The organism is Paraburkholderia sp. BL6669N2 (genome assembly GCF_003387275.1).
Taxonomy (GTDB): Bacteria; Pseudomonadota; Gammaproteobacteria; order Burkholderiales; family Burkholderiaceae; genus Paraburkholderia.
In genome coordinates this window covers 1,836,252-1,893,922 of the sequence record NZ_QUNA01000001.1, presented here as the reverse complement: position 1 = coordinate 1,893,922, position 57,671 = coordinate 1,836,252, and the positions used below count along the sequence as shown (strand labels likewise).

The following is a 57,671-nucleotide window of genomic DNA, read 5'->3' as shown; positions in this document are numbered from 1 at the left end:
GACGGCGGCTTCGGGGGGCGGCCGCTGGCAGGTCCATGCTCAGGACCGCGCCCGCGCCTTGGTGCGGCGGGCAAAGCAGGGCAAAGCAATCCAAGGCAAGGCAAGCCAAGGCAAGGCAAGCCAAGCCACGAGCAAAGCCGTCGAACGCAGCCGCTACGGTTGGACCGCCTGCCAACCCGAGTCCGGATCGAACGATGTGATCGCCGCCGCCGCGCGGGCGGTTCGTGGCCCCAGGTTCTTCTGATAGACCTGCCCGTCTTGGTTGACGATGAAACTCATCACGCCCGTCTTGCCATAGTCGGCCGGCGAGGCGATCAATCCGAATCCTTTGCTCAGCACGGCGTTTTCGACGTAGTTCCTCGCGCCGCCCTTCGCGTGCGCCCCTTGCGCGCTGAGAATGCGGAAGTGATAGCCGTGATACGCGTTTTCCGGCTGCGTGCCGTCGCGCATGGTGGCGGCGAGCGGACCAAGCGGGCTTTCCGCTTCGCCGGGCGCCGTCGTCCAGTACAGGCCATCGTGCTGTCCCGGCGTGCTGACGAAGCGCTGTGCGTAGTGCCGGGTCAGGTTGTGATAGTCGTATTGCGCGTCGAGATAGGCGAGCGAGGTCAGGATCGCGGCGTGTTCATTGCGGCCGATGCGCCGTGTCAGCATCTCGTCGCGTCCCGCCGGCGGATCGAAACGCCAGCCGTTGCGCCCGTGCACGAGTGGGATCGGCAACGTCCAGCCGCTGTAGCCGACCGTCAGATGCGCAGTGGCGAGCCCGTTGTCCATGATCGGATCCTCGACGATCTGATGGTTTTTCGACCATTCGCCAAGGAACTGGTAGATGTCGTCCTGGCCGACGTCTTCGGTTGGAATGAAACGATGAAAGTCGCTGCCGAGCACGCGCTTGAGCGCATCTTCGTCGTTGCGGGCGAGGGCTTCGACGAAAGCGTTGGCGGCGTCGTCCGCGCTGGGATAGACCGCCTGCGCATGGGCGGGGATCGCGCTGATCAGCAGAACCGGCGCAAGCAGCAGTGTACCGGTGGTGCCGAGCACGATAGCAAGCGTCAGAGCATGGGCGCGCAGTGTGCCCCGTGAGAATAGATGCATCATCGGACTCGCTCCTTTTTGTTCAACGGCCGCGGCCGAGGTGATGTTCGCCTGCGCCGCCACCGCCCAGGGCGCGGCCTCCGTCACCGCCACCTAGACCTCCTCCGCCGCCGCCGCCGCTCGTGCCGCCGCTGCGCTGGACCCCGCCGCCATTCGCGCCAAGACCTCCGCTCGCCCGTTGTTGCGGATCGCCACCGTTCGCGCCAGGACCTCCGCTCGTGCGTCGCAGACCGTCGCCATTCGCTCCACTTGCATGTTGCTGGCCACCGCGGCCGGCGAGCGCGTCGCGGCTCGTCTGGCCGCGCCGGGCGTCCTGGCGCGCCGCATTGCCGTCGCCGGCGCTGCGTAGCGCATTGTCCCGATTCACGTTCTGCGCGCGCTTCTGCAAATCGACGTTCGCCGTGCCGCCGTGATGGATCCCTTGCACACGCTGACTCGCGCTGCCACCGAGATTCTGGCCCGTGCGGCTTTGCAGCGTGTGCTGCGCCCGGGCGCGGGCGTCGTCGCGTGCGCGATACGCATCGCGCTGGGCGCTGCCGACGTTGTTCAAGCCGCGATTGACATTCGCGCCGCCGATGTTGCGATTGACGTCGGCATTGCGGTTCCAGTTCGTCGTGCGGCCGTTCACGTCGAGGCGGTTGTGCACGTTGATATTGTTGTACCGGTTCACGTTGATGTTGACGTCATGCGAGTGCCAGTCGAAGCCGCCCCACAGCGCGTTCGCCACCGCGATGCCGGCGCCGAACGCGAGGCCCGCAAAGAAACTGGTGCCGATCACATAACCGGGCGGCGGCGGCACATACACCGGCGGATACGCGGGATAGGGCCACACGCCGTACACCACCGTCGGGTTGTAGGTCGGCACGTACACCACTTGCGGATTGGCAGGCACGATCTGAATCGTGCTCTGTTCGACCACGACCGTTTGCTGCGACGTCGTCTTCAGATTGCCGGCCGCCTGTGCTTGCCTGCGCAGACGCTGCACGGAGTCCATCACGTCGCCGGGCTGGGCGAGAAACGCGCTGCCGAGTTGCGTGACCCAATCCGCTTTCGAGGCCATGGTGGCGAGCACTTGAGGGAAGGCAACCAGCGACTGCACACTCGGGTCCCACGGCTCTGACGCGACTGCCTTGACGGCGCTGTCGCCTTGCAGCGTGGAGTTGGCTCTGGACCATATGGCGGCGGCCTGCACGGCTTGCGGAAAAGTGGACGCCATCAGCACCTGGGCGAGCAGCGCGTCCGGATAAAGAGCAATAGGGGCGGCCAGCGAATCGAGCTGCTGGCTCGATATCTTTGCGCCACCTTGCGCATGGACGGCGTTCGGCGCGGCCAGTCCGACCAATAGCGGCGCTCCCGCAAAAACGGCGCAAACAAGCAACACACGCATGGCGTGTGCTCCGGATCGTTTCACGATGAATTCCTCCCCGTGGGATTTATACGACGAGATGTCGGTGCGTAACGCGGGCTGCGTCGCTTCGCCGCGAAGGAGTACGGCGAGGAAATGACGCGTTGGGGCGGCGTCCGGTGTGTGGTTGGACGATGAGGTCGACACGACTCGATGCATTGGAAAATGCTCAAGCCATCGCAATTCTTTCGCAATACCAGGCAACACCGTATGCGGCGTTTCGCAGCATGGCACTCCAGCGTCGAGCATCGCATGGCGATGTCTGCTAAGGAGTTCTGCCTAAATTAACGGGCGCGTCGGAATCGGTCAATCTTGTCTGAGGAAATAACCCGTTGCGGATTAGTGTAAGCAATTGCTGAGTAATGCGTAGTATCGTGCGCACGCCGGGTGCGTCGATATAACGCGTTCAGCGTTGATTGCCGTGCAATGGAGAGGAGGGAAGGCGGAAAAAAGAGGGCGAAGCAGGCCGGACATTTGGATAGTCCGGCCGTTAATGCGCAGTCACTTACAGTCTCGCGGCGAGGTCCCCAAAGGGCCCTTCTTCGGGAGATTCCCGCCGTACGAAGCTTATTGCGCTGGTTGTGGCTTGTTCGACAGCGCCAGTCGCAGCAGATCGGCGACCGTGTTGACGTTGAGCTTTTCCATGATGTTCGCGCGGTGCGCTTCGACCGTCTTGATGCTGATGCCGAGGTCGTCGGCGATCTGCTTGTTCAGGCGGCCGGCGATGATGCGTTCGAGCACCTGATGCTCACGCGCGGTCAGCTTACCGAGACGTTCTGCCGCGGCGCGCTGCTGCTGCACGCTGGTGCTTTCGCTGCGCGCCTTGTCGAGCATGCGCTCGACCAGCTTGCGCAACTCGGCTTCGTCGAACGGTTTTTCGATGAAGTCCATCGCGCCTTTTTTCATCGTGGACACGGCCATCGGCACGTCGCCGTGGCCCGTCACGAAGATGATCGGCAGCGACGCGTTGTCGGCGATCAGGCGTTCCTGCAGCTCGAGCCCGCTCATGCCGGACATCCGCACATCCAGAATCAGGCACGCGATCTGGCCCGGATGCTGATGCGGCTGCCATGCGTCGATGAACTGCTCGGCGCTGGAGAAGCATTGCACGCGGTAGCCGTTCGCCTCCAGCAGCCAGCGCAGCGAATCTCGCACGGCCTCGTCGTCATCGACGACAAAGACAGTTTCCTGTGTGGTGACTGGGCTGTTCATAGCTCTCCCGTAACGGTTTGTGGTGTCGGCGCCTGTGCCCCGCCGTTGCTCGGGCCATCAGGCTCTCCAATAGGCAGACTGCAATGGAACGTGGCGCCTGTGATGTGGCCATCGGATTCGACGTTGTTGACCACCCACAGACGACCGCGGTGCGATTCGATAATCGAACGGCAAATGTTCAGCCCCATGCCCATACCATCGGACTTGGTGCTGTAAAACGGTTCGAACAGCCGCTCGGCTGTTGCTTCGTCGACGCCCGGCCCCTGGTCGACGACGCTGATGCAGACAAACCCGCTCTCCAGCCGCACGACGACGCGGATCACCGGATCGACTGCATTCGGACGGGCTTCGGCCATCGCTTCGGCGGCGTTCTTCAGCAGGTTGACCAGCACCTGCTCGATCAGCACCGGATCGACGTAGATTACCGGCAGGCGCGAGCGCAGATCCGTGACGATGCGAATGCGGCGCTTCCTTGCCTCGATTTCGGCGAGGCCCACGGCGTCGGCCACGATATCGGCGACGCGCGTGGCTTGCCGCTTCGGCTCGCTGCGCTTCACGAACTCGCGAATGCGCTTGATGATCATGCCGGCGCGCACCGCCTGCTGGGCGGTTTTTTCAAGCACGGGCAGCAGATTGTCAGGCGTCGTCCGACCGGATTTAACTAGCGCCACAGTTCCGGAGCAATAGTTATTGATCGCGGCGAGCGGTTGATTCAGTTCGTGCGCGAGCGACGACGCCATTTCGCCCATCGTCATCAGGCGGCTGGTGAACTGCAGCTTCTCGTCCTGCTGGCGCGACAGTTCCTGCGCCTGCTTGCGTGTCGTGATGTCGGTCGCGATCTGCATCTGCGCGAGGTGGCCGTCCACCCACTGAATGTACTGGCGGCGCACTTCGAACCACTTCTGAATGCTCTGCACGTAAATTTCCTGCGCATCCGCGGTACTTTCGGTCAACGCGGCGGCGGGCAGGCCAGCGTATGTGTCCACCATATCGATCGAATCGGACGACGCCTGTGCGCTATCGAACCCGCCGCCCGCCAATTCCAGATGCCCGTCCGGGCGAATCCCGAACAGATGCCGGTAATAGCGGTTGGCGAACAGGAGTTCGGCTTCGTCGGCGGCCAGCACGGAGACGGCGGCGTCGAGACTTTCGAGCACTGTCGTGAAGCGCTCGTGCGCGGCGGCGAGTTCTTCGCGCGCGCGTTTCGGCTCGGTGATGTCGGTCATCGACGACATCCAGCCGGTCTGGCGGCCCGAGCTGTCGATCAGCGGCGACACGTAGAGGCGAGCGTGGAACAGCGACCCGTCCTTGCGGCGCACCCGCAATTCGAAGCCGGAAGAGGGCGCCTTGCCGCGCAGCGTCATGTCGAGCTGGCGCTGCATTTCGGGGTAAGCGTCGCGCGGCCAGTAGGCGAACGGCGCGTTCTTGCCGACCAGATCGCTTTCGTCCCAGCCGGTCATGCGGCAAAAGGCCGGATTGACGTGCGTGATGCGCCCATGCATGTCGAGCACGCGCATACCGATCAGCACCGAGTTTTCCATCGCGCGGCGGAAGAACGCTTCGGCATATAGCGCCTGCTGCGCTTCGAAGCGTTGCCGCGTGTGTTTCCACAAACTCCACAGGCTCCACAGCACGAAACAGGACAGCCCGGCCACCAGCCACACCAGTGTGTTGTTGGTGAAGTTGGTCATCTGCGGGAACGCGTAGACGCGCACCGAGACGCCCTGGCCCGGCGGGTCGAGCGGCAGGTCGTAGAACATGTCGCGCGGCAGGCGCGGGCGGGTCGACGTGGTGGTCAACTCGCGATTGTTCACGTCGATGATCGAGATTTTGTACTTGGCGGACAACTCGGGCGGAATGTCGTGCTTGAGAATGCCTTCCACCGAGAACACCGCGGCGATCGTGCCGAGGAAGTCGCGGTCGCGGAACACCGGCGTTTGCAGCGTGATGTAGCCGTTGCCGAGGTCGTCGTAGATGAGCGGCGAATACACCTGGCGGCGCGTGTTGCGCGCTTCGGTGAAGGCGGCTTTGACGGCTTCGTCCATCTGCGCGTCGTTCGGCTTGGCCAGACGCTGGCCGAACACGGGCAGCGCGGTATTGGGCCAGCGCGGTTGCTGCGCGCTGGTATACCAGTTCATGTAGAGGATCTCGGGATGCCCCTGCATGATGTCCGTGGTGGACACCTGGAACGAGTGCGGATCGGCGCGGCCGGCAACCAGATCGCGCGCGAGCGCCTGGATCTGTTCCTGCGCGCCGGTCATGGACAGGCGGATCTGCTGCTGCGCCCACGCCACATTACGGTAAAGCGTGTCTTCCTGCTGTTGCTGTTCGCGCCGGTTCAGGCTCCACAAAATCAGACTCATGACGACCAGAAACACCAGGATCGACAGAAGAGGCGTGAGCAAATAGGAATTGGACCACCATGGTCCATGGTGCCAGCGGGAGGACGGCGTCGAATCCGTCGGCGAACCGGCGGTGCGCGCCGAGCGTGCGAAAAGCCGTTCGGTCAACATGCGTGGCATTGTAGCGCAGCGTGAAGCTAGCAAATGGCGCAAAAAAGCGCGGAAAGGACCATTAATCGGCGCAAACTAGCCAGCGTATCCGTCGATCGGCAGTCAAATCAGGTTGCGCCGCAACAATTTTCCGCATTATGAGATTCGATCTCGCAATTCGAAAATTTTGTTGCGCTGACGTCGGGACCCTTATTACAATCGGCCGAAGCTGCCGCGGCCGTGCTTCGTCCGCGTCGTCTGTTCAAAGAGCGTTCCTCTACATCCAGGAGACGAGCATGTCCGCTGTACCCGACGAAGTCATGAAATATGTCGCTGCTGAAAAAGACGACGATCCCCAGGAAACCGGCGAATGGCTTGAAGCGCTGGATGGCGTGATTTCTGCTGTGGGCCCCGATCGCGCTCACTACCTGATTGAGAAACAGATTGAATTCGCGCGCGTGCATGGCGAACATCTGCCGTTCTCGGCCAACACGCCGTACATCAACACGATCCCGGTTTCGCGTCAGGCGAAGATCCCCGGCGATCAGGACATCGAACACCGCATTCGCTCGTACACGCGCTGGAACGCTATCGCGATGGTGCTGCGCGCCGGCAAGGACACCAATGTCGGCGGCCACATCGCCTCGTTCGCCTCCGCCGCCACGCTTTACGACGTCGGCTACAACCACTTCTGGCATGCGCCGTCCGCTGAGCATGGCGGCGATCTCGTGTTCGTGCAGGGCCACTCGTCGCCGGGCGTCTATTCGCGCGCGTTCCTGCTGGGCCGCCTGACCGAGAACCAGCTCGACAACTTCCGGCAGGAAGTGGGCGGCGAGGGCATCTCGTCGTACCCGCACCCGTGGCTGATGCCGGACTTCTGGCAATTCCCGACCGTCTCGATGGGCCTCGGCCCGATCATGGCGATCTATCAGGCGCGCTTCATGAAGTACATGCAGGCGCGCGGCATTGCGAAGACCGACGGCCGCAAGGTCTGGGCCTTCCTTGGCGACGGCGAAACGGACGAACCGGAATCGCTCGGCGCGATCGGCATGGCCGGCCGCGAACGCCTCGACAACCTCGTGTTCGTGATCAACTGCAACCTGCAGCGCCTCGACGGTCCGGTGCGCGGTAACGGCAAGATCATCCAGGAACTGGAAAGCGAATTCCGCGGCGCCGGCTGGAACGTCATCAAGGTCATCTGGGGCAGCCGCTGGGATGCGCTGTTCCAACGCGACAAGTCGGGCGCGCTGATGCGCCGCATGATGGCAGTGGTCGACGGCGAATACCAGACATACAAGTCGGAGTCGGGCGCGTATGTGCGCGAACACTTCTTCAATACGCCGGAACTGAAGGCGCTGGTCGCCGAATGGTCCGACGAGGAAATCTGGAACCTGAACCGAGGCGGGCACGATCCGCACAAGATCTACGCGGCGTTCCAGGAAGCGTCGAATTCGCAGGGCCAGCCGACCGTCATTCTCGCGAAGACGATCAAGGGCTACGGCATGGGCGAAGCCGGCCAGGCAATGAACATCACCCACCAGCAGAAGAAGCTGCACGTGGATCAGCTGAAGAAATTCCGCGACCAGTTCCGCCTGCCGATCGCCGACGAAGACCTCGTCAACGTGCCGTACCTCAAGTTCGAAGAAGGTTCGAAGGAACTCGAGTACATGCGCCAGAAGCGCATGGACCTCGGCGGTTATCTGCCGGCGCGCCGCCAGAAGGCCGACTCGCTGCCGGTGCCGGAACTGTCGGCATTCGAGCCGCTGTTGAAGGGCACGGGCGAAGGCCGCGAGATCTCCACGACCATGGCGTTCGTGCGGATCCTGAACATCCTGCTGAAAGACAAGGCGCTCGGTAAGCGCATCGTGCCGATCGTGCCGGACGAATCGCGTACCTTCGGTATGGAAGGTTTGTTCCGTCAGATCGGTATCTGGAATCAGGAAGGCCAGAAGTACGTGCCGGAAGATTCCGACCAGCTGATGTTCTACCGCGAGTCGGAAACCGGTCAGATCCTGCAGGAAGGCATCAACGAAGCCGGTGGCATGTGTGACTGGATCGCGGCCGCGACGTCGTACTCGACGCACGGCGAGATCATGATCCCGTTCTACATCTTCTACTCGATGTTCGGCTTCCAGCGTATCGGCGACCTCGCATGGGCAGCCGGCGACATGCGTTCGCGCGGCTTCCTGCTGGGTGGTACGGCCGGCCGCACGACGCTGAACGGCGAAGGTTTGCAACACGAAGACGGCCACTCGCTGCTGTGGGCGGCTTCGGTGCCGAACTGCGTCAGCTATGACCCGACCTTCGGTTACGAACTCGCGGTCATCATGCGGGACGGCCTGCGCCGCATGGTCGCGGATCAGGAAGACGTGTACTACTACATCACGGTGATGAACGAGAACTACGAGCACCCGGCGATTCCGCAGGGCGACTCGGTGGCGGCCGACATCATCAAGGGCATGTACGCGTTCCGCAAGGCCGAAGCGGACAAGAAGGCGCCGCGCGTGCAGCTGATGGGCGCGGGCACGATCTTCAACGAAGTGATCGCCGCCGCCGACCTGCTGAAGAACGACTGGGGCGTCGCCGCCGATCTGTGGAGCGTGCCGAGCTTTACCGAACTCGCGCGCGAAGGCCACGAAGTGCAGCGCTGGAACCTGCTGCACCCCACCGAAGAAAAGAAGCTCTCGCACGTCGAGAAGCTGCTGAAAGACGCACAAGGTCCGGTCATCGCTTCGACCGACTACGTGCGCGCGCTGACCGAGCAGATCCGCGCGTTCGTGCCGCAGAAGTTCATCGTGCTGGGTACGGATGGCTATGGCCGTTCGGACACGCGCGAAAAGCTGCGCCACTTCTTCGAAGTCGACCGCTACTGGGTCACGGTTGCCGCGTTGAATGCACTCGCAGATGAAGGCACGATCGAACGCAAGGTAGTCGCCGAGGCGCTCAAGAAGTACAACCTTGATCCCGCCAAACCCAACCCGATGACCGTCTAAGGCATCATTCCCCGTGCGCCATGGCGTGCGCGCCCGCTCCTGCGTTGGCAGGGGCAGGCCGCGTGCGCGGCCCAGGAGACACTAACAATGAGTCAAGCGATCGAAGTCAAGGTGCCGGACATCGGCGATTACAAGGACATTCCTGTGATCGAGGTGCTGGTGAAGGCGGGTGACACCGTCGAAAAAGAGCAATCGCTCGTTACGCTGGAATCCGATAAGGCGACCATGGACGTGCCGAGCTCGGCCTCTGGCGTCGTCAAGGAAGTGAAGGTCAAGGTCGGCGACAACGTGTCGGAAGGTTCGCTGATCGTCGTGCTGGACGGTGCGGAAGGTGGCGCGGCTGCGCCGGCTCCGGCGCCTGCTGCCGCACCGGCTCCGTCGGCGGCACCTTCGGCCACGCCTGCTGCTGCACCGGCACCCGCGCCCGCGGCGAGCGGCGGCGGTCTGCAGGAAGTCAAAGTGCCGGATATCGGCGACTACAAAGACATTCCCGTGATCGAAGTCGCGGTGAAGGTCGGCGATCGCGTCGAGAAAGAGCAGTCGCTGGTCACGCTCGAATCCGATAAGGCGACCATGGACGTGCCGAGCTCGGCCTCTGGCGTCGTCAAGGAAGTGAAGGTCAAGGTAGGCGATACCGTGTCGGAAGGCTCGGTGATCGTGGTCGTGGAAGCCGAAGGCGGCGCGGCCGCGGCTCCTGCTCCGGCTCCGAAGCAAGCGGTCGAGAAGCCGTCCGATGCGCCGGCTGCACCGTCGCCGGCTCCGGCGGCTCCCTCGGCGCTCGCTCAGGCGCCGGTGATTCCGGCGGGAGAAGGCGGCGCGCGGCACGCGAGTCATGCGTCGCCGTCCGTGCGTAAATTCGCGCGTGAGCTCGGTGTCGATGTGACGCAGGTGCAGGGCACGGGTCCGAAGAACCGTATCACGCAAGCCGACGTGACCGCCTTCATCAAGGGCGTCATGACCGGTCAGCGTGCTGCGCCGGCTGGTGCAGCCGCACCGGCGGCCGCGGGCGGTGGCGGCGAGTTGAACCTGCTGCCGTGGCCGAAGGTCGACTTCACGAAGTTCGGTCCGGTCGATCCGAAGCCGCTCTCGCGCATCAAGAAGATTTCGGGCGCGAATCTGCATCGCAACTGGGTCATGATTCCGCACGTCACGAATAACGACGAAGCGGATATCACCGAGCTCGAAGCATTGCGCGTGCAGTTGAACAAGGAAAACGAAAAGTCGGGTGTGAAGATCACCATGCTGGCTTTCGTGATCAAGGCTGTGGTGTCGGCTTTGAAGCAATTCCCGACGTTCAATGCCAGCCTCGATGGTGATAACCTGGTGTTCAAGCAGTACTTCCATATCGGGTTCGCGGCTGATACGCCGAACGGGCTGGTCGTTCCTGTCATTCGCGATGCGGATAAGAAGGGTTTGATCGATATCGCCAAGGAAATGGCCGAGCTGTCGAAGGCTGCGCGTGACGGCAAGCTGAAGCCGGATCAGATGCAAGGTGGGTGCTTCTCGATTTCTTCTTTGGGTGGCATTGGCGGTACGAACTTCACGCCGATTATCAATGCGCCTGAAGTGGCCATTCTTGGTCTGTCGCGTGGTGCGATGAAGCCGGTTTGGGATGGTAAGCAGTTCGTGCCGCGTTTGATCCTGCCGCTCTCTTTGTCGTATGACCATCGTGTCATTGATGGTGCCGCGGCGGCCAGGTTCAATGCGTATCTTGGGGCGCTTCTTGCCGATTTCCGGCGTGTGATTCTTTGATCGTGTAGTTGCGTGGGGCGCGGGTTTCTTTCTGCTTCTGTTATCCGCGTCTCTCTGTAGAACCTGATTTCTTGTCGGTCTATTAGCGTCGCCCCTGTGCGGGGCGGCACCTACTTTTCTTTGTCTTCCAAAGAAAAGTAGGCAAAAGAAAGGCGCGTCCTTGGGCGGACTGCAAAGGATGATTCTGTTCGCCACGCTGCCAGCTTTTGGGCCGCTTTTTTGGGTTCTTCCTTCATCACGATCAATACGAGAAGGGGACACTAATGAGTCTCGTCGAAGTAAAAGTGCCGGATATCGGTGACTTCAAAGACGTCGATGTCATCGAAGTCAATATCAAAGCGGGCGATGTCATCGAGAACGAACAGGCTCTCATGACGCTCGAGTCCGATAAGGCCTCCATCGAAGTGCCGAGCGATACCGCCGGCACAGTCAAGGAAGTTCGCGTCAAAGCCGGCGATAAAGTCTCGCAAGGCACGGTGATCGCGCTCGTCGAAACATCGGCGGATGCAGCGCCCGCGAAAGACGCGCCGAAGGCTCCAGCCAAGGAGCCCGAGAAGGCGCCCGCTCAGGCGGACGCCAAACCGCAAGCCGCGCAAGCGGCGGCTCCGGCTAAGGCTGCCGCGCCTGCTCCGCAGGCGGGTAGCTTCTCCGGCAACGCGGATATCGAGTGCGACATGCTCGTGCTCGGTTCGGGTCCCGGCGGCTATTCGGCGGCATTCCGGTCGGCCGACCTGGGTATGAAGACAGTGCTGGTCGAGCGTTACTCGACGCTTGGTGGCGTGTGTCTGAACGTCGGCTGTATTCCGTCGAAAGCGTTGTTGCACACGGCGCTCGTGATCGACGAGGCCGAAGCGCTCGGCTCGCACGGCATCACGTTCGGCAAGCCGCAAATCGATCTCGACAAGCTGCGCGACTTCAAGTCGGGCGTCGTCAAGAAGCTCACCGGCGGTCTCGCCGGCATGGCGAAAATGCGCAAGGTCGAAGTGGTCACGGGCACGGGCTCGTTCGTCGATCCGCATCATATGGAAGTGCAGGTCGAGGGTGGCAAGAAGGTCGTCAAGTTCAAGCAGGCGATCATCGCCGCGGGCTCGGAAGCGGTGAAGCTGCCGTTCATTCCGGAAGATCCGCGTGTGGTCGATTCGACCGGCGCGCTCGAACTGCGCCAGATTCCGCAGCGCATGCTGGTGATCGGCGGCGGCATTATCGGCCTGGAAATGGCGACGGTGTATGCCACGCTCGGCGCGCAGATCGACGTGGTCGAAATGCTCGACGGCCTGATGGCCGGCGCGGACCGCGATCTGGTCAAGGTCTGGGAGAAGTACAACAGCAAGCGTTTCGCCAACGTCATGCTGAAGACGAAGACCACCGCAGCCGAAGCGAAAGACGACGGCATCTATGTGTCGTTCGAAGGCGAGAAGGCGCCCGCGGAAGCGCAACGCTACGACCTGGTGCTGGTTGCCGTCGGCCGTTCGCCGAACGGCAAGAAGATCGGCGCGGACAAGGCCGGCGTCGCGGTGACGGATCGCGGCTTCATCGACGTGGACAAGCAGATGCGCACGAATGTGCCGCACATCTTCGCGATCGGCGATATCGTCGGTCAGCCGATGCTCGCGCATAAGGCCGTGCATGAAGCTCACGTCGCCGCCGAAGTCGCACACGGCGAGAAGGCGTACTTCGACGCGCTGCAGATTCCGTCGGTGGCTTACACCGATCCGGAAGTGGCGTGGGCCGGCAAGACGGAAGACCAGTTGAAGGCCGAAGGTATCAAGTACGGCAAGGCAGTTTTCCCGTGGGCGGCGTCGGGCCGTGCAATCGCCAACGGCCGCGACGAAGGCTTCACGAAGCTGCTGTTCGACGAGGAAACGCATCGCGTGATCGGCGGCGGGATTGTCGGTCTGAATGCGGGCGACCTGATCAGCGAAGTGTGTCTCGCGGTCGAGATGGGTGCGGACGCAACGGATATCGGTAAGACGATTCATCCGCATCCGACGCTCGGCGAATCGATCGGCATGGCCGCCGAGTTGTACGAAGGCGTCTGTACCGACCTGCCGCCGCAGAAAAAGAAGTAACGCGATTCGGTCTGCCTGCACGCGTGCAGGCAGGCTCGATGAAGCAAAAAACGGCGCGCCCTTTGCGGGACGCGCCGTTTTTTCTTTGGGCAGCGGAGTAGGGCGGTTGCCGTCGGGACGACGGCCTCATCAACACATGCTGAACGATTCACGCGACGGCGAGAAAGCGTCGCACAAAAAAATCCCGGCCTTTCGCCGGGCAAACGATACGCTATTCAACGTATCGGAGCGTTCGGCCAGTAAAGCCGTGTGAACGGCAACGGCACTACGCTGTTGCTTGCGGTAACGCCGGCACAGCGTTCAAGCTGTGCCGGCGTTGGGTGATGCTTGAAATGAAACTTAGACTGCCTTCTTGGCCGAGCGCGATGCTTGTGCGGCGGCTTGCGAAGCTGCCTTCGATGCGGCCGTTGCGGCTGCATTGAAGTTGCTTTCAGCGATTTCGACAGCTTGCTTGGTGGCCTTGTGGACCGTGTCGTACGTGGTGTTGGCAGCCGTGATAGCCGACTTCAGGACGGCGACAGCGGTTTCCGAACCAGCCGGTGCATTCTTTGCGACGTTCTCGACGAGCGATTGGACCTTGCGGTTTTGCTCTTCGAATTGCGCTTCCGCGACGCGGGTGAATTCACCTTGCGTTGCCGAAACGATTTCGTACACGTGACGGCCGTACGACAGCGCCTTTTCAGCCACCGGCTGTGCAAGGCTTGCTTGCAGTGCCAGCAATTCTTGCGCGTCCTTGACCGACAGGGCGCGTTGGGCATTTTCCTGGCTTTCCGCGAGCGTCGACTTCACGACTTGCAGGTTCAGCTCAACCAGCTTTTCGACGCCTTCAAATGCTTTGGTCGTCAGGCCGAACAACGTTTCAAAGTTGGCTTTCTGGGCTGCGGCGAATTGCTCAGGGGTCAGCAGAGTCATGGTTTACGCTCCTGGAATCGCGGTCTGTCTGTGCGGACCGCATTGGGTGAATGGTGGGACACATTGGTGCATCCCGCCGGACCGCGATGAATTGTGCATCGCAGCAATGACTGCTATTTTAGGATGGCTGCAAGGAATGTCAAGTGCTTTTTGTGCGTCGCACAATATTAAGAAACTACTGATAAAACATAGCGTTATGCGATCGGCATGACATCTTCATGACGCAGGTCAACTTAATCGCCGCACCGCACTGGTGCTCAACCACGCTGTATTTATTACGAAATGGTAAGGTGTATCTGCCCGGCAGGTGCGGGCTTAACGCGGTGCGGCTAACATCCGGCACTTGTTAAAAAAGCGCTCGATGGCCGTTTCGGTGTAAACCGAAAAGTGTCACGGAACGTTAATGCTTGATGCTGGTCGAATGCGCGTTGGCGGTCTGCAGCAGGCGTTTAACAACCTCGTTGCACGACTCCGGCCCGGTCGCTCCGGCGGTTTTAACCGCACGCGCTCTAACCGTATTTCCCCTGATCAAGGTTGCCTCGAAATTGCCGTTATGCTGGAAGAATCACCTCGATTCCGGCATAGGGTGGCAGCGGCGAGGCGTAACGCGCCGGCGATCGTTTTTTTCGATCGATGCGCGGCACTTATTCGTGTTTTTGCGATCGGAGCTTACAAGCCGGTTTAAGGAGCGCGTATAAGTGCTTCAAATTGCTAATTTTTCGTTGTTTTACTACACTTGCGGAAACCTCTCGCCGCTCCCTACCGAACACCCATGAAAACCGACATGTTTTCGTCGCTAAAAGTGATCCACGGCGCGGCCCGCAGCACCGCGCTGTCGGTGGCCGTCTCCATGGTCATCGCAGCGGCGTTTGCCACGCCCGTGAGCGCTTTTGCCGCCACGCCCGCTGCAACTGCAAAAACTTCCAAACACGCCAAAGCGGCCAAAAAGCCGGCTGCCGAGTCTGATGCCAAGACCAAGGTGTCGAGCAAGGCCTCGAAAGCGACCAAAGGCGCGGCTGCAAAGACCGTAGCCGCCGCTGACGACGACGCGCCGCGCGCGGGCGTCAAGCGTAAGCGCGTCACGTACACGTCGAACGGCCGTCATCACTCAGTGGTGCGCCGGGTCGCGTACGAACCGCGTCAGCCGAGCGTCGGCCAGGCTTTCGGTCTGCACGAAACGCCGGACGCTCTCATGCTGCGCTCGAGCGTCGCGTACGTGATCGATCAGAACTCGGGCGAATCGCTGTTCGACAAGAACTCGCGCGCCGTGGTGCCGATCGCGTCGATCACCAAGCTGATGACCGCAATGGTGGTGCTGGACTCGAAAGAGGCCATGACCGACCAGATCGAAGTCACGGACGAAGACCGGGATTACGAAAAGAACACCGGCTCGCGTTTGTCGGTGGGCTCGGTGCTGTCGCGTGAAGATATGCTGCACATCGCGCTGATGGCGTCGGAAAATCGCGCGGCCGCGGCGCTGTCGCGCTATTTCCCGGGCGGCCGTCCGGCATTTCTCGCGGCCATGAACGCGAAGGCCAGACAACTTGGCATGACCGACACGCACTTTGAAAACCCCACGGGTTTGACGAGCCAGAACGTGTCGAGCGCGCGCGATCTCGTGAAGATGGTCAACGCGGCGTACCAGTATCCGTTGATCCGCAAGTTCTCGACCGATCACAGCTACGAGGTGTACACCGGCAAGCGCTCGCTCGCGTACAACAGCACGAATGCGCTGGTGCGCAATCCGACGTGGGACATTGGTCTGCAGAAGACCGGCTTCATCAACGAAGCGGGCGAGTGCCTCGTGATGCAGGCGACCATTCACGGCCGCCCGATGATCATGGTGCTGCTCGACTCGTCGGGTAAGTACTCGCGATTCGCCGACGCCACACGTCTGCGCACATGGCTGGATAACGGTGGCGGCGAGCCGCGCATTACCAGCGCGGACGCCGGCGGCCCGGGTACCTGAAGCGTTTGTTCCGTGGCCGGTTTCCGACCGGCCGCATGAAAACAAAAAGCCTCGCAAAAAATGCGAGGCTTTTTGTTTTGAGCGGAAGAAGCGAAGTGCCGGCTTACGCGTGATGGCTATGCGAATGGTCTTGCGAGGGTTGCGGCCGGTAGCCGAGCGACTCCGAGATCATCAACGCCGTCTGGCTAAGCTGGCCAATCCAGGAATCTTGCAGGCGGTCCGCCGGCGCCGACAGTGATAGACCGGCAACCAGCTTGCCGGTGTCGTCGTAAATGCCGGCGGCGATGCAGCGCACGCCTAGCTCCAGTTCTTCGTTGTCTCGCGCGCACGCCTGCTGGCGCACGTGCGACAACTCGCGCTCCAGTTTGGTCAGGTCGGTGATGCTGTTCTGCGTGTGGCCCGACAAACCGGTGCGCGTGGCGTAGGCTCGCACGCGGGTGGATTCGTCGGCGGCGAGGAACAGCTTGCCCACCGAGGTCAGATGCAACGGCGCCCGTCCGCCAATCGCCCGCACCACCTGCATGCCGGATCGCTCGGAATACGCGCGCTCGATATAGACGATCTCGTCGCCCTGACGCACCGACAGATTCACCGTCTGGCCCGTCTGACGATGCAATTCGCGCATCGGCGTGAGCGCCGCGTCGCGCACCGACAGGCGCGCCTTCACCAGATTGCCCAGTTCGAGCAGGCGCATGCCGAGACGGTAAGTGCCGGGATCCGACCGGTCGACCAGCCGGCACATCACCATATCGTTCAGGATGCGGTGCGCGGTGGACGGATGCAGCTCCGTGCGGATGGCGAGTTCTTTCAGGCTGACCGGGTCGCTATGCGCAGCGAGTGCGTCGAGCAAGCGCATCATGCGTTCGATCACCTGGATCGAAGTTTTGGGATCCGGGTTCGTATCGCTCATGGGAGGAATCGGTTGACGCGTCAAACAGCGGAAATTGATTGTATCCCGTATTGTGAAAAGATGGAAAGCGGTTGGAACGCCTATTCCAAATCAGGCCGCTTTCGTCCTATGGCTTCCGGCCGTTGGTATTGTGCGGCAAACAGCGGATAATCAGGCACGTTTTCCCGAAGGAGGGCTCATGCGAGTCGGATTGTTCGTTACCTGCCTGATCGACCTGATGCGTCCCGAGATCGGTTTTTCGGTCATCAAGTTGATTGAAGGCGCCGGATTCGAGGTGATGGTGCCGCCCGCGCAAACCTGTTGCGGGCAACCGGCATACAACTCGGGGGAGCGGCGCATCGCGCGCGATCTGGCCGAGAAGACCCTGCGCGAGTTCGAGCAGTTCGATTACGTCGTGGTTCCGTCCGGTTCGTGCGGTGGCATGATCCGCGCGCATTACGGCGACCTCTTCGCCGACGACCCCGAACTGATGAACCGCTTCGGCCGGCTGCGCGCGAAGGTGTTCGAGCTGACCGATTTCCTTGTCAACGTGGCCAAGGTGCAATTGCAGCCGGGCGAGTTCGCGGGGCAGGTCACGTATCACGATTCCTGCTCCGGGCTGCGCGAACTCGGCGTGAAGGCGCAGCCGCGCGCCTTGCTGGCGCAAGTCGGCGTGACGGTGAACGAGATGAAGGATTGCGAGCATTGCTGCGGCTTCGGCGGCACATTCGCGGTCAAGTATGGCGACATTTCCACGGCGATCGTCGACGAAAAGTGCGCGAATATTCGGGCGGCCGGTACTGGCACCGTGGTGCTAGGCGACCTCGGCTGCATGCTGAATATTGAAGGCCGTCTGCGGCGTACCGGCGACGCCACCACGCGCGTGCTGCACATCGCGCAGGTGCTGGCCGGCGACGTATAACGCGGGCTGCCGTACTGCCGCCGTCTTCATCCAGATATGCGCGCTTGACCCGTATCCGCTCGCGCTTCGCCCGTTTTGCCTGATTACGCCCAAGGCCGCCATGCAAGTCCAATCGATGCAATTCAAGGCACGCGCCGGTCAGAAACTCGCCGACCAGCGTCTGCAGCAGAACCTCACCAAGCTGTCGACCAAGTTCGTGTCGGCCCGCGCCACGGCCATGACCGCGATCGATTTTCCCGCCACGCGCGCCGCGCTGAAGGAACGTCGCAATCGCGCGCTGGAAAATCTCGACGTGTGGCTGGAAACCTTCGAGCGCGAAGCGGCCCGGCGCGGCGTGACGGTGCTGTTCGCGGAGACGACCCAGGAGGCCGCGCGGCTGGTCGGCGACATTGCGCGCCGGCACGAGGTGAAGAAGGTGATCAAGACCAAGTCGATGGTCACCGAAGAAATGCGCCTGAATGAAGTGCTCGGGCAGATGGGCGTGCAATCCATCGAAACCGATCTGGGTGAGTACATTCTGCAGATCAACGATAACGAGCCACCGAGCCACATCATCGCGCCGGTCGTCCATAAAGATAAGGACGAGATCGCCGACCTGTTCGCGAAGACTCACAACCGGCCGCGCCTGACCGAAATCACTGACATGACGCGCGAAGCCCGCGAGATGCTGCGTCCGCATTTCATGACCGCTGACATGGGCGTGACAGGCGGCAATTTCGTGGTGGCGGAAACGGGCTCGGTCGTGCTGGTCACGAACGAGGGCAACGAGGGCATGTGCACCGTGATGCCACGCGTGCATGTGGCGGTGACGGGCATCGAGAAAGTGCTGCCAACACTCGAAGATCTGGCTACGGCGATGCGTCTCCTGCCGCGCTCGGCGACCGGGCAGACCACCTCGAACTATTTTTCCCTGTTGACGGGGCCGCGCGGCGAGGGCGACCAGGACGGTCCCGAGCATATGTACGTGGTGCTTGTCGACGGCGGGCGCACGGGGCTGATCGGCGGCGACTTCCAGGACATGCTGAGGTGCATCCGCTGCGGCGCGTGCATGAACCATTGCCCGGTGTATCAGAAGGTGGGCGGGCATGCTTACGGCTGGGTGTATCCCGGCCCGATGGGTTCAGTGTTGACGCCGAGCTATGTCGGCATCGACAAAGCGCTGGATTTGCCCCAGGCCGCGACCTTGTGCGGCGAGTGCAATAGCGTGTGCCCGGTGGGCATTCCGCTATCCGACCTGTTGCGAAAGCTTCGCGAGAAGCAGGTGGAGCGGCGTCTGCGACCGTGGAAAGAGCGCATGGGACTCGCCGTGTGGGGTTTTCTGGCGCTGCATCCGGACGCTTACGCGCTTTTCACCAAGCTGGCTGTGCGTGTGCTGGAACGCATGGGCGGGAGAAACCGGTCGATCGCCAAGCTGCCGCTGGGCGGCGCGGGCTGGACCAATACGCGGGATATGCCCGCTCCGGTCGGCCGAACGTTCAGGGAGTTGTACGCGGCGCAGCGCAGTCATATTGGCTGAGTAAGCGTTGATGGGCCGACATTGCTGTCGTCTGTTTCTATTCGCTCGGCATTAGGCGAGCCGGTGGTTCCGGTATCGCGCTGTCTCGTCTCGCGTCGAAGCGCAATGCCGTCTATGTGATATCGCCGGGGCCACCCGCATGTTGTGGCCGCAAAAATCAGAGCGCGGTGCGCCTGCGCATCAGCACATGCGTACCGCGCGACAACCATGCGGTTCGTCCAGATCAGTGGTCCGTCATCTGGCCCGACTGGCGACCCGGCACGCCTCGCACGGGTGCGCCGTTATTGCCGTTGCCGTGACCGCCTCCACCGCCGGCCTGCTGCTGCGGGGGTGGCGGTGGCGGCGGGCTGCCCGCCCCCGGTCGAGGCGCATTCGATCCGCTCGGTCCGCGCGGGCCACCGACGGCACCCTGCGGCGGCGGTCCGCCGTGCGATCCGCCGTTCGGCTGACCGTGCCAGCCGCCGTTGTCGCCGTGATTGCCGTTGTTTCCATAATTGCCGTTGTTCGGCCGGCCCCGGTCGGGATAGCCGCCGTAGCCGGGTCCGGGTCCGTAATAGCGGCCCGGCCCGTTGTTGTAGTAGCCGGGGCCGTAGTAGTCGCTATAGCCCATGTATACGTTGGTTTGCGGCACGACCGGCACACCGGGGGCGTAGCCATCGTAATTGTCATAGCCGCTATAGCCGCCGCCGTAGCCATTGCTATACATGGGCGTGCCGTCCGGATAGACCGCGCAGCCGCCGAGCAGGGTGGCGACAGCGAGGCAGGCGAGTGGTGCAAAACCAAAGCGTTTCATGTGATCGACCGATGCGGGATTTTGTTTCTGTAAGACCGCTATTATCGCCATCCGTCGCAGCAGCTTTGTATGTGTTTGTAAGGATTTATTTTCTGTGCCATGACCCGTGTGGAACGTCGTGCGCACCGAAACGTGAATTCACTGTTCCATCCAGAGCAACGCTCTATGTCGCGCCAGTGGGTTTTTCCCGATTGTGAATTTCTATAAGATTTCGACTGGGCATAGTGGTTAACGAACTCAACTGCCCCAATCGGAAGAATCGACATCATGAAAAAGACAATATCGGTGTACTGGCCCCTCGCCATCGTTTTGCCGCTCGCTGCGGCTGGTTATCTGCATATTTGTGGCAACGCCGCGTCGCGCGTCCCGCAAGCTCCACTCGCGGCCGACCAGTTGACGGCTGAACTCGCGCGTGCCGTTTCGTACGGCATGATCGACGACGCCTCGACATTGCCGGCCAAACCGATGCGCGCCACCACGGCGATGCCGGTGGCGGAAGCGTCGTAAGCACGGGGTCGAGCGTGACCACAATCGGCCGCTGTACCCACTGCCACGCTCGCGACAGCCGCGCCCTGGCTCCCGGCGAGATTCCGGCCAGCTTTGTATAATCGCGGCAACATTTATTAACAGTCAGCCTGCGGGCCTCACGCGCCTGAAAAGCCCTCGATGAAAACCGTATCCATCTGCTTTGTCTGCCTCGGGAACATCTGTCGTTCGCCGACCGCGGAAGGTGTGATGCGTCATCTGGTCGGCGAGGCGAAGCTCGCGGAACGCATTGTGATCGACTCGGCTGGAACGGGCGACTGGCACATCGGCGAGCCGCCAGACGAGCGCGCGCAGCAGGCGGCCGGCCGGCGCGGCTATGAGATCGCCGACTTGCGCGGCCGTCAGATCGCCGCGGCGGATTTCGACCGCTTCGATCTGCTGATCGCCATGGATGACAAAAATATCGTCGCGTTGCGTCAGATCTGCCCGCCGCAGCAACGCGACAAGATTCGTCTGCTGATGGAATTTGTTCCCGAAGGAGACGCCCGCTGGAGTGGCGCCCGCGAAGTCGTCGATCCGTATTTCGGCGGCGCGGAAGGTTTCGAGCAAGTGCTGGATCAATGTGAAGTTGCCTGCCGCGGCCTCATCGCGGCGCTGCGTCCCCAATTGCTTGCATAGAGTTCAGCGGGAGCGCGCGCCGCGCTGATTCAGCAATTAAGCAAATGACCCAAATCGCGGTAGGGATACTTGACTAAATCGCTCATGTATTTATACTTGACAAAACTTGTCGAGAATTGCGGTCCCACACCATATGAGACTCACCACGAAAGGCCGTTTCGCCGTCACGGCGATGATTGACCTGGCACTGCGCCAGGAGCAGGGCCCGGTGACGCTTGCGGGTATCAGCCAGCGCCAACACATCTCCCTGTCGTACCTCGAGCAGCTGTTTGGCAAGCTGCGTCGTCATGAAATCGTCGAGTCCGTGCGCGGACCGGGCGGCGGCTACAATCTGGCCCGCCGCGCTGAAGACGTGACGGTGGCCGACATCATCATCGCGGTCGACGAGCCGCTCGACGCCACCCAGTGCGGCGGCAAGGGCTCGTGCGAGGGCACCAAACAGCACGACGGCCACTGCATGACGCACGAGTTGTGGTCCACGCTGAACCAGAAAATGGTCGAGTATCTCGATTCGGTGTCCCTGAAGGATCTGGTCGATCAGCAGCGCTCGCGGGAAGGCGCGCCGGCCGTGATACGCGACAGGCGCAACGAAGCGCCGGCGGTCGAACCCGTCCGCGTGGCGCCGAAAGGGCCGAATTCAGTTTTCAACATGGCCGGTTCCTAGGCGCGGTATCGAGCAGTCACCGCAGCCTGATAAGAAACCCAGAAGCCAGAGCACATGACGTCCCCGGAGCAATTGATGAATAACGACACTCTCCATCTGCCCATCTACATGGACTACAGCGCGACGACGCCGATCGATCCGCGCGTGGTGGACAAGATGATTCCGTATCTGCGCGAGCAGTTCGGCAATCCCGCATCGCGCAGCCACTCCTATGGCTGGGCGGCGGAGCGCGCAGTCGAAGAAGCGCGTGAGAATGTCGCCGCGCTGGTGAACGCCGATCCGCGCGAAATCATCTGGACCTCGGGTGCCACGGAGTCGGACAACCTGGCCATCAAGGGCGCCGCGCACTTCTACAAGAGCAAGGGCAAGCACATCGTCACGGTGAAGACCGAGCACAAGGCCGTGCTCGACACCTGCCGCGAACTCGAGCGCGAAGGCTTCGAAGTCACGTATCTGGACGTCAAGGACGACGGCCTGATCGACCTTGATAAATTCAAGGCGGCACTGCGCCCGGACACGATTCTGGTGTCGGTCATGTCGGTGAACAACGAGATCGGCGTGATCCAGGACATCGAGGCGATCGGCGAGATCACTCGTGAAAAGGGCATCATTTTCCACGTCGACGCGGCGCAAGCCACCGGCAAGATCGAAATCGACCTGCAAAAGCTGAAGGTCGACCTGATGTCGTTCTCGGCGCACAAGACCTACGGTCCGAAGGGCATCGGCGCGCTGTACGTGCGTCGCAAGCCGCGTATCCGTATCGAAGCGCAGATGCACGGCGGCGGTCACGAGCGCGGCATGCGTTCGGGCACACTGGCCACGCACCAGATCGTCGGCATGGGCGAAGCGTTCCGTCTCGCGCGCGAAGAAATGGCTACGGAAAACGAACGCATCCGCATGCTGCGCGATCGTCTGCTGCGCGGCCTGTCGCAAATGGAAGAAGTGTATGTGAACGGCGACATGGAAAAGCGTGTGCCGCACAACCTGAATATCAGCTTCAATTTCGTCGAAGGCGAATCGCTGATCATGGCGGTCAAGGATGTAGCGGTGTCGTCGGGCTCGGCCTGTACGTCGGCTTCGCTGGAACCGTCGTATGTGTTGCGCGCGCTGGGCCGTAACGACGAGCTGGCGCATAGCTCGATCCGCTTCACGGTGGGCCGCTTCACGACCGAGCAGGACGTCGACTACGTGATCAACCTGCTGAAGACCAAGATTTCGAAGCTGCGCGATTTGTCGCCGCTGTGGGAAATGCATAAGGACGGGATCGATATTTCGACCATCCAGTGGGCAGCGCACTGACGCGCCGTTTGGACAGCGTCGAATTTATCGAATTGCTAACTGCACGAATTGCAGGTTGAAACGAATCAAGGAGTGTCATCATGGCTTATAGCGACAAGGTTCTGGACCACTACGAAAACCCGCGCAACGTCGGTTCCTTCGCGAAAGACGACGATGCAGTCGGCACCGGCATGGTCGGCGCGCCGGCGTGCGGCGACGTGATGAAGCTGCAGATCCGCGTGGGCGCGGACGGCATCATCGAAGACGCGAAGTTCAAGACGTATGGCTGCGGTTCGGCGATTGCATCGAGCTCGCTCGTCACCGAATGGGTGAAGGGCAAGACACTCGATCAAGCCATGTCGATCAAGAACACGCAGATCGCCGAAGAACTGGCGCTGCCGCCGGTGAAGATCCACTGCTCGATCCTCGCGGAAGACGCGATCAAGGCAGCGGTCGCCGACTACAAGCAACGCCACGGTGAAGCGGTCGTCGCGGACGAAAAGCAGCACGCTTGATCAAGCGGCGGTTGCGGCGCGGTTTCAGGTAAATCGAAACGGACGAGGGTGCGAATTGAGGCCAGCCGTCCGGCACGAACGATATTTGACGCAGGCAGGGTAGCAGCGCGTGAGCAGGTAGAGGTATGACCGGCACGCGCTGCGCAATGAGAAACGCTATGGCAATTACGTTGACCGAAAAGGCAGCACAGCACGTCCAGAAGTATCTGATCCGGCGCGGTAAGGGCGTCGGCTTGCGGGTCGGCGTGCGTACAACAGGTTGCTCCGGCTTGGCTTACAAGCTCGAGTACGTGGATGAACTCGCGCCCGAAGACGAAGTGTTCGATTGCAACGGCGTGAAGATCATTGTCGACCCGAAGAGCCTCGCTTATATCGACGGCACCGAACTCGACTTCGCGCGTGAAGGGCTGAACGAAGGCTTCAAGTTCAACAACCCGAACGTGAAGGACGAATGCGGTTGCGGCGAATCGTTCCGCGTGTAAATCGGGACATTCCGCGTGCAGCGGATCAAAGGCGGCGCGGGCCGCCTTTTTAATTTGATCCGCGAATTCGCCTATGCCGGTGCTGCGTGTACCGCCGCCAATTCGTCGCAAGACCGCGCTTTTTGACTGCACTCCGGTGCGCTTTCCTGAACGGACTTCTTTTATCCGATGGCCTCGCTGAACGACAGCCACTTCGACCTGTTCGATCTGCCGGCGCAATTCGCGCTCGACGCATCCGCGCTCGATCACGCCTACCGCACGGTCCAGGCTCAAGTGCATCCGGACCGCTTCGCGGCGGCCGGCGACGCGCAGAAGCGCATTGCGATGCAATGGGCGACGCGGACCAACGAGGCGTATCAGACGCTGCGCGATCCGCTGAAGCGCGCCACGTATCTGTTGCATCTGCGCGGCATCGACGTCGGCGCGGAGAACAACACGGCGATGGAGCCGGCGTTCCTCATGCAGCAGATGGAATGGCGCGAAGGCATCGAAGACGCGGCCGCGGCAAAGAACGTCGACGCGCTCGGCGCCTTGCTCACCGAACTGCGCGACGAAGAGCGCATGCGTTTCGACAAGCTCGGCGCGTTGCTCGATAGCGGCGCGAATCAGGCGGCCGGCGAGGCAGTGCGGCAGTTGATGTTCATCGAACGGGTGGCGTCGGAAATCGGCACGCAGATCGAGCGGCTCGAGAACTAGCGGGCGCGCCACGAATGCGGCGATGCCCGCCAGAAGAGCCGTAGCATTTCATCCAGCAACGCGAAAATTCAGGACGGGGCCGAGCGGCCCCGAGAAGATCCAGATGGCCCTACTGCAAATCTCCGAACCCGGCATGGCGCCGGCGCCCCACCAGCGGCGTCTGGCGGTCGGTATCGATCTCGGCACCACCAATTCTCTCGTCGCCGCCGTGCGCAGCGGCGTGCCCGACGTGCTGCCCGACGCCGACGGCCATGCGCTGCTGCCCTCGGTGGTGCGTTACCTCGAAAAAGGCGGCCGACGTATCGGCCGCACGGCCAAGGCCGAGGCGGCGAGCGATCCGCGCAACACGATCGTCTCGGTCAAGCGCTTCATGGGGCGCGGCAAGGCGGAAGTGGAGGGCGCCGAAAACGCGCCGTACGATTTCATCGACGCACCCGGCATGGTGCAGATCCGCACCGTCGACGGCGTGAAGAGCCCGGTCGAAGTGTCGGCCGAAATTCTCGCGACGCTGCGTCAACGCGCCGAAGACACGCTCGGCGACGAACTGGTCGGCGCGGTCATCACGGTGCCGGCTTACTTCGACGAAGCCCAGCGGCAGGCCACCAAAGACGCGGCGCGTCTGGCCGGCCTGAATGTGCTGCGTCTCCTGAACGAACCGACCGCGGCCGCGATTGCCTACGGCCTCGACAACGGCTCCGAGGGTCTGTATGCCGTGTACGACCTCGGCGGCGGCACCTTCGACCTGTCGATTCTGAAGCTCACCAAGGGCGTATTCGAAGTGCTCGCAGCCGGCGGCGATTCCGCGCTCGGCGGCGACGATTTCGATCACGCGCTGTATCGCCATGTGCTGGAGCAAGCGGGTATCGCGCCGCAAACGCTCGCACCGGAAGATGTACGCCTGCTGTTGGACAGCGTCCGCGAGGCCAAGGAGGCCTTGTCCGACGCGCCGAGTGCGAAGCTGCAGACTACGCTTTCGAACGGCGCTCAGCTCGATCTGACGATCGACGAGGCCACTTTCGATGCCATCACACAGGCGCTGGTGCAGCGCACGCTCGGCCCGACGAAAAAGGCGCTGCGCGACGCCAAGGTCACGACCAAGGAAATCAAGGGCGTGGTGCTGGTCGGCGGCGCGACGCGCATGCCCGTGATTCGCCGCGCGGTCGAGGCGTTTTTTCGGCCAGCCGCCGCTGATCAATCTTGACCCCGATCAAGTGGTCGCGCTGGGCGCCGCGATCCAGGCCGATCTGCTCGCGGGCAACCGCGGTGCGGACGGCGACGAGTGGTTGCTGCTCGACGTGATTCCGCTTTCGCTCGGCGTGGAGACGATGGGCGGTTTGACCGAAAAGATCATCCCGCGCAATTCGACGATTCCGGTCGCGCGCGCGCAGGATTTCACGACCTTCAAGGACGGCCAGACGGCCATGGCGATCCACGTCGTGCAGGGCGAGCGCGAGCTCGTCAGCGACTGCCGCTCGCTCGCGCGCTTCGAGCTGCGCGGCATTCCGCCGATGGCTGCCGGCGCGGCACGCATTCGCGTGACCTATCAGGTGGACGCGGACGGCCTGCTGTCCGTGTTCGCGCGCGAGCAGGGCTCGGGCGTGGAAGCGTCGGTGGTGGTCAAGCCGTCCTACGGTCTCGCCGATGACGACATCGCCCGCATGCTCGAAGACAGTTTCTCGACCGCTGAAGTCGACATGCGCGCGCGTGCGCTGCGCGAAGCGCAGGTCGAAGCGCGCCGTCTCCTGGAAGCCACCGACGCCGCCCTGGCCGCCGACGCCGAACTGCTCGACGACAGCGAACGCGCCGAACTCGACAAGCTCCTCGACGAATTGCGCAACGTCGCGCAAAGCGACGACGTCGACACGATCGAAGCCGCCACCAAAACGCTCGCCGAAGGCACCGACGAATTCGCCGCCCGCCGGATGAACAAAGGCATTCGCCGCGCGCTCGCCGGCCGCAAGCTCGACGAGATCTGAGCCGGCGCTGGCGGCAGGCGGCCTCCACTTGCAAGAGGCCGCCGCAAAAAACCGAATCGCGCCGCGTGGACTTAAAAAGTCCGCGCGGCGCCAGTAAAATGGTACGGAGCCTGTTTGCGGCCGCCGTGCCGCAGACCCAAACGGAAAATGTATGCCTCAAATCGTTGTGCTGCCTCACGTCGAACTGTGCCCGGAAGGCGCGGTGATCGATGCCGTGCCCGGCAAGAGCATCTGCGACAGCCTGCTCGAACACGGCATTGAAATCGAGCACGCGTGCGAGAAGTCGTGCGCCTGCACGACTTGTCACGTGATCGTGCGTGAGGGTTTCGCCGCCTTGACGCCGTCGGAGGAAGACGAGGACGATCTGTTGGACAAGGCGTGGGGGCTCGAACCGGCTTCGCGCCTGTCGTGCCAGGCCTTGGTGCCGGCTGAGCAGGATCTGGTTGTCGAAATCCCTCGCTACTCGATCAATCACGCGAAGGAAAATCACTAACAGGAGGATGCAGCCATGAAGTGGACCGATACGCAAGACATCGCGATGGCCCTGACTGACAAGCACCAGGACATCGATCCGCAACAGGTGCGCTTCACCGACTTGCACCGTTGGGTCACCGAGCTGGAAGGATTCGACGACGATCCTAACCGGTCGAACGAAAAGATCCTCGAGGCAATTCAGGCTGCATGGATTGAAGACGCGGATTACTGAGCGTCACTGAATTTTGCGGCACCGGTCAGCCATCTGGTCGCGCTTCCCGGTTGCGGCAACAGAAAAAGGCGATTCCATTTGGAATCGCCTTTTTTGCGTCTGGCGGAAAGTCTACCTGCGTGCGGTTAGCTCGCCACGAGCGTTCCGTTCTGAACCCTGACGCGCTGACCTTGCTGGAACGGCGGCGCTTCATGGTACGTGAAGTAACGCGTCTTGCCGTTTTCCATGCGCACGCGCACCGAATACGACGTGGTGCTGCGGATATGTTTTTCGACCGAGTTGCCGGCAAGGCCGCCGCCGAGCGCACCGAGAACCGTCATCGCGGTGCGGCCGTTGCCGCTGCCGAACTGATTGCCGACCACGCCGCCAGCCACTGCGCCGCCGACCGCGCCGATGCCGGTGCCATGACCTTCCTGACGCACCGCCGAGATGGCCTCGACCGTGCCGCAAGTCGAGCAGTATGCGGGTTGCGGCGGCGGCTGCTGCGCATAGTTAGGTGCTGCCTGCGCCTGTTGCTGCTGGGCGTATTGCGGCTGCTGTGCGGGGGCCGGCGCCCGGGTGGGCGCGGGTTGCGGCTGTTGCGCGGCCTGCTGCGTCGCCGGATTCGCGGGCGCCGCCGAATCCACTACGCCCGGTGGCGTGGTCTGGGTGGCGACCTGCGCCGTTTGCGTCTGATCGCTTTGCGCGCCGCCGGTGCCGGACGCCTTCGAAAACACGCCAGTGACAGCCGCCGTGGCGGCGAGGCTGGCGATGATCACCGCGCCGGCAGCGGTCGCGACGAGCGGGTGAATCCGGCGTTGTGGCGCGGGTTGCGCGGATTGAGTGGTCGGTTGCGTGTTGGGATTGTCCATTTTTGGCCTCCGTCTTCAACAGAGTCGACTTTTAGTAAGACAAAGTGTCGGATAAATCGATTCCGCGAGGGTTTCAATTTGTAACGATTTCCAGGCAATCATCGCGCCGGCGCCGCATCAAAGCCGTGTGACGCGGCGGGGCGCCGCTTCCGGCCAGCGAGAGCGCGATGAACGTCGGCAGTCGTATCATCGCACGGCCTGCAGTTTTTACCGCTGGTTACAAACCGTCGGGCGGCCGCGGGACACAGCAGGCAGCAAGAAAAACGCCCGGCATGGAGCCGGGCGTGTGCATATGCCTTGAACAACGCAAGTCTCAGTCTTCGCGGCGCAGATGCGGAAACAGAATGACGTCGCGGATGCTCGGGCTGTCCGTCAGCATCATGACCAGACGGTCGATGCCGATGCCGCAACCGCCGGCCGGCGGCATGCCGTATTCGAGCGCGCGGATGTAGTCCGCGTCGTAGAACATGGCTTCTTCGTCGCCGGCCTCTTTCTGGTCGACCTGCTTCTTGAAGCGCGCGGCCTGGTCTTCCGGATCGTTCAGCTCCGAGAAGCCGTTGGCGATCTCGCGGCCCGTGATGAACAGCTCGAAACGCTCGGTGATGCCCGGCTGCGCGTCCGACGCGCGCGCGAGCGGCGACACTTCAACCGGGTAGTCGATGATGTATGTCGGCTCCCACAATTGCGACTCGGCGGTTTCCTCGAACAGCGCCAGTTGCAGCGAACCGACGCCCGCGTTCAGGAACTGCGGCTGCGACGCATCCACGCCGAACTTCTTCAGCTCGGTGCGCAGGAACGCGCTGTCCGCCAGTTGCTCGTTCGTGTATTGCGGCGCGTACTTCTGGATCGCCTGCGTGATCGTGAGTCGATGGAACGGCTTGGCCAGATCGAGCTCGCGGCCCTGATACGTGATCGTGGCGGTGCCGAGCGAGTCGATGGCCGCCTGACGGATCAGCTGCTCGACGAAATCCATCAACCACTTGTAATCCGTGTACGCCGCGTAGAACTCGATCATCGTGAATTCCGGATTGTGGCGCACGGACACGCCTTCATTGCGGAAGTTACGGTTGATCTCGAACACGCGCTCGAAGCCGCCGACCACCAGACGCTTCAGATACAGCTCCGGCGCGATACGCAGGAACATCTGCATGTCGAGCGCGTTGTGGTGCGTGGTGAACGGCTTGGCCGCCGCGCCGCCCGGAATCGGGTGCAGCATCGGCGTTTCGACTTCCATGAAATCGGCCTTCGCCATGAAGTTGCGGATCGACGAAATCGCCTTGGTGCGCGCGACGAAAGTCTTGCGCGTTTCCGGCGTGACGATCAGATCGACATAACGCTGGCGATACTTCGTTTCCTGGTCGGCAAGACCGTGGAACTTGTCCGGCAGGGGACGCAGCGACTTCGACAGCAGGCGCAGTTCCGTGCAGCGCACCGAGAGTTCGCCCTTGTTGGTGCGGAACAGCACGCCGCGCGCCGCCACGATATCGCCCATGTCCCACTTCTTGAAGGCGTCGTACGTTTCCTGGCCGACGTCGGCGGGCGTGATGAAGAACTGGATCTGACCGGAACCGTCGCGCACGGTTGCAAAGCTCGCCTTGCCCATCACGCGCTTGAGCATCATGCGGCCGGCGATCGCGACTTCGAGCGGATTCGCCTCTAGCGCTTCCTTGTCGGAATGTTCGAACTGCGATTGCAGATCTTCGGCGTGATGAGAGGGACGGAAATCGTTCGGATAGGCGACGCCTTGCTCACGCAGTTCGCGCAGCTTTTCGCGGCGCTCGGTCATGATCTTGTTGTCGTCCGCCTCGGGCACGACATTGGGCTGGGCCGCACTAGGCTGGGCCGCGTTGGGCTGGGTCGGTTCGGTCATGGTGATCTGATATTCGGTGGCCCGCAGGGGCGTGGCGCGCATGCGGGTGGCCAGTCAGTAAAAAACCTCAGGCGGTGTAAGGAAACAGCGAGAACAGCGAAGCGATGAACCAGAGGCGAAGCCGCGGCGCGGCCTTGCACGCCGCGCCGGTTACGTTACGCTTAGACGCCCTGTTTCAGGCTGGCGCTGATGAACGGATCGAGGTCGCCGTCGAGCACGCTCTTGGTATTGCTGATTTCGACGTTGGTGCGCAGATCCTTGATACGGCTGTTGTCCAGCACGTACGAGCGGATCTGATGACCCCAGCCCACATCGGTCTTGCCGGCTTCGAGCTTGTCCTGCTCTTCCTGACGCTTGCGGATTTCCGCTTCGTACAGGCGCGATTTCAGCATGGCCATGGCTTCGGCGCGGTTGCGGTGCTGCGAACGGTCGTTCTGGCACTGCACGACGATACCCGACGGTATGTGCGTGATACGCACCGCGGAGTCGGTCTTGTTGATGTGCTGACCGCCCGCGCCGGACGCGCGGTACGTGTCGATACGCAGATCGGCCGGGTTGATGTCGACTTCGATCGAGTCGTCGATTTCCGGGTACACGAACACCGACGAGAACGACGTATGACGGCCGCCCGACGAATCGAACGGCGACTTGCGCACGAGGCGGTGCACGCCGGTTTCGGTGCGCAGGAAGCCGTACGCGTATTCGCCTTCGATCTTGATGGTGGCGTTCTTGATGCCCGCGACGTCGCCGTCGGTCTGTTCCAGCACTTCGGTCTTGAAGCCCTTGCGCTCGCAGTAGCGCAGATACTGGCGCAGCAGCATGGACGCCCAGTCGCACGCCTCGGTGCCGCCGGCGCCGGCCTGGATGTCCAGGAAGGCATTGTTCGGATCCGCCGGGTTCGCGAACATGCGGCGGAATTCCATGTCGGCGACACGCTGTTCGATGCCTTGCGCGTCGGCTTCGCAGGCGAGGAGGGTTTCCTCGTCGTCTTCCTCGCGGGCCATGTCGAACAGGTCCTGCGCGTCGCGCAGGTCGTTATCGAGCGACGTGAGTTTGCCGACGGTGTCGTCGAGCAGCTTCTTTTCCCGGCCGAGTGCCTGGGCGTGCTTCGAGTCGTTCCAGACGTCCGGGTCTTCGAGTTCCCGGTTGACTTCGATTAGACGCAGTGCTTTGTCGTCGTAGTCAAAGATACCCCCGTAGCGAGTCCGCGCGATTGCGCAGGTCCGCCAGTGAGGCTTCGATCGCGTTGAGACGTTCCGCTTCCATGTCGATCTTTTATAGCTTCGTAAAAAGTGGAAATTATAGCCGATCGGCACGCCGCGCCGGAGGCTGTTGAGCGATCCGGCGCGTGTTGGCGGTTGATTTTGCGGAGATTTTCGAGGTTTTCGGTGCGGCGACGCCGGCGCGGTCGGCAGGTCACTTGAGGCGTCGGGGTCGACTCACCGCCTGCCTTCGTCGCGTGAAGTCTGCACTTCAGTTCGCGATTGCAACCCGCCCGGTTCAACCGGGCTTTTCAATTGACCACCTTAGCTCGCCGCGTGCTCGACGATCAATTGCACGCGCGAGACGCCGTTCCAAGTATCGCTCGCAAGGCGATAGGCGACCGTGGTGCGCGCGGGCAGGGTGTCGGTGTGATTGAACCAGATCGCGTTGAAACGCTGACGCCCGCGCACCAGTTGCAGCTTCAGGTGCTTGTCCTTCACGAGCGCCTGCGAGGCGATGTCGAACTCGCCCGAAAACACCGGCGCCGGAAAGCCCTGGCCCCACACGGCGGCGTCCAGCATTTCGACGAATTGCGGCGTGAAGTACGCGTCTTCCAGTTCGCCATCGGTTTCCACGGTGCGTGAGAGCGCGTCTTCGGAGAGCCATTCCCGGCCGACCGCTTCGAACGCCGCGGTGAAGCGCGGCACGTCGGCGGCGGCGAGCGTGAGGCCCGCAGCCATCGCGTGGCCGCCGAATTTGACGATCAGGCCCGGCTCGCGCTTCGAAATCAGGTCGAGCGCGTCGCGCAGATGGAAGCCCGAGATGGAGCGGCCCGAACCTTTGACGGTCTGGCCGCTGTCGTCGGCGAGCGCGAAGGTGAATGAGGGCCGGTGGAATTTTTCCTTCAACCGCCCGGCGACGATGCCGATCACGCCCTGGTGCCAGCTCGGATTGAACAGCGTGATGGTGGTCGCACCATCGGGATTGATTGCCGAGAGGTCTTCGAGCGCCTGCTGCTGCATGCCGGCTTCGATCTCGCGGCGTTCGCGGTTCATCGTGTCCAGTTGTTGCGCCAGATCCCATGCGCGGCCGATGTCCTCGGTAGTCAGGCATTCGATCCCGAGCGACATGTCCGACAGCCGTCCCGCCGCGTTCAGGCGCGGCCCGAGCGCGAAGCCGAGGTCGAAGCCCGACGCATTGCGGGCGTCGCGCGCGGCGGTGCGAAACAAAGCCGCGATGCCTGGCTGCATCTTGCCTTTGCGGATGCGCTGCAAACCTTGCGCGACCAGCACGCGATTATTCCCGTCGAGCTTGACCACGTCCGCGACCGTGCCGAGCGCGACCAGATCGAGCAGGCCGTCGAGGCGCGGTTCGGGAAACGCGTCGTTGAAGGCGCCACGGCGGCGCAATTCCGCGCGCAATGCCAGCAGCACATAAAACATCACGCCGACGCCGGCGATGCACTTGCTCGGGAATGTACAGCCCGGCTGGTTCGGATTGACGATCGCGCGCGCGGCCGGCAGTTCGTCGCCGGGCAGATGGTGATCGGTAACCAGCACGTCGATGCCGAGCGCGTTGGCCGCCTCCACCCCGTCGACGCTGGCGATGCCGTTGTCCACCGTGATCAGCAGATCCGGTTTGCCCGACGCATTGCGCGCCGCCAGCGCGACGATCTCCGGCGTCAGACCGTAGCCGTACTCGAAGCGGTTCGGCACCAGATACTCGATCCGGCCGCCGAACATGCGCAGGCCGCGCACGGCGACCGCGCAGGCGGTGGCGCCGTCGCAGTCGTAGTCGGCGACCACCAGCATGCGGCGGTTCTGCTGGATCGCGTCGGCGAGCAAGGCGGCGGCGTCTTCGCAACCCTTGAGCGCGACCGGCGGCACGAGCCGCGCGAGGCCGGTTTCGATTTCGTCAGGCATGCACACGCCGCGCGATGCGTACAGGCGCGCGAGCACCGGATGCAGGCCGTGGCGCGTGAGGATTTCGGCGTCGACGGGAGAACAGGCGCGCGTAACGATTCGAGTCATTCGGAGAGGCCGCGTGTCATTCGTTGAATCATTCGTTGAATCATTCGTTGAGTCATGCAATCAGTTATTCGATGAAGAGCGAGGCGAGCACACGCCGCCGCCAGAATTTACGCAGGTCGCCGCGCGTGACCGAGAGCGTGACCGAGCCGGTGTCGCCGCACAAGGTCAGGCCGAGTTCGGCGAGATCGCCCGATTGCAGCGCGGCGAGCGCCGGTTCGAACCAGTCGGTCTGCATGGCGGCGAACGCGTCGTTCCAACGCGCCCAGTCCTGCTCGATGTACGGCGCGGAGAACGGATCGAGTTCGACCAGCGTGATGCTCGCGCCCGCGTGCGTGGTGCCGTTCGCACTGCCCGCGAGCGACGCCAGCGCGCCGAACGAGGCCGGCGGCGTGCCGGCCGCGACTCCGGCGGTCAGCGCAAGACCGCGCGTAGCGGCTGCATCGGAGAACACGCGTGCGAACGGACTGCGTACCGGCTGGACCGCGCCCTGCGCGTGAAACCAGATCGAGTTGACGGCCGGCAGGCCGCGCGCCTCGCGCGCTTCGTTGACCGGATGCTCGAACCACGCCATCTGCACTTCGTTCTGCAGCTTCATCCACGCGCGCGAACGTTCGCCGGAATGCGCCTCGTGTGGCAGCCAGATTTCGATGTTGCGCCCGCTCGCGCGCAACGGCGACGCGCCGGCGAGCGTGCCGAAGCCGTCGCCCGACAGATACCAGCGCGCGGGCCGCGGTGCTTCGATACGCACGCCGAGTTCCTCGATCAACGGCCGCGCGACGGCGAGCAGCGCGCCGGCTTCTTCGTCGGACAGGTCGAGCGAGGCCGGGTCGATCAGCACCAGATGATCGTGCGCGATGCGCACATGTACCGGCTGCACGCACGCCCATGTCGCGCTGCCGGGTTCGCCGCCGTCGGCGCGCAGCATGTAGGGCGCGAGCGGCGCTTCGTCGGCGGCCGCCGCGCCGCTCGGCAGCGCGCCGAACTGGCGCGCCACCCAGCGCTCGTGCGGCAGCGTGCGCTGAAAGTCTTCACCGACCACGCGCTCCACCAGCGTCGCGCGCGCGATCAGCCGGTCGAGGGCCGGACTGCGGATGTCGTGAAGGGCGGTGGAGGCGTCCGCTGCAGCGGGCAGCGCGAAGGGCAGGAGAAGATGGAGACGGTTGGCGAGCATGATGCTGCGCATTGTAGGGCAAAGAGTGCGAGTATTCCGACCATCAGCATTCGCTCGACGAAGCTCGGCGGCAGCGGACCTCCGGGTTCGCCGCCGGCCGGCCGCCGGAGCAGCAGCCGCGCGCGGCGGCACCGCGCACATGACGAGGAGACCGGCATGTCGCGTGAACTCAAAACCGAGCAGGAATTGCTAGCACTGGTCGTCAAGGCGCTCGACGCAAACCCGGCCACCGCCGGCTGGATCCCGACCGGCTTTCACGAAACGGTGGACGACGAAACAGGCTGCAACTGGGACATCAGTCATCTGCACCGCGACCGCAAGGACGCCGACGTGCGTGACGCCGCCAACAGTGCCGCCGCGGGCATCATCAACGAGCTGCGCGGGCGTTACAACCTGCGCTAGATGCAAGCGGCGCCGCGCGTGAGGCCCGGCACGGCAACGCCAGTCCGTTTCACGACGGCAGCCGCCCGGTCTGCCTGAGCGCTCGCGCAGCGGCGTTTCTGTCCAGAGCCCGGTCCACACTGCCTTTGCGCGAGCGGGCCGCATTGTATGGCAAACTTCGCGCGTGATTAGTAGTGGCAGCGATGTCGGCAACGGCAGAACCATGCCTCCCAGGCGCCGCGCACCGCGGTGGCGCGCGCATTGCTACGCAACGGCGCGCCGTACCGGAACCATCCGCGTCGCAACGACACCAATGATCACGACGCTCGGGCCGTACGAGAGGCGCATCACGCCTTCGTGCGCGGCACAAAGCCGAAAAACGCAGAAAAGGATTCGCTTGAAATTTCCCTACGAATGGCAGATTGGCTGGCGCTACACCCGCGCCGGCAAACGCACGACCGGTAACGGCTTTATCTCCTTCATCGCGCTCGTGTCGATGTCGGGCATCGCGCTCGGTGTCGCGGCGCTGATCGTCGTGTTGTCCGTGATGAACGGTTTTCAGAAAGAAGTGCGCGATCGCATGCTGTCGGTGCTCGCGCACGTCGAAATCTTTTCGCCGACCGGCTCGATGCCCAACTGGGAGCTGACCGCGAAGGAAGCCCGCCAGAACAAGGAAGTGATCGGCGCGGCGCCATATGTCGAAGCGCAGGCGTTACTCACGCGCCAGGACGTGGTGAGCGGGGTGGCGCTGCGCGGCGTGGAGCCGTCGCTGGAGCCGCAGGTATCCGACATCGGTAAGGAGATGAAAGGCGGCAGTCTGAACGCGCTGGTGCCGGGAGATTTCGGCATCGTGCTGGGCGCCGACCTCGCCACCAATCTCGGTGTGACGGTCAACGACAAGATCACGCTGGTCGCGCCGGAAGGCACCATCACACCCGCCGGCATGCTGCCCCGGCTGAAACAGTTCACCGTGGTGGGCATCTTCGAGTCGGGGCACTACGAATACGACAGCACGCTCGCGTTGATCAACATCAAGGACGCACAGGCGCTGTTCCGGCTGCCCGCGCCGACCGGCGTGCGGCTGCGCCTGACCGACATGCAGCGCGCGCCGGAAGTCGCGCATCAGCTTGCGCGCACGCTGTCCGGCGATTTATACATTCGCGACTGGACGCAGCAGAACAAGACGTGGTTCTCCGCGGTGCAGATCGAAAAACGCATGATGTTCATCATCCTCACGCTGATCATCGCGGTGGCGGCGTTCAATCTGGTGTCCTCGCTGGTCATGACCGTGACCAACAAGCAGGCCGACATCGCGATTCTGCGCACGCTCGGCGCGCAGCCCGGCTCGATCATGAAGATTTTCGTGGTGCAGGGCGTGACGATCGGCTTTATCGGCACGGCGACCGGCGTCGCGCTCGGCTGCCTGATCGCGTGGAGCATTCCGTGGCTCGTGCCCATGATCGAGCATCTGCTCGGCGTGCAGTTTCTGCCGCCGTCGGTGTATTTCATCAGCGAACTGCCGTCCGAACTGGTTCCGGCCGACGTCGCGCGAATCGGCGTGATCGCCTTCGTGATGTCCGCGCTGGCCACGTTGTACCCGAGCTGGCGTGGTGCCAAAGTCCGTCCCGCGGAGGCACTGCGCTATGAATGACCGTTCCGCTAACTTATCCATGGCTTCTTCCGACACCGTGCCGCATCCCTACGTGCTGGAAGCAACCGGCATTTCCAAGTCGTTCGTGCAGGGCGGTCTGAACGTGACGGTGCTCAACAACACCGAGCTGAGCGTGCGGCGCGGCGAGAAGCTGGCGATCGTCGGCGCGTCGGGGTCGGGCAAGAGCACGCTGCTGCACGTGCTCGGCGGCCTCGACGATCCGAGCGCCGGCCATGTGTCGGTGATGGGCAAGCCGTTCACGAAGCTCTCCGAGCGCGAACGCAACGACTTGCGCAATCGCGCGCTGGGTTTCGTGTATCAGTTCCACCATCTGCTGCCGGAATTCACCGCGCTCGATAACGTCGCGATGCCGCTGCGGATCCGCCGTATGACGACCGAAGCGTCGCGCCGCGAGGCGCTCGTGGTACTTGAGCGCGTCGGCATGGGGCATCGCGCGAAGCATCGGCCGGGCGAGCTGTCGGGCGGCGAACGCCAGCGCGTTGCGATTGCGCGCGCTCTGGTGACGAAACCCGCCTGCGTGCTGGCCGATGAACCGACTGGCAATCTCGACGGTGGCACCGCCGACACCGTCTTCAACCTGATGCTCGAACTGTCGCAAACGCTCGACACGAGCTTCGTGATCGTCACGCACGATCCCGAACTCGCGGGACGTTGCGACCGCATCATGCGGCTGCGCGACGGTGTGCTGCACGAAGAGCCGCCGGTGCCGGTTTAAATGGCCGGCCTTCGTTTGTTGATGTCGCGCCGTTAGCGAGGCATGTCATGTGGATCGATACGCACTGTCATCTCGACGCATCGGAATTCGACGCCGACCGCGCGGAAGTTGCGGCGGCGGCGCACCGCGCGGGTGTCGCGCGCATCGTGATTCCGGCGATCGGCCGGCAGAACTTCGCGGCGGTGCGTGAACTGGCACAGCGGGTCGACGGCGGCGCGTATGCGCTCGGTATCCATCCGTTGTTCACGCCGGGCGCGCAAGACAGCGATCTCGATCTGCTACGCATGGAAATCGAGGCGAGTCTCGACGATCCGCTGTTTGTCGGCATCGGCGAGATCGGACTCGATTATTTCGTCGACGGTCTCGACGACGCGCGTCAGCAATTCTTCTACAACGGCCAGCTGCAGCTCGCCCGTGAATTCGATCTGCCGGTGATCTGCCACGTGCGCAAATCGCAGGATCAGGTGATCAAGGGACTGCGGCGGCATCAGATTCATCGCGGCATCGCGCATGCGTTCAACGGCAGTTTTCAGCAGGCTCAGGCGTATATCGATCAGGGCATGCATCTCGGCTTCGGCGGCAACCTGACTTTCGAGCGCGCACGGCAGATTCGCCGTCTTGCCGAGCAGTTGCCGTTCGACGCGCTGGTCGTCGAAACCGATGCGCCGGACATCGCGCCGTCGTGGATCTACAAGCAGCGCAACACGCCGGAGCAGATTCCCGCAATCGGCGCGGGCCTCGCGCAGCTACGCGGCATGGCCGCCGACGAAGCGGCCCTAGGCACAACGGCTAACGCGCTCGCCGCGCTGCCTCGGCTGGCACTTTCCTCTGCATAATTAAGCCCGATGGTCTGAGTGGTTCGCGCCGGGCGATACCCTACGCCTGGCGGGCTCGCTCACGCCTGCGCGCCGGGTGTTCCGTCGTCCGGCGATTGCTGGCGGAGGGCGGATGCGGGCATGGTGGTGTGGATTTGCGTTGGGCGTGATCGCGCTGCAACGGCAGGCGGCGTTGCCGGATTGGACGGTGTTGTGCGGGTTGGTGTTGCTGGCTTGCGCAGCGGTTGTGGTGGCGGTGTGGGGTTTGGGCGAGGATAGCCGGCACCCGTGTGCGGCGACCCTCGCTTCGCTCCTGCAACGCATCCGCTTCGGCCGGCGCTTGCGCTCCTTCGCAGGCTGGAGCGCCGTGTGGTGCGCGGCAATGTGCGTGGGTTTCGGCTACGCAGCCATACGCGCGGACCTGCGCCTCGCGGTGAGCTTGCCGAACGCGTGGGAAGGTCGCGATATCGAGGTCGTCGGCAGTATCAAAGGCTTGCCGTCACGCGATGAAAACGGCGCGCGTTTTCTATTCGACATCGAGTCGGCCGAAGCGCCAATCAACGCTTTTCCGCGCGTGATCCAGCTCTCGTGGATCGCCGAAGATGCGCCGCCGCCTTTGCTCGAACCCGGTTCGCGCTGGCGGCTGACCGTGCGGCTCAAACGCCCGCACAGCAATGCCAATTTCGGCGTGCGCGATGCTGAGGCGACTCTGCTCGCGCGCAACGTGCGCGCCACCGGCTATGTGAGCGCACCGGCTCATGCGGTGCGATTGCCTGGCAGGGCACGCGGCGTCGGCGTCACGGTGGACGGCTGGCGCGCCGCGTTACGCGAGCGGATCGACGCGGTGCTGGCCGACGCGCCGCATCGCGGGATCGTCGTGGCGCTTGCCATCGGCGCGCAGGACGAAGTCAGCGCCGCGGACTGGGTGCTGATGCGCGGCACGGGCACGAGTCATCTGGTGGCGATTTCGGGGCTGCATATCGGCTTCGTCGCGGGCCTCGCGGGCTGGCTGGCGGGCGCGTGGTGGCGACGCTCCGGATGGATCGGCCGCAACTGGCCGTTGCGGCTGCCGGCCCAAGTCGTCGCGGTGACGGGCGGCGCGCTGTTCGCCGCGCTGCATGCCGCGTTGGCTGGCTTCAATGTGCCGGCGCAGCGCGCGCTGTGGATGGCGGGGGTCGTCGCGCTCGCTTTTATCAGCGGGCGCAATGTAGCGCGCTCGGCGGTGCTCGCGTGGGCCTTGGGGCTCGTGCTGATGATCGATCCGTGGGCGGTCGTGTCGGCGGGATTCTGGTTGTCGTTCTGCGCGGTGGCGGCGATTCTGTACGCCATGTCGGGGCGGCCGCATGTGCAGGATCACGAACAGCATCGCGATGAACCAGCCGAGGATGGCGCGGCGGCGGGCCGCTCGTCGAGACTGGGTTCTGTCTTGCGCCGCCGTTTGCGCGGTGCGGGCGCGCGACTGCGCAGTGCCGCGCAGGTGCAGTTCGCCGTGACGGTCGCGCTCGCGCCGTTGACCGTCTACTGGTTCGCGCAGATTCCGTTGATCGGGCCGCTCGCGAATGCCTTTGCGATTCCGTGGGTGAGCTTGCTGGTCACGCCCGCGGTGCTGGCGGGCGTCGCGTTGCCGGCGCCGCTCGACGCGTACGCCTGGCATGCCGCACACGCTTTGCTGGCGCTGCTGACCGTGGGCTTGCAAGCGCTCTCCGGCCCCGCCTGGACGCTCTGGCGTCTGCCGCAACCGGATGCATGGCCGCTGGCCGCGGCGGCAGTGGGCGTGCTCTGGTGTCTGGCGCCGCGCGGCTGGCCGCTGCGCTGGGCCGCGCCGCTGACGTGGCTGCCGCTGCTGATACCCGCGCCGTCCGGACCGCCGCATGGCAGTTTCCGTTTGACCGCCCTGGACGTCGGCCAAGGCACCTCGGTGCTGGTCGAAACGGCGCATCACACTTTGCTGTTCGATACCGGACCGGGTCCGGAATCGACTCACGCAGGCGAGCGGGTGGTCGTGCCGTTTTTGCAGGCGCATGGCGTGACGGCGCTCGATACGTTGATAGTGAGCCACGCCGACTCCGACCATTCGGGCGGCGCCCCCGCCGTGCTGGAGGCGATCGCGGTGCATCAAATGGTGGCGGCATTGACGCCGTCGAATGCGCTGTGGTCGAACGCGCGGCAACGCGGCGCCGGGACGCTGCCGTGCGCGGCGGGCCAGCGCTGGCAGTGGGACGGCGTGGAGTTCGCGATGCTCTGGCCGGACGCCGGTCCGCTGCAAGGCAGGCCGAATGCGCATTGCTGCGTGCTGCGGGTCAGCACGTTGCCGGTTGCGGCGAGCCCGCCGCCCGGACGTAACCACACAGAGCTGCCGCGCATGACGGCCTTGCTAACGGCGGACATCGAGGCGCCCGTCGAACGCGTTCTGCTCGCGCGCGATCGCGAGGCGCTGCGCGCGCAGGTGCTGGTCGTGCCGCATCACGGCAGCAAGACTTCGTCGACCGAGCCGTTCCTCGACTCTATCGACCCGCTCATCGCGCTATTTCAGGTAGGCTATCGCAACCGTTTTCATCATCCGAATGTGGGTGTGTTCGAGCGCTACAAGGCGCGACGGATCGAACTCGGGCGCAGCGATACAGACGGTGCGGTGCGGGTCGAGGTGAGCCCGGCTGGCGGGACGAATCAGGGCGCCGGCAGCAGCGCCACTGTCACGCTCGAGCGCTATCGCGACACGCAGCGCCGCTACTGGATGGATCGCTGACCGGTTATTGGGTGAGGCACCGGCCGCACGTAGAAGAAACGCGCGCCGTGCGTGCTCACCGCACGCAGGTGCGTGCCACGCCCCGCACGCAAGAACAGAACGGAGACAGCCGCAGTTGAAAAACATCATCCACTTCTCGCACGCGAACGGCTTTCCGGCATCGACCTACCGCACGATCTTCGCCGAGCTTGCCGACGACTACGAACTGCGCTTCATCGAACGGATCGGCCATGACACGCGCTTCCCGGTGACGCAGGACTGGCCGCATCTGGTCGAACAGTTGCTCGACGACATCCGCAAAACGTATGAGCAGCCGGTGTGGCTGGTCGGACACTCGCTCGGCGGCTATCTCTCACTGATGGCCGCGCTCAAGAAGCCGCAATGGGTGCGAGGCGTGGTGATGCTCGATTCGCCGGTGATCGCCGGCTGGCGCGGCAGCATGCTGCGCGTGTCGCAATGGACCGGCCTCGACGAGCGGCTCTCGCCCGCGGCCGCGACCCGCACGCGACGCACCCAGTGGGCGAGCCGCGACGAAGCGTGGCGCCATTTCCATTCGAAGCCCGCGTTCGCGCGCTGGGACGAGCGCATGCTGTCCGACTACATCGACTTCGGCATTCCGCAGACTTCGCCCGACGGCTCGCGCTCGCTGGCCTTCGACCGTCGTACCGAATATCAGATCTACAAGACCTTGCCGCACACGCTCGGCTCGCGGCTCGCCCGGGGCGCGCCGGTGCCGGTGGGCTTCATTGCTGGCACGCGTTCGAAGGAAATCCGCCAGGCCGGTCTCGACGCCACCCGCCGCGCGACCGGCGGCCATGTGGAATGGATCGAGGGCAGTCATCTTTACCCGATGGAAAAACCCGTCGAAACCGCGCGCGCGGTGCAAAGCATGTTGCATGAACTGGAGCAGCGCGGGTGACGCGAACGCACGCGCAGACGTTGGCGCGGACTTGAGCGCGGACGGCGACGGCGGCCGCATCAGCCATGCATCGCGACGCCGGCCATGGCGCGCCGCGCCGGCACGCGCCGCAAGAAACGGTGCGTGATCCCATCGCGGCAACGGCCGCCGCCGCGGCGCGCGCACGTGCGGATGCCGCCAGGATTTTGCTGGGGTTGGGGCCCTGCTTTACGGTATAATCCGTTTTTCCCGCGAGCATCCAGCGATGACCAAATATGTTTTCGTCACCGGCGGCGTAGTATCTTCCCTCGGCAAGGGTATTGCCGCCGCTTCCCTCGCCGCGATCCTCGAATCGCGCGGTCTTAAAGTCACCCTCCTCAAGCTCGATCCCTACATCAATGTCGACCCCGGCACGATGAGCCCGTTTCAACACGGCGAAGTGTTCGTGACGGAAGACGGAGCGGAGACCGACCTCGACCTCGGCCACTATGAGCGCTTCATCAGCACGAAGATGCGCAAGGCCAATAACTTCACCACAGGCCAGATTTACGAATCGGTGATCCGCAAGGAACGCCGCGGCGATTATCTCGGCAAGACGGTGCAGGTCATCCCGCACATCACGAATGAAATCCAGGCGTTCATCGAACGCGGCGCGGCTTCCGCGACGTGCGGTGAGCCGGACGTCGCCATCGTCGAAGTGGGCGGCACGGTAGGCGATATCGAATCGCTGCCGTTCCTCGAGGCCGCGCGTCAGATGAGCCTACGCATGGGCCGCAACAGCGCGTGTTTCGTGCACCTCACGCTGGTGCCCTGGGTCGCCACGGCCGGCGAACTGAAGACCAAGCCCACGCAGCACAGCGTGCAGAAGTTGCGCGAAATCGGCATCTCGCCGCACGTGCTGCTGTGCCGTGCCGACCGCCGCATTCCGGACGACGAGCGCGCCAAGATTTCCATGTTCTCGAACGTGCCGGAAGACGCCGTGATCTCCGTGTGGGACGCGGACAGCATCTACAAGATTCCGCAGATGCTGCACGATCAGGGTCTGGACGCGATCATCTGCGAAGAGCTCAAGCTCGCGCCGAAGGCCGCGGATCTGTCCATGTGGTCCGACCTCGTCGAGAAGCTCGAGCATCCGAAGCACGAAGTCACGATCGGCATGGTCGGCAAGTATGTCGATCTGACCGAGTCGTACAAGTCGCTGATCGAAGCGCTGCGTCATGCGTCGATGCATACGTCGACCAAGGTCAACATCGAATATATCGATTCGGAAGAGGTCGAGACGCAAGGCGTCGAAAGCCTCAAGCATCTGGACGCCGTGCTGGTGCCGGGCGGCTTCGGCCGTCGCGGTACGGAAGGCAAGATCGCCGCGATCCGCTACGCCCGCGAAGCGAAGGTGCCGTATCTCGGCATCTGCCTCGGCATGCAACTCGCCGTGATCGAATTCGCCCGCGACGTGGTCGGTCTGAAAGACGCGAACAGCACCGAATTCGATCAGGAAACGCCGAACCGCGTGGTCGCGCTGATCACCGAGTGGTACGACCGCGAAGGCCGCGTCGAGAAGCGCACGGAAGAGTCCGATCTGGGCGGCACCATGCGCCTCGGCTCGCAACGTTGCCCGATCAAGCCCGGCACCATGGCCGAAGAGATTTATGGCAAGGACGTGAACGAACGCCATCGCCACCGTTATGAAGTCAATAACCGCTTCGTGCCCCAACTCGAAGCCGGCGGCCTTATCATCAGCGCCCGTACTCCGAGCGAAGATCTGCCGGAAATGATGGAATTGCCGCGCAGCATGCACCCGTGGTTCGTCGGCGTGCAGTTCCACCCGGAATTCACGTCCACGCCGCGTGACGGGCATCCGCTGTTCAAGTCGTTCGTCGAAGCAGCGCTTGCTCATCACGAGGCGCAAGCGCCGGTCGCAGTCGGGGAGAAAGCATGAAACTGGGCGATTTCGAAATCGGGCTCGACAAGCCGTTTTTCCTGATCGCAGGCACCTGTGTCGTCGAATCCGAACAGATGACGATCGACACAGCCGGCCGGCTGAAGGAAATCTGCGCGAAGCTGAATATTCCGTTCATCTACAAATCGTCGTACGACAAGGCCAATCGCAGTAGCGGCAAGTCGTTCCGCGGTCTGGGCATGGACGAAGGCTTGCGGATTCTGTCGGAAGTGAAGCGTCAGCTCGGTCTGCCGGTGCTGACCGACGTTCACGCCGAGCACGAGATCGAGCAGGTCGCCTCGGTGGTCGACGTGTTGCAAACGCCGGCTTTCCTGTGCCGCCAAACGGACTTCATCCACGCTTGCGCGCGTTCGGGCAAACCGGTCAACATCAAGAAAGGCCAGTTTCTCGCACCAGGCGACATGAAGAACGTGATCGACAAGGCGCGCGACGCCGCGCGTGAAGCAGCTTTGTCGGAAGACCGCTTCATGGCGTGCGAGCGCGGCGTGTCGTTCGGTTATAACAACCTCGTGTCGGACATGCGTTCGCTCGCGATCATGCGCGAAACCAATGCGCCGGTCGTGTTCGACGCCACCCACTCGGTGCAGTTGCCGGGCGGGCAGGGCACGAGTTCGGGCGGTCAGCGCGAGTTCGTGCCGGTGCTGGCGCGTGCCGCGGTGGCGGTCGGCGTGTCGGGGCTCTTCATGGAGACGCACCCGAATCCGGCTGAAGCCAAGTCGGACGGTCCGAACGCCGTGCCGCTGCATCGCATGGCCGATCTGCTCGAGACGCTGGTTACGCTCGATCAGGCCGTCAAGCGCACACCGTTCCTCGAAAGCGATTTCAACTGATTCAGGCGTTCACCGCGTGTCACGAACGGTACGCACAATCGTGGCACGCGGCGAATGCACGCAATGGTCGTCGAACGTATCTGCGCGCGGGTAGTTTGCCGGGGAGACCGGTGCTCTGCGCGGAACCGGAGTGAGCGATGAAGCGCTGACTGCGGATCGTCAGGCGCCAGATACAGTGTCACAGTAAAGAATTCAACGTCATTTCTTGAGGAAACCATGAGTGCTATCGTAGATATCATCGGTCGAGAGATTCTCGATTCGCGAGGCAACCCCACCGTCGAATGCGACGTGCTGCTCGAGTCGGGCACGATGGGCCGCGCCGCGGTGCCGTCGGGCGCGTCGACGGGTTCGCGTGAAGCAATCGAACTGCGCGACGGCGAAACCGGCCGTTACGGCGGCAAGGGCGTGCTGAAGGCTGTCGAGCACATCAACACCGAAATCTCCGAAGCGATCATGGGCCTCGACGCTTCCGAGCAGGCCTTCCTCGACAAGACCCTGCTGGAACTCGACGGTACGGACAACAAGTCGCGCCTCGGCGCGAACGCGATGCTGGCTGTTTCGATGGCCGTCGCGAAGGCTGCCGCTGAAGAAGCCGGCCTGCCGCTGTACCGCTACTTCGGCGGCTCGGGCGCGATGCAACTGCCGGTGCCGATGATGAACATCGTCAACGGCGGCGCGCACGCCAACAACAGCCTGGACATTCAGGAATTCATGATCGTGCCGGTCAGCCAGCCGACCTTCCGCGAAGCACTGCGCTGCGGCGCCGAAGTGTTCCACGCGCTGAAGAAGATCCTGTCGGATCGCGGCATGAGCACGGCAGTGGGCGACGAAGGCGGCTTCGCGCCGAACTTCGGCAGCAACGACGAATGCCTGTCGACCATTCTGCAAGCCATCGAGAAAGCCGGCTACCGCGCCGGTGAAGACGTGCTGCTCGCCCTCGACTGCGCAGCGAGCGAGTTCTACCACGACGGCAAGTACCAACTGGCCGGCGAAGGCCTGCAACTGTCGTCCACGGAATTCGCGGACTACCTCGCGAATCTGGCCGACAAGTTCCCGATCGTGTCGATCGAAGACGGCATGCACGAAAGCGACTGGGCCGGCTGGAAAACGCTGACCGACAAGCTTGGCAAGAAGGTGCAACTGGTGGGCGACGACCTGTTCGTCACCAACACGCGCATCCTGAAGGAAGGCATCGAGAAGGGTATCGCCAACTCGATCCTGATCAAGATCAACCAGATCGGTACGCTCACGGAAACCTTCGCGGCGATCGAAATGGCCAAGCGCGCCGGTTACACCGCAGTGATCTCCCACCGTTCGGGCGAAACGGAAGATTCGACGATCGCGGATATCGCGGTCGGCCTGAACGCCGGTCAGATCAAGACGGGTTCGCTGTCGCGTTCGGACCGCATCTCGAAGTACAACCAGTTGCTGCGCATCGAAGAAGACCTCGGTGATATCGCCAGCTACCCTGGCAAGTCGGCGTTCTACAATCTGCGCTAATGGCTGGTGTGCTGGCGCTGACCGATGAGCCGGTTATCCTTCGTCTTCGTTTCTGATTGAACCCGCCGCCCTGCGTATAGCGCAGGGCGGCGTGTATTTATTGTGCTTACTTCATGCGGCTTGTCACTGCTGTCCTGATCGTTCTACTGGCGCTGATCCAGTACCCGCTCTGGTGGGGGCACGGCGGTTGGTTGCGCGTGCACGAGTTGCAGCAGCAACTGGCGCAGCAGGTGCAAAAGAATGCCGATTCGAAACTGCGCAACGAACGCATTCAAGGCGAAGTGCAGGACTTGCAGAACGGCACGTCCGCGGTCGAAGAGCGGGCGCGTTATGAGATGGGCATGGTGAAGGACGGCGAGGTGTTCGTGCAATTCGTCTCGCCGAACGCGCCGTTGCCGTCGGGGAACACGCCTTCGGTCACGACCTCCACACGGGGCGAGATGTCGGCGGCGCCGCTGCATGTGGTGCCGAATCCGGAGTCGCGCGCGAAGCCGGATCGCAAGCATGGTGGCAAGGCGGCTGCGGCGAAGGACAAGAAGCCTGCGCACTGAGCGTCGCCGTAGCACGGCAACGGTTCAGTACGATGGATGCAGAAAAGGCACGGTGAGAACCGTGCCTTTTTCTTTGACCCTCGCCGCCGCGCGCCGCGCCGCGATTTCCGCAGTGCGCGTCAGAGCCTGCCGGCGCTCACCAGCCCCAATACGGCCCGTAACCGACGCCGATACCCGTACCCCAGCCGTGTCCCCAACCACCGCCGTAGTAGCTGCCGTACACGCTGACAGGCGGCGTGTAGTAACGCGACCAGGCTTGCGCTGCGTTGTCGGCCGCAATCGCCTGATTCTGCTCGGCCATCACCTGGCGATCGATCGCGTCATAGCGCTGGCGTTCTTCAGGCGTCAGCGGTTGGGCGGTGGCGGCCATGCCCGACTGGTCGGCGGGCAGCCGGCTATAAATCGGCGACGGGCCCGGTGGGTCCATCATGCAGCCGGCCAGCGCGCCACTGCCGGCGACGACAGCCAGCACAGCCACCGTGCGCGCACGGCACAGCAGCGGGATCAACGAAGTAGGGTGGTTCATGTTCGATCTCCATTGGTCGGATGCCTAAGCAAATCATGCGCCGCGCGCACCGCCAATGATTCAACGCAATGATCAAAGATACTGCGCCGCCCGGGCCCTGAAAAGGCAGCGGGCGGCGCGGTATTTTTACTGCCGTGATGCAGGCGTGATGAACCGCCGTTCGGCGCGTATGCAATCCGCGCGCCGGCGAGCCGTTTAGTGCCGCTGTTCAGCCGCGGGCGTCACACCTTGTGAGAGCGCCTCGGCGACGAAAAGTTGCGCCACGTCGACCGGATCGAACTCGTAACGCTGATTGCAGAACTCGCAATGAATCTCGACATGGCCGCGCTCCTCGAGCACGCCGTCGACTTCCTCGCGGCCCAGCATCTTCAGCATGCCGCCGACTTTTTCGCGCGAACACGTGCACTCGAAGCGCGCCGTGGCCGGTTCGAAATGCTGAACGTTTTCCTGCCAGAAGAGGCGCCGGAAGATCGTTTCCGGTTCTTCCTTCAGCAGTTCGTCTTGCGACATCGTGCCGCCCAGCGTGCAGACGCGCTCCCACGTGTCCGCGTCGAGATCGCCCGGATGGGGCACGATGCCGCCGTCGCCCGGCAGCTTTTGCAGCAGCATGCCGACCGCGCGCTCGGTGTTCGCCGCGAGCCACAGGCGCGTGTCGAGCTGCTCCGAGTGATGCATGTAATGTTCGAGCACTTCGGCCATGGAGTTGAGCGGGCCGTCCACGCCCGACAGCGGCACGATACTTTGATACGGCTGCTGACCGGGCTGCTTGCTGGCCGGGTCGAGCGTGATCACGCAGCGGCCGTGGCCGCTCGCGTTGAGCAGGTCGACCATGCTGGCCGTCTCGCCGATCACGTTGGCCGCTTCGCCGGACAGCTTGGCGGTGGCGCGCATCGACAGGTCGGAGCCGCATTGCACCACCAGCATCTTGACCGGGCCGTCGCCGAAAATCTGCATGATGAGCGTGCCGTCGAACTTGAGATTCGCCGACAGCAGGGCGCACGCCGCCATCATTTCGCCCAGAACCGTCCGCACCGGCGCCGGATAGTCGCGGCGCGTCAGCACTTCCTGCCATGTATTGCGCAGGGAAACGATCTCGCCGCGCACTGGCGCCGCGCTGAACATGAATTTTTGCAACTGGTCGCTCACAACTTTTCCTCGGTCAAATGACGCAGCATGATGCCGCGCCGCGCGCTCCGGCTGGTTAGCCGATGCGCACGAGCTGCGCCTTGTAGTATTCGCGGCGCTCGGCATAAACTGCCGCGCCGCGCTGCATGTTGGCGATATCCGTCTCGGTCAGTTCGCGCACCACCTTGGCGGGCGCGCCGAGAATCAGCGAATTGTCGGGAAACACCTTGCCCTCGGTGACGATGGCGCCCGCTCCGACCAGACAGTTGCGGCCGATTACCGCTCCATTCAAGACCACGGCCTGAATTCCGATCAGCGAGCCTTCCTTGATCGTGCAGCCGTGCAGCATGACCTGATGGCCGACGGTCACGTTCGGCTCGATCGTGAGCGGAAAACCGGGGTCGGTGTGCAGCACGGCGTTTTCCTGCACGTTGCTCGCGGCGCCGATGGTGATCGGCTCGTTGTCGCCGCGAATCGTCGCGCCGAACCAGACGCTGGCGTTCTCCCCGAGCGTCACGTTGCCGATGATGCTCGCCGAATCCGCGACAAAGACGCTTTCATGGATGGTCGGGGCGGCTTCGCCAAGCTTGTAAATGGTCACGGTGTCTCCTCTTGATCGGTCGCTGCGTGCGCTGGACTGGGCGCCGAACTGCCCGGAACGGTTATCTCACCGGGCTGTCCGGCCTCGTCGGCGCATCGGGCGCGTTGGATGGTCGAATCGGGTATTGTAAACGGTTGTGTGGTTGAGCCGCTTGGCCCGGCCAAGAGGTGCTCGCTTCGCGGCTCGCGGCGCGGCCCACGCGGATGCGGTGCGCAGCACGTCCTGGCGCCGCTCTTGTCCGGCGATTGAGATTTACTTCACCATCCGGTCCGCGCATCGGCGGGCTATCTCGTTATAATCGAACGACCATTCGTTTTTTTGGACGTGCCGTTCATGAACACTTCCCAGTCTGAATTCGTCGGCGTGCGCGGCATCCGTCTGCATGTGCGGCGTTGGGGCAATCCGGATGCGCCGATGCTCTTCATGCTGCACGGCTGGATGGACGTGGCCGCATCGTTCCAGTTCGTCGTCGATGCGCTGGGCGGCGACTGGCAGGTGCTGGCGCCGGATATGCGCGGTTTTGGCCTGTCGGACTGGCCGGTGGCGGAGCACGGCGGCGGCAACTACTGGATTCAGGACTATCTGGCCGATCTCGACGCGTTGCTCGATCACTACGCGCCGGCCGGCGAAGTGAATCTGGTCGGCCACAGCATGGGGGCGAACATCGCCTGCGTGTATGCGGGCGTGCGGCCGGAGCGGGTGCGGCGGGTGGTCGATCTGGAAGGTTTCGGTCTTGCGCCGTCGCACTCGGCGCAAGCGCCCAGGCGCCTGCGCAACTGGCTCGACGAGTTGCGCGATCCGCCGCAACTGAAGCGCTACGCGTCGCTCGACGACGTCGCCGCGCGCCTGATCAAGACCAATCCGCGCCTCGATCCGCAACGCGCGCAGTTTCTCGCGCAGCATTGGTCGAAGCCGGACGGCGAAGGGCGCTTCATGCTGCTCGCGGATCCCGCGCACAAGCTGCGCGGCCCGGCGCTGTACCGTCTCGACGAAGTGATGGCGACCTGGCGTAAGGTAAGCGCGAAGGTGCTGCACGTGGAAGCCGCCAATTCGCCGACCCTCGCGCAGATTGCTGGCGAGATTCCACTCGACGAATTCAAGGCGCGTTTTCAGGCGTTCCCCGACTGGCGCGAGAAGATCATCGACGGAGCGGGGCACATGGTGCATCACGACCAGCCGGAGCAGGTGGCGGCGCTGATCGAGGGATTCTGCGCGTAGCGCTTTCGAGAAGTCCTCGGGTTCCGGGGCAGCCGCTTCGGGGCGTCCGTTGTGAGATAGCTCTGCGTCCGCTTACTGCGTTGCAGTAAAATGAGCGCAGAACCTTTTCAAGACGACGATGAACGCCGACCTCCACTGTCACTCCACCGTTTCCGACGGCCAGTTCGCGCCGGCCGACGTCGCGCGCCGCGCGCATGCGGGCGGCGTGACGTTGTGGGCGCTGACCGATCACGATGAACTGGGCGGTCAGCACGAAGCGCGAAGCACTGCCGAGGCACTCGGCATGGACTATCTGAGCGGCGTCGAGATTTCGGTCACGTGGGCGTCGCGCACGGTGCACATCGTCGGGCTGGGAATCGATCCGACCAGTTCGATCCTGATCGACGGCCTCGCGCGTACGCGCAACGGCCGCGCCGCGCGGGCGGAGGCGATCGGCGAGCAACTCGCCACGCTCGGCATTCCGGACGCCTATCAGGGCGCGCTCAAATATGTGTCGAATCCGGACATGATTTCGCGCACGCATTTCGCGCGTTTCATGGTGGAAAGCGGCTACGCCAGTTCCACGCAGGACGTGTTCAGCCGCTTTCTCGGCGACGGCAAACCGGGCTACGTGGCGCACCGCTGGGCCAAGCTGGCCGACGCGGTGGGCTGGATTCAGGCCGCCGGCGGCGAAGCGATCATTGCGCATCCGGGTCGCTACGCTTATTCGCCGGTCGAATTCGACGCATTTTTTGCCGAGTTCATCGATCTCGGCGGCAAGGCGATCGAAGTGGTGACGGGCAGCCACACGCCGGATCAATACCGTGAATACGCCGATGTCGCGCGCCGTTTCGGTTTCGAGGCGTCGCGCGGGTCCGACTTCCATGCCCCGGGCGAAGGCCGCGTCGATCTCGGCACGCTGCCGCCGCTGCCCGCCGATCTGAAGCCCGTCTGGGAACGCTGGCTGTGAGCGCGCCGTGCCGTCGCGGCACGTCGTCGACGAAGAGCGGCCGGGCAAGGCGCATATTTTCGGCCGACGCTCAGCCGCAGCCCGCTTTGCCGACCGTCCGCCTTCCATCCGTGAGCCAACGTTAGCCGCCATGTCCCAATACTTCCGGCTTCATCCTGATAACCCGCAGCCGCGCCTCGTCAAGCAGGCCGTGCAGATCATCAACGATGGCGGCGTGGTCGCGTTGCCGACGGATTCGAGCTACGCGCTCGCCTGCCATCTGGACGACAAGGACGCGGTCGAGCGTCTGCGGCGCATTCGCGGACTCGACGAGAAGCAGTTGCTGTCGCTGCTGGTGCGCGACCTGTCGGAACTCGCCAATTTCGCGATGGTGGACAACCGCCAATACCGGCTGATCAAATCGGTGACACCGGGTCCGTACGTGTTCGTCCTGCAAGCCACCAAGGAAGTGCCGCGGCGCCTGTCGCATCCGTCGCGCAAGACCATCGGGCTGCGCGTGCCGGATCACGCGATCACGCTGGCGATTCTCGAAGAACTCGGCCAGCCGCTGCTCGGCTCGACGCTGATCATGCCGGGCGAAACCCAGCCGTTGAATGACCCCGAAGAAATCCGCGAGCGCCTCGAGAAGCAACTGGATCTGGTGATCGACGGCGGTCCGTGCGCGTGCGAGCCGTCCACGGTGATCGATCTGACCGGCGCGGAACCGGTGCTGGTGCGGCCGGGGCGTGGCTCGCTGGCGCCGTTCGGCCTCGAAGAAACGGCATGAGTGAAAGCGGACAGACGCACGCAATCGCGTTGTTACAATAACGAGTTATGGATTCTTCCCTGATACAGACCATTGCGGTGTACGCGCTGCCGGTGATTTTCGCCATCACGCTGCACGAAGCCGCCCATGGTTACGTCGCGCGCTGGCTCGGCGACAATACCGCTTATGTGCTCGGCCGCGTCTCCGTCAATCCGATGCGGCACATCGATCCGCTCGGCACGATCGCGATTCCCTTGCTGCTGTACTTCGCCACGAGCGGCGCGTTCATGTTCGGCTACGCCAAACCGGTGCCGGTCGCCTTCGGCAACCTGCGCAATCCGCGTTGGGGCAGCCTGTGGGTCGCGGCTGCGGGCCCGGCCTGCAACTTCGTGCAGGCGGTGATTTGGGGGCTGTTCGGCGTCGCGCTCGCGGTCATGAACGTGGACGAGCCGTTCTTCACGCGCATGGCGGGCGCGGGCGTCGGCGTGAATCTCGTGCTCGGCGTGCTCAACCTTTTTCCGCTGCCGCCGCTCGACGGCGGCCGTGTGCTGATGGCGCTGCTGCCGCCGCGGCAGTCCATCACGCTGTCGCGCCTCGAACCGTACGGGTTTTTCATCGTAATGGCGCTGGTCATGACGGGCACGCTCACGCGATACTGGCTGAACCCGCTGGTCACGATCGGCTATAGCGCGATCACCGCCATTCTGACTCCCCTTGTTTCGCTTTTCTAGATAACCATGTTCCCAGACCGTATCTTCTCCGGCATGCGGCCCACCGGGTCGTTGCACCTCGGCCACTATCACGGCGTGCTGAAAAACTGGGTGCGGCTGCAGTCCGAGTACCCGTGCTTTTTTTGTGTGGTCGACTGGCATGCGCTGACCACGCACTACGAAACGCCCGAAGTGATCGAAAAGAATGTCTGGGACGTGCTGATCGACTGGCTGGCCTCCGGCATCGATCCGGCGCAGGCCACGCTGTTCATTCAGAGCAAGGTGCCCGAGCACGCCGAACTGGCGCTGCTGCTCGGCATGAGCACGCCGCTCGGCTGGCTCGAACGCGTGCCGACCTACAAGGAGCAGCAGGAGAAGCTGAAGGACAAGGATCTGTCCACTTACGGCTTCCTCGGCTATCCGGTGCTGATGGCGGCGGACATTCTGCTGTATCGCGGCTCGCTCGTGCCGGTTGGCGAAGACCAGGTGCCGCACGTTGAAATGACGCGCGAAATCGCACGCCGTTTCAACTATCTGTACGGCCGCGAACCGGGCTTCGAAGAGAAGGCCAACGACGCCGCGAAAAAGCTCGGCGGCAAGCGCGCCAAGCTGTACCACGAGCTGCGCAACGCTTACCAGCAGGAAGGCGACGACGAAGCGCTCGAACAGGCGCGCGCCATGTTGCAGGAGTCGCAGAGCCTGTCGATGAACGACCGCGAGCGCCTGTTCGGCTACCTCGAAGGTTCGCGCAAGATCATTCTGGTCGAGCCGCAGGCGATGTTGACGGAAGCGTCGCGCATGCCGGGTCTCGATGGCCAGAAAATGTCGAAGTCGTACGGCAACACGATCGGCCTGCGTGAAGATGCGGAGACCATCACGAAAAAAGTCCGCACCATGCCGACCGATCCGGCTCGCGTACGCCGCACCGATCCGGGCGACCCCGACAAATGCCCGGTGTGGCAGCTTCACCAGGTCTACACGGACGAAGCCACCCACGAATGGGTGCAGAAGGGTTGCCGCACGGCCGGCATTGGTTGCCTCGAGTGCAAGCAGCCGGTGATCGAAGGCATCCTGCGCGAGCAGCAGCCCATGCTCGAGCGCGCGCAGAAGTACATGGACGATCCGTCGCTGTTGCGCGCGATCGTTGCCGACGGTTGCGACAAGGCGCGCCGGTTCGCCACGGAAACGATGCGCGACGTACGCGAAGCCATGGGGCTCTCGTACAACTGACGAGCGGCGCTGATCTCATGAGTGGTTCCGCTGCTGCCGCCGTGCATGGATTGGGCGAGCCGTCGCCGTGGGTGCGCGATTGGGCGCATCTGGTCGCGAAGGGCGGCGCTGTGCTCGACGTCGCGTCCGGAGCGGGGCGGCATGCTCGTTTCTTTGCGTCGCTGGGGCATCGGGTGACCGCCATCGACCGCGACGCAGCGGCGCTCGACGCGCTGCGCGGCGAGCCGTTCGTCACTCCGCTCCAGGCCGATCTCGAAGGCGCCGCGTGGCCTCTTCCGGCCGGCGCGAAATTCGCCGCCGTCGTGGTGACGAATTACCTGCACCGGCCGCTCTTTCCGCAGCTCGTGGACGCGCTCGCGCCCGGCGGCGTACTGGTTTACGAGACCTTCGCGCAAGGAAACGAAAGCGTCGGCAAACCCTCTAATCCGGCGTTTCTGCTGGCGCCGGGCGAACTCCTCGACCGCGTGCGCGGCCGGCTCCGGGTTGTCGCTTTTCAGGACGGTTTTCTCGCGCAGCCGCGCCCGGCCTACGTCCAGCGGATCTGCGCAATTCTGGAGGCGGAGCGCTCAGTCGACCCCGCGCAGGCGGCACCCCCGCCTTGTTACGAGTTGGCTGGCTAATCCGCTACAATCGCGGTTTACCTGATCAAATTCATGGCGTTTCATGACTAACGGCAACCACAGCGGCAACCAAGGCAGCAATACCGGCGTTCAGATTCGCGGCAGCATTCCTGCCATCATCACCCCGATGCTCGAAGACGGCGGCCTCGATCTGCCGGCGTTTCGCAAACTGATCGACTGGCACGTCGCGGAGGGCACGAACGCTCTCGTGGTGGTCGGCACGAGCGGCGAGTCGGCCACGTTGTCGGTCGAAGAACACGTGCTGATGGTCAAGACCGCAGTCGAGCATACGGCGGGCCGGATTCCGGTGATCGCGGGCTCGGGCGGCAACTCCACGACGGAAGCCATCGAACTTACCCGGCAGGCCAAGGAAGTCGGCGCCGACGCCACGCTTCAGGTCGTCCCGTACTACAACAAGCCGACGCAGGAAGGCATCTATCGCCACTTCGCGAAGATCGCCGAAACCGTCGATCTGCCGGTGATTCTGTATAACGTGCCGGGCCGCACCGTTGCGGACATGAGCAACGAAACCATTCTGCGTTGCGCGCAGGTGCCGGGCATCATCGGTGTGAAGGAAGCGACCGGCAATATCGATCGCGCCGCGCATCTGATCAAGTCCGCGCCGTCGCACTTCGGCATCTACAGCGGCGACGATCCCACCGCGATCGCGCTGATGCTGCTGGGCGGCCACGGTAATATTTCGGTCACCGCCAACGTCGCGCCGCGGGCGATGAGCGAGCTCTGCAAGGCCGCCCTGGCTGCGGATGCGAAGACCGCGCGTGAAATTCATCTGAAACTCCTGTCGCTGCACAAGAACCTGTTCATCGAATCGAATCCGATTCCGGCCAAATGGGCACTGCAGCAATTGGGTCGTGTGCAGGGCGGAATCCGCCTGCCGCTCACGCCGCTCGACGCGCAATACCACGAGGTGGTGCGCGCCGCGCTGCGCGAAGCGGGCCTGCTGGGCTAGGCGGATAGCGTCCGCGGCACCCAGTAGCGCTAACGAAAGCCTGCCACCGGCACTCCCTTAACCGACGTCGATCCAGCCCACGTTCCCGGCACACAGAACCAAGGCACCGCGTTCCAGCATCACGAAGGACCTCATGAAACGTTCCGCACTTTCCCTCCACGCAACCCGCATGGCGGCGCTGGCGCTTGCCCTCACGACGCTCGCCGGCTGTGACACGCTGAACGACTGGTTTGCTTCCGACCGCGTCAACTACAAGGGGGCGGGCAGCGCGCCGCCGCTCGCCGTTCCAAACGATTTGAGCACCACCAAGACCGACGAGCGGTATGTCGCACCGCCGGCCAATCTGGCATTGGGCGGCGCGCAGAAGCGCGCGGTGACGGCTGCCGGCAATACGACCGAAGGCCAGCCGAACGCGCAGGATCCGCTCGGCATGCACATCGAACGTGATGGCGATCGCCGCTGGCTGGTCGTCGACGGCCGCTCGCCGGATCAGCTCTGGCCGCAGTTGCAGGAGTTCTGGCAGGAAAACGGCTTCGCGCTGAAGACCGACGCGCCGGCCACCGGCATCATGACGACCGACTGGGCGGAAAACCGCGCCAACATTCCGGACGACTGGTTCCGCCGCACGGTGGGCAAGGTCATCGATTTCGCGTATTCGTCGGGCACGCGTGACAGCTTCCGCACACTCGTGTCGCGCGCGCCGGGCGACACGACCGACATCTCCATTACGCACAGCGCCATGGAGGAAGTGTTGACGGGGCAGGACAAGACGTCGTCGCGTTGGGAGGAGCGGCCGCGCGATCCGGCGCTCGAGGCCCTGTTCCTCACCAAGCTGATGCAGAAGTTCGGCTTGACCGAAGCGCAATCGAAGCAACTGCTGACCGACGCGCGCACAGCGGTTGCGCCGGCCACGATCGACCAGAGCGCGGGCGCATCCACGCTCGACCTGCCTGAGTCGTTCGATCGCGCGTGGCTGCGCGTGGGCCTCGCGCTCGACCGCACCAACTTTACCGTCGACAACCGCGATCGCGCGAAGGGCATCTACTACGTGCGCTATGCGGACTCCATGCAGGAGCTGAAGAAGGAAGGGCTGCTCGGCAAGCTGTTTTACAGCGGCAATTCGTCGAAGAAGCCGAGCCAGGAATTCCTCGTCAACGTGCGTTCGAAGGGCGACACGGTGACGCAGGTGGCGGTGCTGACGGCGAACGGGCAGGTCGACAATTCGTCCGACGCGCAGCGCATCGTGACGCTGCTGCACGCGCAACTGAACTAAGCGGACTGTGAGGTTCGCGAGTCTCGGTAGCGGCAGTGAAGGCAATGCGTTGCTGGTGGAAGCGCAAAACGGGGCAACCACCACACGCGTGTTGCTCGACTGCGGTTTTTCGGCCAAGGAAGTCGAGCGGCGTCTAACGCGGCTCGGCGCGAGCGTCGAGGGTCTCGACGCGATATTGATCACGCATGAACATAGCGACCACATTGGCAGCGCGCTGACGCTGGCGCGCAAGTGGTCGATTCCGTTGTACATGAGCTGGGGCACCGCCCGCGCGGTGGGCGCCGACGAGGCCGATATTGATCTGCAGGTGCTGTGGGGCGACGAAGCGGTGGCGATCGGCGACCTCAGCATTCTTCCCTACACCGTTCCGCACGACGCGCGCGAGCCGCTGCAATACGTGCTGTCGAACGGCGCGAGCCGGCTCGGCGTGCTGACGGATGTCGGCACGTCCACGCCGCATATCAGCTCGGTGCTGAGTGGCTGCGACGCGCTGGTGCTCGAATGCAATCACGACGTGCGGATGCTGGCGGGCAGCCGCTATCCGCAGTCGCTGAAGGCGCGCATCGGCGGGAATCATGGCCATTTGAACAACGACGCGGCGGCTGAAGTTCTCGCCTCGCTCGATCGCTCGCGATTGCGCCATCTGGTTGCCGCGCATTTGAGCCAGCAGAACAATCTTCCGGAACTGGCGCAGGCAGCGATGGCCGGTGTGCTGGGCGCGGCGCCGACGGAAGTGGTGGTGGCGTCCCAAGATGAGGGGTTTGCGTGGCTGAGCGTGTGACGCGCGTCTGACGCTGGATTTGCGCGCGGCAGACGCCGGGGCGCCATGAAAAAAAGCCCATAACGATTGCTCGTTATGGGCTTTGTCTTTCAGGGCGGTGGCGTTTCGAACGCCGCGCCCCAAATCAGGCTTAGTTGCGATTGCCGCCGAAGATGCCGAGCAGCGCCAGCAGGTTCACGAACACGTTGTACAGATCCAGGTAGATCGCGAGGGTAGCGGTGATGTAATTCGTT

Annotated in this window: 51 protein-coding genes and 1 pseudogene (1 of these 52 only partly in view); 36 read left to right on the top strand and 16 right to left on the bottom strand. The window is 63.4% G+C overall.

Annotation, left to right across the window (positions count from 1 at the left end):
* Positions 1–153: 153 nt before the first annotated feature.
* From B0G80_RS08715 to fixL, 4 genes are all read right to left on the bottom strand, one after another.
* Positions 154–1,095 carry a DUF2950 domain-containing protein gene (locus B0G80_RS08715; protein WP_116119580.1) on the bottom strand — a complete coding sequence of 314 codons (942 nt, stop codon included), beginning with the start codon at positions 1,093–1,095 and terminating at the stop codon, positions 154–156.
* Between the two features lie 19 nt (positions 1,096–1,114).
* Complete coding sequence (locus B0G80_RS08710; protein WP_116119579.1) at positions 1,115–2,503, bottom strand: DUF3300 domain-containing protein; 1,389 nt, start codon at positions 2,501–2,503, stop codon at positions 1,115–1,117.
* A 561-nt stretch (positions 2,504–3,064) separates the two neighbouring features.
* A complete protein-coding gene (gene fixJ, locus B0G80_RS08705) occupies positions 3,065–3,709 on the bottom strand; it encodes an oxygen response regulator transcription factor FixJ (RefSeq protein ID WP_006051254.1) in 645 nt (214 codons plus the stop codon).
* On the bottom strand, positions 3,706–6,222 hold the full coding sequence (gene fixL / locus B0G80_RS08700) for an oxygen sensor histidine kinase FixL (RefSeq protein WP_116119578.1): 2,517 nt from the start codon (positions 6,220–6,222) through the stop codon (positions 3,706–3,708). Before fixL ends, fixJ begins: the two co-directional genes overlap by 4 nt.
* A 275-nt stretch (positions 6,223–6,497) precedes the next feature.
* On the opposite strand from fixL, the gene aceE reads away from it, so the two are divergent.
* From aceE to lpdA, 3 genes are all read left to right on the top strand, one after another.
* Positions 6,498–9,194 carry a pyruvate dehydrogenase (acetyl-transferring), homodimeric type gene (gene aceE / locus B0G80_RS08695; RefSeq protein ID WP_116117720.1) on the top strand — a complete coding sequence of 899 codons (2,697 nt, stop codon included), beginning with the start codon at positions 6,498–6,500 and terminating at the stop codon, positions 9,192–9,194.
* Between the two features lie 87 nt (positions 9,195–9,281).
* On the top strand, positions 9,282–10,946 hold the full coding sequence (gene aceF / locus B0G80_RS08690) for a dihydrolipoyllysine-residue acetyltransferase (RefSeq protein WP_116117719.1): 1,665 nt from the start codon (positions 9,282–9,284) through the stop codon (positions 10,944–10,946).
* A gap of 263 nt (positions 10,947–11,209) precedes the next feature.
* Complete coding sequence (gene lpdA, locus B0G80_RS08680; RefSeq protein WP_116117718.1) at positions 11,210–13,015, top strand: dihydrolipoyl dehydrogenase; 1,806 nt, start codon at positions 11,210–11,212, stop codon at positions 13,013–13,015.
* A gap of 339 nt (positions 13,016–13,354) precedes the next feature.
* On the opposite strand, the gene B0G80_RS08675 is transcribed toward lpdA, so the two are convergent.
* Positions 13,355–13,927 carry a phasin family protein gene (locus B0G80_RS08675; RefSeq protein WP_012433576.1) on the bottom strand — a complete coding sequence of 191 codons (573 nt, stop codon included), beginning with the start codon at positions 13,925–13,927 and terminating at the stop codon, positions 13,355–13,357.
* Between the two features lie 403 nt (positions 13,928–14,330).
* Between B0G80_RS08675 and B0G80_RS46375 the strand changes: the two genes are divergently transcribed.
* Positions 14,331–14,612 carry a hypothetical protein gene (locus tag B0G80_RS46375; protein ID WP_147309845.1) on the top strand — a complete coding sequence of 94 codons (282 nt, stop codon included), beginning with the start codon at positions 14,331–14,333 and terminating at the stop codon, positions 14,610–14,612.
* A gap of 87 nt (positions 14,613–14,699) precedes the next feature.
* Complete coding sequence (gene pbpG / locus B0G80_RS08670; RefSeq protein ID WP_116117717.1) at positions 14,700–15,896, top strand: D-alanyl-D-alanine endopeptidase; 1,197 nt, start codon at positions 14,700–14,702, stop codon at positions 15,894–15,896.
* A gap of 103 nt (positions 15,897–15,999) precedes the next feature.
* On the opposite strand, the gene B0G80_RS08665 is transcribed toward pbpG, so the two are convergent.
* The gene (locus tag B0G80_RS08665) at positions 16,000–16,806 is read right to left on the bottom strand and encodes an IclR family transcriptional regulator (RefSeq protein ID WP_106279427.1); all 807 of its coding nucleotides are present in this window, start codon (positions 16,804–16,806) and stop codon (positions 16,000–16,002) included.
* A 178-nt stretch (positions 16,807–16,984) separates the two neighbouring features.
* On the opposite strand from B0G80_RS08665, the gene B0G80_RS08660 reads away from it, so the two are divergent.
* Both B0G80_RS08660 and B0G80_RS08655 read left to right on the top strand, forming a co-directional pair.
* A complete protein-coding gene (locus B0G80_RS08660; protein WP_106279429.1) occupies positions 16,985–17,707 on the top strand; it encodes a (Fe-S)-binding protein in 723 nt (240 codons plus the stop codon).
* A 100-nt stretch (positions 17,708–17,807) separates the two neighbouring features.
* Complete coding sequence (locus B0G80_RS08655) at positions 17,808–19,223, top strand: lactate utilization protein B (RefSeq protein ID WP_116117716.1); 1,416 nt, start codon at positions 17,808–17,810, stop codon at positions 19,221–19,223.
* Between the two features lie 223 nt (positions 19,224–19,446).
* Here B0G80_RS08655 and B0G80_RS08650 read toward each other — a convergent pair whose 3' ends face one another.
* Complete coding sequence (locus B0G80_RS08650) at positions 19,447–20,016, bottom strand: hypothetical protein (RefSeq protein WP_116117715.1); 570 nt, start codon at positions 20,014–20,016, stop codon at positions 19,447–19,449.
* Between the two features lie 267 nt (positions 20,017–20,283).
* Here B0G80_RS08650 and B0G80_RS08645 point away from each other — a divergent pair, with 267 nt between their 5' ends.
* From B0G80_RS08645 to iscX, 10 genes and pseudogenes are all read left to right on the top strand, one after another.
* Complete coding sequence (locus B0G80_RS08645) at positions 20,284–20,523, top strand: hypothetical protein (RefSeq protein ID WP_116117714.1); 240 nt, start codon at positions 20,284–20,286, stop codon at positions 20,521–20,523.
* A 159-nt stretch (positions 20,524–20,682) separates the two neighbouring features.
* Positions 20,683–21,180, top strand: coding sequence for a low molecular weight protein-tyrosine-phosphatase (locus tag B0G80_RS08640; RefSeq protein ID WP_116117713.1), 498 nt, complete (start codon positions 20,683–20,685; stop codon positions 21,178–21,180).
* Between the two features lie 133 nt (positions 21,181–21,313).
* Positions 21,314–21,844, top strand: a complete 531-nt coding sequence (iscR, locus tag B0G80_RS08635) for a Fe-S cluster assembly transcriptional regulator IscR (RefSeq protein ID WP_012433568.1) — start codon at positions 21,314–21,316, stop codon at positions 21,842–21,844.
* Positions 21,845–21,919: 75 nt separating this feature from the next.
* Complete coding sequence (locus tag B0G80_RS08630) at positions 21,920–23,143, top strand: IscS subfamily cysteine desulfurase (RefSeq protein WP_116117712.1); 1,224 nt, start codon at positions 21,920–21,922, stop codon at positions 23,141–23,143.
* A gap of 80 nt (positions 23,144–23,223) precedes the next feature.
* Entirely contained in the window at positions 23,224–23,637 is a 414-nt protein-coding gene (gene iscU / locus B0G80_RS08625) for a Fe-S cluster assembly scaffold IscU (protein WP_007181285.1), read from the top strand.
* 158 nt (positions 23,638–23,795) lie between these two features.
* Entirely contained in the window at positions 23,796–24,119 is a 324-nt protein-coding gene (gene iscA / locus B0G80_RS08620) for an iron-sulfur cluster assembly protein IscA (protein WP_035546490.1), read from the top strand.
* A gap of 168 nt (positions 24,120–24,287) precedes the next feature.
* Entirely contained in the window at positions 24,288–24,815 is a 528-nt protein-coding gene (hscB, locus tag B0G80_RS08615) for a Fe-S protein assembly co-chaperone HscB (protein WP_116117711.1), read from the top strand.
* Between the two features lie 103 nt (positions 24,816–24,918).
* A pseudogene (hscA, locus tag B0G80_RS08610) lies at positions 24,919–26,791 on the top strand (Fe-S protein assembly chaperone HscA).
* Between the two features lie 151 nt (positions 26,792–26,942).
* Positions 26,943–27,284 carry an ISC system 2Fe-2S type ferredoxin gene (fdx, locus tag B0G80_RS08605; protein WP_116117710.1) on the top strand — a complete coding sequence of 114 codons (342 nt, stop codon included), beginning with the start codon at positions 26,943–26,945 and terminating at the stop codon, positions 27,282–27,284.
* Between the two features lie 15 nt (positions 27,285–27,299).
* Positions 27,300–27,497, top strand: coding sequence for a Fe-S cluster assembly protein IscX (gene iscX, locus B0G80_RS08600; protein WP_007181290.1), 198 nt, complete (start codon positions 27,300–27,302; stop codon positions 27,495–27,497).
* Between the two features lie 125 nt (positions 27,498–27,622).
* Here iscX and B0G80_RS08595 read toward each other — a convergent pair whose 3' ends face one another.
* From B0G80_RS08595 to B0G80_RS08575, 5 genes are all read right to left on the bottom strand, one after another.
* Entirely contained in the window at positions 27,623–28,348 is a 726-nt protein-coding gene (locus B0G80_RS08595) for a glycine zipper 2TM domain-containing protein (protein ID WP_116117709.1), read from the bottom strand.
* 313 nt (positions 28,349–28,661) lie between these two features.
* Positions 28,662–30,218, bottom strand: coding sequence for a lysine--tRNA ligase (lysS, locus tag B0G80_RS08590; RefSeq protein ID WP_116119577.1), 1,557 nt, complete (start codon positions 30,216–30,218; stop codon positions 28,662–28,664).
* Positions 30,219–30,379: 161 nt separating this feature from the next.
* A protein-coding gene (gene prfB, locus B0G80_RS08585; protein WP_106279449.1) for a peptide chain release factor 2 occupies positions 30,380–31,484 on the bottom strand; the annotation gives its coding sequence in 2 pieces (ribosomal slippage) (positions 30,380–31,402 and positions 31,404–31,484; 1,104 coding nt in all).
* Between the two features lie 260 nt (positions 31,485–31,744).
* On the bottom strand, positions 31,745–33,451 hold the full coding sequence (gene recJ, locus B0G80_RS08580; protein WP_116117708.1) for a single-stranded-DNA-specific exonuclease RecJ: 1,707 nt from the start codon (positions 33,449–33,451) through the stop codon (positions 31,745–31,747).
* Between the two features lie 64 nt (positions 33,452–33,515).
* Positions 33,516–34,634, bottom strand: a complete 1,119-nt coding sequence (locus tag B0G80_RS08575; RefSeq protein WP_116117707.1) for a regulator — start codon at positions 34,632–34,634, stop codon at positions 33,516–33,518.
* Positions 34,635–34,778: 144 nt separating this feature from the next.
* On the opposite strand from B0G80_RS08575, the gene B0G80_RS08570 reads away from it, so the two are divergent.
* The 10 genes from B0G80_RS08570 (at position 34,779) to ftsB (ending at position 46,690) form a co-directional block, all read left to right on the top strand.
* Complete coding sequence (locus tag B0G80_RS08570; RefSeq protein ID WP_106279454.1) at positions 34,779–35,024, top strand: hypothetical protein; 246 nt, start codon at positions 34,779–34,781, stop codon at positions 35,022–35,024.
* A 376-nt stretch (positions 35,025–35,400) separates the two neighbouring features.
* Positions 35,401–36,654, top strand: a complete 1,254-nt coding sequence (locus tag B0G80_RS08565; protein WP_106279456.1) for a lipoprotein-releasing ABC transporter permease subunit — start codon at positions 35,401–35,403, stop codon at positions 36,652–36,654.
* Positions 36,647–37,390 carry a lipoprotein-releasing ABC transporter ATP-binding protein LolD gene (gene lolD / locus B0G80_RS08560; RefSeq protein ID WP_116117706.1) on the top strand — a complete coding sequence of 248 codons (744 nt, stop codon included), beginning with the start codon at positions 36,647–36,649 and terminating at the stop codon, positions 37,388–37,390. The genes B0G80_RS08565 and lolD overlap by 8 nt, the downstream gene beginning before the upstream one ends.
* A gap of 47 nt (positions 37,391–37,437) precedes the next feature.
* Positions 37,438–38,226 (top strand): TatD family hydrolase, encoded by a 789-nt coding sequence (locus B0G80_RS08555; RefSeq protein ID WP_116117705.1) that lies wholly within the window; start codon positions 37,438–37,440, stop codon positions 38,224–38,226.
* Between the two features lie 112 nt (positions 38,227–38,338).
* The gene (locus B0G80_RS08550; RefSeq protein WP_116117704.1) at positions 38,339–40,951 is read left to right on the top strand and encodes a DNA internalization-related competence protein ComEC/Rec2; all 2,613 of its coding nucleotides are present in this window, start codon (positions 38,339–38,341) and stop codon (positions 40,949–40,951) included.
* A gap of 115 nt (positions 40,952–41,066) precedes the next feature.
* Positions 41,067–41,870: an alpha/beta fold hydrolase gene (locus B0G80_RS08545; protein ID WP_116117703.1), complete on the top strand. Its 804-nt coding sequence runs from the start codon at positions 41,067–41,069 to the stop codon at positions 41,868–41,870.
* 244 nt (positions 41,871–42,114) lie between these two features.
* Positions 42,115–43,788 carry a CTP synthase gene (locus tag B0G80_RS08540; RefSeq protein ID WP_106279465.1) on the top strand — a complete coding sequence of 558 codons (1,674 nt, stop codon included), beginning with the start codon at positions 42,115–42,117 and terminating at the stop codon, positions 43,786–43,788.
* Positions 43,785–44,639 carry a 3-deoxy-8-phosphooctulonate synthase gene (gene kdsA, locus B0G80_RS08535; protein WP_116117702.1) on the top strand — a complete coding sequence of 285 codons (855 nt, stop codon included), beginning with the start codon at positions 43,785–43,787 and terminating at the stop codon, positions 44,637–44,639. The genes B0G80_RS08540 and kdsA overlap by 4 nt, the downstream gene beginning before the upstream one ends.
* Before the next feature lie 216 nt (positions 44,640–44,855).
* Positions 44,856–46,139, top strand: a complete 1,284-nt coding sequence (eno, locus tag B0G80_RS08530; protein ID WP_012433549.1) for a phosphopyruvate hydratase — start codon at positions 44,856–44,858, stop codon at positions 46,137–46,139.
* A 113-nt stretch (positions 46,140–46,252) separates the two neighbouring features.
* Positions 46,253–46,690 (top strand): cell division protein FtsB, encoded by a 438-nt coding sequence (gene ftsB / locus B0G80_RS08525; protein WP_106279469.1) that lies wholly within the window; start codon positions 46,253–46,255, stop codon positions 46,688–46,690.
* 136 nt (positions 46,691–46,826) lie between these two features.
* Here ftsB and B0G80_RS08520 read toward each other — a convergent pair whose 3' ends face one another.
* The 3 genes from B0G80_RS08520 to B0G80_RS08510 all read right to left on the bottom strand — a co-directional run bounded on the left by B0G80_RS08520 (position 46,827) and on the right by B0G80_RS08510 (position 48,942).
* Positions 46,827–47,216, bottom strand: a complete 390-nt coding sequence (locus B0G80_RS08520) for a hypothetical protein (protein WP_116117701.1) — start codon at positions 47,214–47,216, stop codon at positions 46,827–46,829.
* A gap of 195 nt (positions 47,217–47,411) precedes the next feature.
* Entirely contained in the window at positions 47,412–48,362 is a 951-nt protein-coding gene (gene hslO, locus B0G80_RS08515) for an Hsp33 family molecular chaperone HslO (protein WP_012433546.1), read from the bottom strand.
* 55 nt (positions 48,363–48,417) lie between these two features.
* A complete protein-coding gene (locus B0G80_RS08510) occupies positions 48,418–48,942 on the bottom strand; it encodes a gamma carbonic anhydrase family protein (protein WP_116117700.1) in 525 nt (174 codons plus the stop codon).
* A 333-nt stretch (positions 48,943–49,275) separates the two neighbouring features.
* Between B0G80_RS08510 and B0G80_RS08505 the strand changes: the two genes are divergently transcribed.
* From B0G80_RS08505 to B0G80_RS08465, 9 genes are all read left to right on the top strand, one after another.
* Positions 49,276–50,160 (top strand): alpha/beta fold hydrolase, encoded by an 885-nt coding sequence (locus tag B0G80_RS08505; RefSeq protein ID WP_116119576.1) that lies wholly within the window; start codon positions 49,276–49,278, stop codon positions 50,158–50,160.
* A gap of 118 nt (positions 50,161–50,278) precedes the next feature.
* A complete protein-coding gene (locus B0G80_RS08500) occupies positions 50,279–51,109 on the top strand; it encodes a 3',5'-nucleoside bisphosphate phosphatase (protein WP_116117699.1) in 831 nt (276 codons plus the stop codon).
* Positions 51,110–51,239: 130 nt separating this feature from the next.
* Complete coding sequence (locus tag B0G80_RS08495; protein ID WP_106279782.1) at positions 51,240–51,875, top strand: L-threonylcarbamoyladenylate synthase; 636 nt, start codon at positions 51,240–51,242, stop codon at positions 51,873–51,875.
* 47 nt (positions 51,876–51,922) lie between these two features.
* A complete protein-coding gene (locus B0G80_RS08490) occupies positions 51,923–52,585 on the top strand; it encodes a site-2 protease family protein (RefSeq protein WP_106279477.1) in 663 nt (220 codons plus the stop codon).
* A gap of 6 nt (positions 52,586–52,591) precedes the next feature.
* On the top strand, positions 52,592–53,794 hold the full coding sequence (locus B0G80_RS08485) for a tryptophan--tRNA ligase (protein ID WP_106279479.1): 1,203 nt from the start codon (positions 52,592–52,594) through the stop codon (positions 53,792–53,794).
* A 17-nt stretch (positions 53,795–53,811) separates the two neighbouring features.
* A complete protein-coding gene (locus B0G80_RS08480; RefSeq protein WP_116117698.1) occupies positions 53,812–54,414 on the top strand; it encodes a bifunctional 2-polyprenyl-6-hydroxyphenol methylase/3-demethylubiquinol 3-O-methyltransferase UbiG in 603 nt (200 codons plus the stop codon).
* Between the two features lie 43 nt (positions 54,415–54,457).
* Complete coding sequence (gene dapA, locus B0G80_RS08475) at positions 54,458–55,384, top strand: 4-hydroxy-tetrahydrodipicolinate synthase (protein WP_116117697.1); 927 nt, start codon at positions 54,458–54,460, stop codon at positions 55,382–55,384.
* Positions 55,385–55,517: 133 nt separating this feature from the next.
* The gene (bamC, locus tag B0G80_RS08470) at positions 55,518–56,657 is read left to right on the top strand and encodes an outer membrane protein assembly factor BamC (RefSeq protein WP_116117696.1); all 1,140 of its coding nucleotides are present in this window, start codon (positions 55,518–55,520) and stop codon (positions 56,655–56,657) included.
* A gap of 7 nt (positions 56,658–56,664) precedes the next feature.
* Entirely contained in the window at positions 56,665–57,438 is a 774-nt protein-coding gene (locus B0G80_RS08465) for an MBL fold metallo-hydrolase (protein ID WP_116117695.1), read from the top strand.
* Between the two features lie 130 nt (positions 57,439–57,568).
* On the opposite strand, the gene B0G80_RS08460 is transcribed toward B0G80_RS08465, so the two are convergent.
* On the bottom strand, positions 57,569–57,671 hold the 3' end of the coding sequence (locus tag B0G80_RS08460) for a Bax inhibitor-1/YccA family protein (protein WP_106279488.1). It continues 596 nt past the right edge of the window; the window shows 103 of its 699 coding nt (coding positions 597–699); the start codon falls outside the window, past its right edge; its stop codon occupies positions 57,569–57,571.

Bases quoted from the DNA above. Each gene is read 5' to 3' on its own strand.
- B0G80_RS08715 (WP_116119580.1), bottom strand. From the start codon at position 1,095: ATGATGCATCTATTCTCACGGGGCACACTGCGCGCCCATGCTCTGACG.
- fixJ (WP_006051254.1), bottom strand. From the start codon at position 3,709: ATGAACAGCCCAGTCACCACACAGGAAACTGTCTTTGTCGTCGATGAC.
- fixL (WP_116119578.1), bottom strand. From the start codon at position 6,222: ATGTTGACCGAACGGCTTTTCGCACGCTCGGCGCGCACCGCCGGTTCG.
- aceE (WP_116117720.1), top strand. From the start codon at position 6,498: ATGTCCGCTGTACCCGACGAAGTCATGAAATATGTCGCTGCTGAAAAA.
- aceF (WP_116117719.1), top strand. From the start codon at position 9,282: ATGAGTCAAGCGATCGAAGTCAAGGTGCCGGACATCGGCGATTACAAG.
- lpdA (WP_116117718.1), top strand. From the start codon at position 11,210: ATGAGTCTCGTCGAAGTAAAAGTGCCGGATATCGGTGACTTCAAAGAC.
- B0G80_RS08675 (WP_012433576.1), bottom strand. From the start codon at position 13,927: ATGACTCTGCTGACCCCTGAGCAATTCGCCGCAGCCCAGAAAGCCAAC.
- B0G80_RS46375 (WP_147309845.1), top strand. From the start codon at position 14,331: ATGCTTGATGCTGGTCGAATGCGCGTTGGCGGTCTGCAGCAGGCGTTT.
- pbpG (WP_116117717.1), top strand. From the start codon at position 14,700: ATGAAAACCGACATGTTTTCGTCGCTAAAAGTGATCCACGGCGCGGCC.
- B0G80_RS08665 (WP_106279427.1), bottom strand. From the start codon at position 16,806: ATGAGCGATACGAACCCGGATCCCAAAACTTCGATCCAGGTGATCGAA.
- B0G80_RS08660 (WP_106279429.1), top strand. From the start codon at position 16,985: ATGCGAGTCGGATTGTTCGTTACCTGCCTGATCGACCTGATGCGTCCC.
- B0G80_RS08655 (WP_116117716.1), top strand. From the start codon at position 17,808: ATGCAAGTCCAATCGATGCAATTCAAGGCACGCGCCGGTCAGAAACTC.
- B0G80_RS08650 (WP_116117715.1), bottom strand. From the start codon at position 20,016: ATGAAACGCTTTGGTTTTGCACCACTCGCCTGCCTCGCTGTCGCCACC.
- B0G80_RS08645 (WP_116117714.1), top strand. From the start codon at position 20,284: ATGAAAAAGACAATATCGGTGTACTGGCCCCTCGCCATCGTTTTGCCG.
- B0G80_RS08640 (WP_116117713.1), top strand. From the start codon at position 20,683: ATGAAAACCGTATCCATCTGCTTTGTCTGCCTCGGGAACATCTGTCGT.
- iscR (WP_012433568.1), top strand. From the start codon at position 21,314: ATGAGACTCACCACGAAAGGCCGTTTCGCCGTCACGGCGATGATTGAC.
- B0G80_RS08630 (WP_116117712.1), top strand. From the start codon at position 21,920: ATGAATAACGACACTCTCCATCTGCCCATCTACATGGACTACAGCGCG.
- iscU (WP_007181285.1), top strand. From the start codon at position 23,224: ATGGCTTATAGCGACAAGGTTCTGGACCACTACGAAAACCCGCGCAAC.
- iscA (WP_035546490.1), top strand. From the start codon at position 23,796: ATGGCAATTACGTTGACCGAAAAGGCAGCACAGCACGTCCAGAAGTAT.
- hscB (WP_116117711.1), top strand. From the start codon at position 24,288: ATGGCCTCGCTGAACGACAGCCACTTCGACCTGTTCGATCTGCCGGCG.
- fdx (WP_116117710.1), top strand. From the start codon at position 26,943: ATGCCTCAAATCGTTGTGCTGCCTCACGTCGAACTGTGCCCGGAAGGC.
- iscX (WP_007181290.1), top strand. From the start codon at position 27,300: ATGAAGTGGACCGATACGCAAGACATCGCGATGGCCCTGACTGACAAG.
- B0G80_RS08595 (WP_116117709.1), bottom strand. From the start codon at position 28,348: ATGGACAATCCCAACACGCAACCGACCACTCAATCCGCGCAACCCGCG.
- lysS (WP_116119577.1), bottom strand. From the start codon at position 30,218: ATGACCGAACCGACCCAGCCCAACGCGGCCCAGCCTAGTGCGGCCCAG.
- recJ (WP_116117708.1), bottom strand. From the start codon at position 33,451: ATGACTCGAATCGTTACGCGCGCCTGTTCTCCCGTCGACGCCGAAATC.
- B0G80_RS08575 (WP_116117707.1), bottom strand. From the start codon at position 34,634: ATGCGCAGCATCATGCTCGCCAACCGTCTCCATCTTCTCCTGCCCTTC.
- B0G80_RS08570 (WP_106279454.1), top strand. From the start codon at position 34,779: ATGTCGCGTGAACTCAAAACCGAGCAGGAATTGCTAGCACTGGTCGTC.
- lolD (WP_116117706.1), top strand. From the start codon at position 36,647: ATGAATGACCGTTCCGCTAACTTATCCATGGCTTCTTCCGACACCGTG.
- B0G80_RS08555 (WP_116117705.1), top strand. From the start codon at position 37,438: ATGTGGATCGATACGCACTGTCATCTCGACGCATCGGAATTCGACGCC.
- B0G80_RS08550 (WP_116117704.1), top strand. From the start codon at position 38,339: ATGCGGGCATGGTGGTGTGGATTTGCGTTGGGCGTGATCGCGCTGCAA.
- B0G80_RS08540 (WP_106279465.1), top strand. From the start codon at position 42,115: ATGACCAAATATGTTTTCGTCACCGGCGGCGTAGTATCTTCCCTCGGC.
- kdsA (WP_116117702.1), top strand. From the start codon at position 43,785: ATGAAACTGGGCGATTTCGAAATCGGGCTCGACAAGCCGTTTTTCCTG.
- eno (WP_012433549.1), top strand. From the start codon at position 44,856: ATGAGTGCTATCGTAGATATCATCGGTCGAGAGATTCTCGATTCGCGA.
- ftsB (WP_106279469.1), top strand. From the start codon at position 46,253: ATGCGGCTTGTCACTGCTGTCCTGATCGTTCTACTGGCGCTGATCCAG.
- B0G80_RS08520 (WP_116117701.1), bottom strand. From the start codon at position 47,216: ATGAACCACCCTACTTCGTTGATCCCGCTGCTGTGCCGTGCGCGCACG.
- B0G80_RS08505 (WP_116119576.1), top strand. From the start codon at position 49,276: ATGAACACTTCCCAGTCTGAATTCGTCGGCGTGCGCGGCATCCGTCTG.
- B0G80_RS08500 (WP_116117699.1), top strand. From the start codon at position 50,279: ATGAACGCCGACCTCCACTGTCACTCCACCGTTTCCGACGGCCAGTTC.
- B0G80_RS08495 (WP_106279782.1), top strand. From the start codon at position 51,240: ATGTCCCAATACTTCCGGCTTCATCCTGATAACCCGCAGCCGCGCCTC.
- B0G80_RS08490 (WP_106279477.1), top strand. From the start codon at position 51,923: ATGGATTCTTCCCTGATACAGACCATTGCGGTGTACGCGCTGCCGGTG.
- B0G80_RS08485 (WP_106279479.1), top strand. From the start codon at position 52,592: ATGTTCCCAGACCGTATCTTCTCCGGCATGCGGCCCACCGGGTCGTTG.
- B0G80_RS08480 (WP_116117698.1), top strand. From the start codon at position 53,812: ATGAGTGGTTCCGCTGCTGCCGCCGTGCATGGATTGGGCGAGCCGTCG.
- dapA (WP_116117697.1), top strand. From the start codon at position 54,458: ATGACTAACGGCAACCACAGCGGCAACCAAGGCAGCAATACCGGCGTT.
- bamC (WP_116117696.1), top strand. From the start codon at position 55,518: ATGAAACGTTCCGCACTTTCCCTCCACGCAACCCGCATGGCGGCGCTG.